Origin of the sequence: Providencia sp. PROV033 (assembly GCF_028484855.1) — a bacterium.
Classification (GTDB): Bacteria; Pseudomonadota; Gammaproteobacteria; order Enterobacterales; family Enterobacteriaceae; genus Providencia; species Providencia alcalifaciens.
Map to the genome: position 1 here is coordinate 1 of NZ_JAMPSW010000029.1, position 40405 is coordinate 40405.

The 40405-nt window shown below is 42.7% G+C and carries 35 protein-coding genes, 1 tRNA gene and 1 pseudogene; 22 read left to right on the forward strand and 15 right to left on the reverse strand.

Annotation, left to right across the window (positions count from 1 at the left end; translation table 11 throughout):
• A partial coding sequence (locus PSF16_RS07215) for a fimbrial protein (RefSeq protein ID WP_272689039.1) occupies positions 1-991 on the forward strand: 991 nt, incomplete at its 5' end.
• A 191-nt stretch (positions 992-1182) separates the two neighbouring features.
• On the opposite strand, the pseudogene PSF16_RS07220 reads toward PSF16_RS07215, so the two are convergent.
• Together PSF16_RS07220 and PSF16_RS07225 are read right to left on the reverse strand one after the other, a co-directional pair.
• A pseudogene (locus PSF16_RS07220) lies at positions 1183-1476 on the reverse strand (hydroxyacid dehydrogenase); the annotation flags it as partial.
• 215 nt (positions 1477-1691) lie between these two features.
• Positions 1692-1786 (reverse strand) — tRNA-Sec (locus tag PSF16_RS07225).
• Positions 1787-2075: 289 nt separating this feature from the next.
• On the opposite strand from PSF16_RS07225, the gene prlC reads away from it, so the two are divergent.
• Both prlC and rsmJ read left to right on the forward strand, forming a co-directional pair.
• Positions 2076-4118 carry an oligopeptidase A gene (prlC, locus tag PSF16_RS07230; protein ID WP_272689040.1) on the forward strand — a complete coding sequence of 681 codons (2043 nt, stop codon included), beginning with the start codon at positions 2076-2078 and terminating at the stop codon, positions 4116-4118.
• The gene (gene rsmJ, locus PSF16_RS07235; RefSeq protein WP_006657451.1) at positions 4111-4881 is read left to right on the forward strand and encodes a 16S rRNA (guanine(1516)-N(2))-methyltransferase RsmJ; all 771 of its coding nucleotides are present in this window, start codon (positions 4111-4113) and stop codon (positions 4879-4881) included. Before prlC ends, rsmJ begins: the two co-directional genes overlap by 8 nt.
• Positions 4882-4964: 83 nt before the next feature.
• Here rsmJ and gdhA read toward each other — a convergent pair whose 3' ends face one another.
• Together gdhA and uspA are read right to left on the reverse strand one after the other, a co-directional pair.
• Complete coding sequence (gene gdhA, locus PSF16_RS07240; protein WP_006663503.1) at positions 4965-6299, reverse strand: NADP-specific glutamate dehydrogenase; 1335 nt, start codon at positions 6297-6299, stop codon at positions 4965-4967.
• Between the two features lie 267 nt (positions 6300-6566).
• Positions 6567-7001: a universal stress protein UspA gene (gene uspA, locus PSF16_RS07245; protein WP_006657449.1), complete on the reverse strand. Its 435-nt coding sequence runs from the start codon at positions 6999-7001 to the stop codon at positions 6567-6569.
• Positions 7002-7416: 415 nt separating this feature from the next.
• Here uspA and uspB point away from each other — a divergent pair, with 415 nt between their 5' ends.
• The gene (gene uspB, locus PSF16_RS07250) at positions 7417-7752 is read left to right on the forward strand and encodes a universal stress protein UspB (protein WP_154601434.1); all 336 of its coding nucleotides are present in this window, start codon (positions 7417-7419) and stop codon (positions 7750-7752) included.
• Between the two features lie 118 nt (positions 7753-7870).
• Here the strand turns inward: uspB and pitA are convergent, their stop codons facing one another.
• Positions 7871-9358: an inorganic phosphate transporter PitA gene (pitA, locus tag PSF16_RS07255; RefSeq protein ID WP_006657447.1), complete on the reverse strand. Its 1488-nt coding sequence runs from the start codon at positions 9356-9358 to the stop codon at positions 7871-7873.
• Positions 9359-9733: 375 nt separating this feature from the next.
• Between pitA and PSF16_RS07260 the strand changes: the two genes are divergently transcribed.
• Positions 9734-10933 carry an NAD(P)/FAD-dependent oxidoreductase gene (locus PSF16_RS07260; RefSeq protein WP_272689041.1) on the forward strand — a complete coding sequence of 400 codons (1200 nt, stop codon included), beginning with the start codon at positions 9734-9736 and terminating at the stop codon, positions 10931-10933.
• Between the two features lie 481 nt (positions 10934-11414).
• Positions 11415-12113 carry a pirin family protein gene (locus PSF16_RS07265; RefSeq protein WP_272689042.1) on the forward strand — a complete coding sequence of 233 codons (699 nt, stop codon included), beginning with the start codon at positions 11415-11417 and terminating at the stop codon, positions 12111-12113.
• Between the two features lie 82 nt (positions 12114-12195).
• Here PSF16_RS07265 and pckA read toward each other — a convergent pair whose 3' ends face one another.
• The 4 genes from pckA to PSF16_RS07285 all read right to left on the reverse strand — a co-directional run bounded on the left by pckA (position 12196) and on the right by PSF16_RS07285 (position 17431).
• The gene (pckA, locus tag PSF16_RS07270; RefSeq protein ID WP_006663506.1) at positions 12196-13815 is read right to left on the reverse strand and encodes a phosphoenolpyruvate carboxykinase (ATP); all 1620 of its coding nucleotides are present in this window, start codon (positions 13813-13815) and stop codon (positions 12196-12198) included.
• 203 nt (positions 13816-14018) lie between these two features.
• A complete protein-coding gene (gene hslO / locus PSF16_RS07275) occupies positions 14019-14891 on the reverse strand; it encodes an Hsp33 family molecular chaperone HslO (RefSeq protein ID WP_006657443.1) in 873 nt (290 codons plus the stop codon).
• 28 nt (positions 14892-14919) lie between these two features.
• Positions 14920-15345, reverse strand: coding sequence for a ribosome-associated heat shock protein Hsp15 (gene hslR, locus PSF16_RS07280; protein ID WP_006657442.1), 426 nt, complete (start codon positions 15343-15345; stop codon positions 14920-14922).
• A 67-nt stretch (positions 15346-15412) separates the two neighbouring features.
• Positions 15413-17431: an IgaA/UmoB family intracellular growth attenuator gene (locus PSF16_RS07285; RefSeq protein ID WP_272689043.1), complete on the reverse strand. Its 2019-nt coding sequence runs from the start codon at positions 17429-17431 to the stop codon at positions 15413-15415.
• A gap of 277 nt (positions 17432-17708) precedes the next feature.
• On the opposite strand from PSF16_RS07285, the gene nudE reads away from it, so the two are divergent.
• The gene (gene nudE, locus PSF16_RS07290; protein ID WP_006657440.1) at positions 17709-18263 is read left to right on the forward strand and encodes an ADP compounds hydrolase NudE; all 555 of its coding nucleotides are present in this window, start codon (positions 17709-17711) and stop codon (positions 18261-18263) included.
• Between the two features lie 83 nt (positions 18264-18346).
• Here nudE and mrcA read toward each other — a convergent pair whose 3' ends face one another.
• Positions 18347-20887, reverse strand: coding sequence for a peptidoglycan glycosyltransferase/peptidoglycan DD-transpeptidase MrcA (gene mrcA / locus PSF16_RS07295; RefSeq protein WP_036974276.1), 2541 nt, complete (start codon positions 20885-20887; stop codon positions 18347-18349).
• Between the two features lie 116 nt (positions 20888-21003).
• Between mrcA and pilM the strand changes: the two genes are divergently transcribed.
• The 11 genes from pilM to trpS all read left to right on the forward strand — a co-directional run bounded on the left by pilM (position 21004) and on the right by trpS (position 30766).
• Positions 21004-21831, forward strand: coding sequence for a pilus assembly protein PilM (pilM, locus tag PSF16_RS07300; protein WP_036974278.1), 828 nt, complete (start codon positions 21004-21006; stop codon positions 21829-21831).
• Between the two features lies 1 nt (position 21832).
• Complete coding sequence (locus PSF16_RS07305) at positions 21833-22372, forward strand: PilN domain-containing protein (RefSeq protein ID WP_272689044.1); 540 nt, start codon at positions 21833-21835, stop codon at positions 22370-22372.
• Complete coding sequence (locus PSF16_RS07310; RefSeq protein ID WP_272689045.1) at positions 22365-22940, forward strand: hypothetical protein; 576 nt, start codon at positions 22365-22367, stop codon at positions 22938-22940. The genes PSF16_RS07305 and PSF16_RS07310 overlap by 8 nt, the downstream gene beginning before the upstream one ends.
• Positions 22927-23961 (forward strand): transporter, encoded by a 1035-nt coding sequence (locus PSF16_RS07315; RefSeq protein WP_006657435.1) that lies wholly within the window; start codon positions 22927-22929, stop codon positions 23959-23961. The genes PSF16_RS07310 and PSF16_RS07315 overlap by 14 nt, the downstream gene beginning before the upstream one ends.
• A 505-nt stretch (positions 23962-24466) precedes the next feature.
• On the forward strand, positions 24467-24988 hold the full coding sequence (gene aroK / locus PSF16_RS07320; protein WP_006657434.1) for a shikimate kinase AroK: 522 nt from the start codon (positions 24467-24469) through the stop codon (positions 24986-24988).
• Positions 24989-25028: 40 nt separating this feature from the next.
• On the forward strand, positions 25029-26117 hold the full coding sequence (aroB, locus tag PSF16_RS07325; protein ID WP_036965025.1) for a 3-dehydroquinate synthase: 1089 nt from the start codon (positions 25029-25031) through the stop codon (positions 26115-26117).
• A gap of 285 nt (positions 26118-26402) precedes the next feature.
• Entirely contained in the window at positions 26403-27329 is a 927-nt protein-coding gene (locus PSF16_RS07330) for an SPOR domain-containing protein (RefSeq protein ID WP_006657432.1), read from the forward strand.
• An 82-nt stretch (positions 27330-27411) separates the two neighbouring features.
• Positions 27412-28239, forward strand: coding sequence for an adenine-specific DNA-methyltransferase (dam, locus tag PSF16_RS07335; RefSeq protein WP_006657431.1), 828 nt, complete (start codon positions 27412-27414; stop codon positions 28237-28239).
• A gap of 39 nt (positions 28240-28278) precedes the next feature.
• Positions 28279-28953, forward strand: a complete 675-nt coding sequence (gene rpe, locus PSF16_RS07340; protein ID WP_006657430.1) for a ribulose-phosphate 3-epimerase — start codon at positions 28279-28281, stop codon at positions 28951-28953.
• Positions 28950-29636, forward strand: coding sequence for a phosphoglycolate phosphatase (locus tag PSF16_RS07345; RefSeq protein WP_006657429.1), 687 nt, complete (start codon positions 28950-28952; stop codon positions 29634-29636). The genes rpe and PSF16_RS07345 overlap by 4 nt, the downstream gene beginning before the upstream one ends.
• A gap of 86 nt (positions 29637-29722) precedes the next feature.
• Entirely contained in the window at positions 29723-30766 is a 1044-nt protein-coding gene (trpS, locus tag PSF16_RS07350) for a tryptophan--tRNA ligase (RefSeq protein ID WP_006657428.1), read from the forward strand.
• 76 nt (positions 30767-30842) lie between these two features.
• Here the strand turns inward: trpS and PSF16_RS07355 are convergent, their stop codons facing one another.
• Positions 30843-31388 carry a toxin-antitoxin system YwqK family antitoxin gene (locus tag PSF16_RS07355; RefSeq protein ID WP_272689046.1) on the reverse strand — a complete coding sequence of 182 codons (546 nt, stop codon included), beginning with the start codon at positions 31386-31388 and terminating at the stop codon, positions 30843-30845.
• A gap of 296 nt (positions 31389-31684) precedes the next feature.
• Between PSF16_RS07355 and PSF16_RS07360 the strand changes: the two genes are divergently transcribed.
• A complete protein-coding gene (locus PSF16_RS07360; protein ID WP_272689047.1) occupies positions 31685-32563 on the forward strand; it encodes a pirin family protein in 879 nt (292 codons plus the stop codon).
• 30 nt (positions 32564-32593) lie between these two features.
• Here PSF16_RS07360 and PSF16_RS07365 read toward each other — a convergent pair whose 3' ends face one another.
• The 3 genes from PSF16_RS07365 to sodA form a co-directional block, all read right to left on the reverse strand.
• A complete protein-coding gene (locus PSF16_RS07365) occupies positions 32594-33499 on the reverse strand; it encodes a LysR substrate-binding domain-containing protein (RefSeq protein WP_272689048.1) in 906 nt (301 codons plus the stop codon).
• A gap of 35 nt (positions 33500-33534) precedes the next feature.
• Positions 33535-34215 carry a 6-hydroxyaminopurine reductase gene (gene yiiM / locus PSF16_RS07370; protein WP_036960018.1) on the reverse strand — a complete coding sequence of 227 codons (681 nt, stop codon included), beginning with the start codon at positions 34213-34215 and terminating at the stop codon, positions 33535-33537.
• Between the two features lie 143 nt (positions 34216-34358).
• Positions 34359-34985, reverse strand: a complete 627-nt coding sequence (sodA, locus tag PSF16_RS07375; protein WP_006657422.1) for a superoxide dismutase [Mn] — start codon at positions 34983-34985, stop codon at positions 34359-34361.
• Between the two features lie 397 nt (positions 34986-35382).
• On the opposite strand from sodA, the gene acs reads away from it, so the two are divergent.
• The 3 genes from acs (at position 35383) to actP (ending at position 39500) form a co-directional block, all read left to right on the forward strand.
• Positions 35383-37338 carry an acetate--CoA ligase gene (acs, locus tag PSF16_RS07380; protein WP_272689049.1) on the forward strand — a complete coding sequence of 652 codons (1956 nt, stop codon included), beginning with the start codon at positions 35383-35385 and terminating at the stop codon, positions 37336-37338.
• 204 nt (positions 37339-37542) lie between these two features.
• Positions 37543-37854 (forward strand): DUF485 domain-containing protein, encoded by a 312-nt coding sequence (locus tag PSF16_RS07385; protein WP_006657420.1) that lies wholly within the window; start codon positions 37543-37545, stop codon positions 37852-37854.
• A complete protein-coding gene (actP, locus tag PSF16_RS07390) occupies positions 37851-39500 on the forward strand; it encodes a cation/acetate symporter ActP (RefSeq protein ID WP_272689050.1) in 1650 nt (549 codons plus the stop codon). Before PSF16_RS07385 ends, actP begins: the two co-directional genes overlap by 4 nt.
• Before the next feature lie 64 nt (positions 39501-39564).
• Here actP and PSF16_RS07395 read toward each other — a convergent pair whose 3' ends face one another.
• Positions 39565-39990: a hypothetical protein gene (locus PSF16_RS07395; RefSeq protein WP_036974286.1), complete on the reverse strand. Its 426-nt coding sequence runs from the start codon at positions 39988-39990 to the stop codon at positions 39565-39567.
• Positions 39991-40405 lie beyond the last annotated feature (415 nt).

Consider the following 40405-nt stretch of genomic DNA (forward strand, 5'->3'; position numbering starts at 1 on the left):
AGAGATTACTTATACTACAAATTCTTTTGGTTATGTTGATATTTCAGGACCTGCTGACAGAATAACTTATGGCTCAGTTATTGCAAACACGGGCATGCGGAGTGCTTTAAAGATCTGTAATAATAGCGATATTAATTATACGCTAAGCAGAATAGATTATGAGCCTATTGCGCAATGGACCGGACAAACATTTCAATCTACGAGTGCACATCCAGTGATTTATTTATTTGAAACTGGAGTTACTGGGTTTTCATTCGCTCCAGTAGGAGGGTTTAGTTATACTACAAATAATTTTCGACCCTTGCCTGGTATAACAACTACTGTTTGGCAAGGAAGCATAAATAATAGCTTGCGTATATCGTCTCCTAAGCTTGTGACTATCGGGGCTTATATTTATAAAGGTCCTGATAGAATTGTAGGGAGTACTGTTTTACCGTCTATGAAAATGTATCGCTATGTTTGCTACGATGAAGCGGGAAAAGCACGAGAAGCAGCCAATGTACAGTATAATGCAGTGACTATTAATGGTGCCGTTACTGGTTGTGAGCCAACGAGCAAAGTAATGGCATTAGATATGGATAAGATCCCAGCGAGTTCTATTGAGAATTCTGATGCATCCTCAAATATACGAACGAAACAACAAACATTTTCATTGCAATGTGATCCGAATATTGACGTTCTTGTCTCTTTTGTTGATTTAACTGATACAACGAACAATACCAGTGTCGCACATTTAACATCTGATTCCACTGCGTCGGGAGTTGGTTTTGCAGTTACTAGTGGAAGTGGTCAGCGATTTTTATTTGGGCCTGATGGTTCTGCTGCAGGCATTCCTGGGCAGAAAAAGTATTATGTACAGCGATCTGGAACTGCAAATAAAAACAACCCGATGAGCTTTACGATAGGTTTCAGCTATGTCAGAAAACCGGAAGAAACATTTAAGACTGGGTCAGCTAAAGCGATGATTGGTTTAACTTATTCTTATCAGTGATGTATGAGCCCTCATTTAGAAAACCGCTAAACGACATATCCTAACTAGTTTGAAATTGAGTATCAGAGAGCTTTAAAGAGAGAATGATCGGATATCATTAAATATCCGATTTAGATCGACAGCATAAAAACGCTCACCTGGAGAATTGTTCTCACTGGAGGGAATTTTTATTTAGCGAATAGACATTATTTCAATTCTACTGAGAGGTTGTAATGCAAAGTATTACGATTAACTTGCCGATTACCTTCTTGCCGAACTTGTAAGAAAGACTCACAAGTTGAATTTTGAACAAACTCACCCTCTTCGTAGATAACTTTAACATGTTGAGTTATTGCTTGAGGAGTTACCTGATAAAGGTTGGCAATTTCAGCCTGAGATAATCACAGCGTATCCGATTCAAAGCGGCATTTGACGTGAGCCTGAGTATCTTCACTGCGGAATAAAACAAATTCACCCTGTGGTGCTTCAAGAAGATTTTCACTCATCACATTACCTCCATTTGGATATTCGGAAAAAGCTTCAAAACCAACAATATACTATGTTGCACACAAAGACAGGATGGCTAGCAAGAACCATTTTAGCTCTGCATGTCTTTATCGCGAAACCGCGAGCCAAAAAAGGTAGTGAATGCCTAGCAACCTTTATAGATTAAGACAAACTACAAAAAATGGTATTGATACAAAGGTAAGAGGAGAAAAAGTGGCGGAAGATCACAGGAGTCGAACCTGCCCGGGACTGCTGGCAGCCCCAACTGGATTTGAAATCCAGCCGCCTCACCGGAGACGACGATCTTCCTCTATTTGGTAGGTGTTCGATTATAAACTGAATTATTTATTTTCCAAGGTATTGTAAGAACAACCCTACAAATTATTGACGCACGCCAATAAGTCCTGTCTCCATTCTCAAAAACTGATAACAAAAAGCACAATTGTGATATTGAGGTTTATATATTTGTCCCCATATACTTATTCATGTCCACATACGGCGCGCTGATTTCAAGAGCAATCACCCCGCCAACACTTTCATTGTCAGCACAGTAAGCCTTGGCTCCCGAGCGCAAGCCTGCATTCAAGGATGTTTTTTTATGACAAATTCATTATTAGCCAATTCAGCATTACCTCGCTTTGAACACATTGAGCCTGCACATATTTTTCCAGCTGTCGAACAAACTTTAGGCGAATATCGCCAAACCGTTGAGAAATTACTCGCCGCGAACAACCATTACACTTGGGACAATCTGTGCCAACCATTAGAAGAAGCAAGCGACAAACTTTCCCGTGTTTGGTCTCCTGTTAGCCACCTACATTCTGTGAAAAATAGCCCTGAGCTACGTGAAGCCTATGAACAATGCCTGCCATTACTGTCTGAATTCAGTACATGGATGGGGCAACATGAGCCGCTATATCAAGCCTATAAATCCCTAAAAGAAGGGGATGAATTTAAACATTTAAGCCAATCTCAGCGTAAATCTATCGAAAATACACTGCGTGACTTTGAACTGTCCGGCATCGGACTACCTACTGAAAAACAGCAACGTTACGGTGAGATCGTCGCACGTTTATCGGAGATCGCCTCTAAATTTAGTAACAATGTACTCGATGCCACTATGGGTTGGAGCAAGCTTATCAAAGATGAAAGCGAGCTTGCTGGCATGCCTGAGAGTGCAATCGCCGCAGCAAAAGCCATGGCGGAATCCAAAGGTGAAGAAGGCTACTTACTGACGTTGGATATGCCAAGTTACCTGCCTGTTATGACCTATGCGGATAACGCTGAACTGCGCCGTGAAATGAGCTATGCCTATAGTACCCGAGCTTCAGACCAAGGTCCGAATGCTGGTAAATGGGATAACAGCGAACTTATTGATGAATTAATGGCGCTACGACATGAACTGGCTCAACTGCTTGGTTTTAAAAACTTCGCAGAAAAATCTCTCGCAACAAAAATGGCGGAATCCCCAGAGCAAGTGTTAGGTTTTCTGAATGACTTGGCTAACCGAGCTCATCAACAAGGTAAAGAAGAGCTCGCTGAACTCACCGCATTCGCGAAAGAAAATTATGGTGTTGAAACGCTTGAGTCATGGGACTTAGCGTATTACAGCGAAAAACAAAAACAGCATAAATTCTCACTCAGTGATGAGCAACTGCGTCCTTATTTCCCTGAACAGCGTGTATTAAATGGCTTATTTGAAGTTGTTAATCGTATTTATGGTTTAACAGCAAAAGAGCGCCATGATGTTGAAACTTGGCATAATGATGTGCGTTTCTTCGAGCTGTATGATGATACCAACACACTGCGTGGTAGCTTCTATCTGGATTTATATGCTCGTGAACACAAACGCGGTGGTGCATGGATGGATGATTGCGTGGGCCGCATGGTACATAAAGATGGCTCACTACAGAATCCAGTTGCTTACTTAACATGTAACTTTAATAAGCCATTGGGGGATAAACCCGCGTTATTCACTCATGATGAAGTTATCACCTTATTCCATGAATTTGGTCATGGTCTGCACCATATGTTAACCCAAATTGATGTTGCTGATGTGGCGGGTATCAATGGGGTTCCATGGGATGCGGTTGAACTACCAAGCCAATTTATGGAGAACTGGTGCTGGGAACCGGAAGCGCTCGAGTTTATCTCTGGTCACTATGAAACCAATGAACCTCTGCCGGCTGAAATGCTAAAAAGCATGTTAGCCGCGAAAAACTACCAGTCTGCAATGTTTGTTCTGCGCCAACTGGAGTTTGGTTTGTTCGATTTCACCTTACATGCTGAATATGACCCAGCGAAAGGTGCGCAAGTGATGCCAACACTGTATGCCATCAAAGAAAAAGTTGCAGTGGTGCCATCTCCAAAATGGGTGCGCTTCCCTCATGCGTTTAGTCATATCTTTGCAGGCGGTTACGCTGCGGGTTATTACAGCTATTTATGGGCGGATGTCCTGGCTGCTGATGCCTTTTCTCGCTTCTCAGAAGAAGGTATTTTCAATCGCCAAACGGGTCAATCCTTCCTCGACAATATTTTAAGTCGCGGTGGTTCTGAAGAACCGATGGTATTGTTCGAGCGTTTCCGTGGTCGTAAACCTGAATTAGATGCGATGTTGAAGAGCTACGGTATTCATGGCTAATCACATTGCTATCCAATTAATCTGTGAAGAGGGTGCCGATGCAGGCACCCTTGCTCAACTTGCTGAAAAATGGCAACTCACTCATACGCCTGATGCTTTAATGGCATTAGTGCTAACCCCTGAAAACCTACAACTACGAAAAATGGATGAACCCAAATTGGGCGGCATTTTTGTGGATTTTGTTTCAGGTGCTATGGCACATCGCCGAAAATTTGGGGGAGGACGAGGCGAAGCTGTTGCAAAAGCCGTGGGAATTAAAAAAGAATACCTGCCTGATGTTATTGATGCGACGGCGGGTTTAGGTCGAGATGCCTTTGTACTCGCAGCATTAGGTTGTAAGGTGCGAATGTTAGAGCGTCACCCTGTGGTGGCAGCACTCCTCGATGATGGTTTACAGCGCGGTTATCACGATCCTGAAATTGGTGAATGGTTGCAATCACGTATGTCACTGATCCACGCATCAAGCATTACAGCATTAGCTGAAATCACTGAAGCGCCTGACGTTATTTACCTCGACCCGATGTACCCACATCGACAAAAAAGTGCATTGGTGAAGAAAGAGATGCGGGTGTTTCAGTCATTGGTCGGGGCTGATGATGATGCTGATTCTTTATTAGCTCCAGCCATTGCGCTGGCTAAACGCCGTGTTGTGGTTAAGCGACCTGATTACGCTGAACCGCTTGCGGGGCAAAAAGCACCTTCAGCAGTCACAACCAAAAGCCATCGATTTGATATCTATCCCTGTATTAAACACAGCGATTAAAACGTAACGGCGAAGGGCGTTTGTACGGTTTATCACAGACAAACTTGCACGACCGCCCTTTCGCTTACGTTTTGAGTTAAACCTTACACAACGCCTTGTGCAAACATAGCATCAGCGACTTTAACAAAACCTGCAATATTCGCGCCTTGGACGTAGTTGGTTTGTTTGGCTTCGCCACCGAATTCAACACAGTGGTGGTGAATGTCCAACATGATGTGGTGTAAACGCGTATCCACTTTTTCTGCTTTCCAGCTTAAACGTGCTGCGTTCTGCGCCATTTCCAGACCAGAAGTTGCAACACCGCCAGCGTTTGCTGCTTTACCTGGAGCAAACAGAACGCCAGCTTCCAGGAATAACTCAGTTGCAGGAATAGTAGTTGGCATGTTTGCGCCTTCCGCGACAGCTTTAACACCGTTTTGGATCAGCACTTTAGCCGCTTCCACATCCAGTTCGTTCTGTGTTGCACATGGCAATGCGATATCCACAGGGACACCCCAAGGTTGTTTGCCCGCTAAGTAAGTCAAACCAAACTCTTTCGCGTATTCTTCAACACGGCCGTAGTTGTTTTTGATAGCTTCTAAGCGTGCTAATTTTTCAGGTGTGAAGCCTGCTTCATCGACCACTGTACCGCTGGAGTCAGATGCAGTGATGACTTTCGCGCCTAATTCCATACATTTTTCAATGGTGTATTGAGCAACGTTACCTGAGCCAGATACTGCAACACGCATCCCTTCAAAACCTAAACCGTGACGTTTAAGCATGGCGTCAGTGAAGTAAACGAGACCGTAACCGGTTGCTTCTGGACGAATTAAGCTACCACCAAATGACAGGCCTTTACCGGTGAAAACGCAAGAGGTGTCATTAGACAGTTTTTTCATCATCCCAGTCATAAAGCCAACTTCACGACCGCCCACCCCGATATCCCCAGCCGGAACGTCAGTGTCCGCGCCTAAGTGACGATAAAGTTCAGTCATTAACGCTTGGCAGAAACGCATCACTTCACCGTGGCTTTTTCCTTTAGGATCAAAGTCTGAACCCCCTTTTGCACCACCCATAGGGAGGGTTGTTAGTGCATTTTTTAGGGTTTGTTCGAAACCTAAGAATTTCAGGATGGATAAGTTCACAGAAGGGTGGAAACGCATGCCGCCTTTGAATGGACCAATCGCAGAGCTGAATTGTACACGCCATGCGCGGTTTACTTGCACCTTGCCTTGATCGTCCATCCAACATACGCGGAACTGGATCACTCTTTCTGGCTCAACGAAGCGTTCGAGTAGTGCTTGATCGCGATATTTTGAATTTTGTTCAATGAAAGGCCAGAGAGAAGTGAATACTTCACGTACCGCTTGTAGGAATTCAGGTTGTGAAGGATCTCTTTTTTGGACAGACTCCAAGAATGAAGATAGTGTTTGCGCCATCTTTTTCTTCCTTTTTAATGTGGATATTGTTGTGAGATGCCTCACTATTTCTTATTTTTTTTTTTAGAAAATGTGAGGTCGATTTGTGTTTGCCTATTGAATATATCATTAGTTTATATTCTTAATTCAAGGTTTTTTTTTACTCATTTGAAAAAAAAATTACTTGACCTGCCAATCACTCCCTTCAGACGATTATTTTGTCACAAAAAAAACGCCTGCATAAGCAGGCGTTTTTAGTGAATAGTTTTTCAATTTGACTGTAATGAATTATTCTTCTTCATCATTCAGTGGAACAATCAGCATATCCACATGAACGGTATTAATCAGCTGACGAGCAGAAGACATCAACTTACTCCAGAAATCTTGGTGATGCCCGCAAACAACGAGGTCCATGTCGTATTTCTTGATAGCATCAACTAACACTTGACCTAAATCACCACTACCACTCAGTGTTTCTTGAATGTCATAGCCAGCACCCGCTGAAAGGTCTTTTAATGAATTACGAGTTTCATCAGTGATGCGTTGCTGCATATCACCTAAATTCACATCGATAAGACCGGTGTACAGATCCGAGTAATTAACATCAACATGGATCATGGAGACTTTGGCTCCGTACGGTTTCGCCATAGAGACAGCCTTATCCAGTAAAACTTTACTTTCAGGTGATAAATCAACCGCGACAAGAATATGTTTATAAGCCATAAGTAAACTCCTTCCAAATGCTGATTTAACTGGTGGTTAACGACGTTCACCAATATCTTATGAATATACTATACCTGCTAATAGCGATAATGAAGTGTCGTTTTGATCACATCTAGCAGATTAATTTTTAAGGATTAAAAGACAGAACATTTGATAAAACAATAACATCATTCATTCAATATTAATATATATCGACTCAAAATTCGAATTCCAATGATGCCTGTAAGTGTAATCAACAATCGATAAATTAACAGCTTGCAGCGAACAGTTTTTTGAGCTCAAAATTAGAACTAACTGCACTTTTTTTAAGCAACAATTTGTCCTACAATGAAAATAAATGATGTGTGTGCAGTATTTTGGCGGTATTTCCTTTAATGACAACGGGGCAATTTAGGTTCGTTCTAAGGAGGGGATTATGTTCAGTATAATCGCATTGTTTTGGGCATTATGCATTTTGTGCATCTTGAATATGATGCGCTATTTTTCTTCCATTCGCGTTTTATTATCTATTCTGCGGGACTCCGATCCCCTACTTTATCAATCCGTTGATGGTAATGGCTTTTTTACCACCCATGGGCAACTCAATAAGCAACTGCGCCTTGTTCGCTATATCAATTCCAAGCAATACCTTGAGCACTACGATCCTGATGTAATATTCCGTTGTGAACGTATTCGTAAGCAGTTTATGTTAATCAGCAGATTGAGCATTTTAGTCGTCGTGAGCTTGGCCTATATGCTAATCGCTAGCTAGTTTGGCGTGGCTTATTCCCTTTATTCAAACCAAAAAAATAGTGATGACCGAAGCCGGTCATCACTATTTTAGAATGCTGATTGCACCATAGAACGTTAAATAAACGCACTATCGCTGATTAAATAATCTTCAGAGCAATCCAGTACAAGACACCCGATAAAACGATAGAAACCGGAAGGGTCAGTAACCATGCCAATGCAATGCTCTTAATGGTTTTACTCTGAACACCGCCACCGTCAACAACCATTGTCCCTGCAACCGCAGAAGAAAGGACTTGCGTTGTCGAAACAGGCATTCCCGTATAACTTGCCACGCCGATAGATACAGCCGCAGTTACCTGAGCCGATACACCTTGCGCATAAGTCATCCCTTTCTTACCGATTTTCTCACCGATAGTCACTGCCACACGCTGCCAACCGAACATGGTACCGAGAGCCAGAGCTAACGCAACAGCGACGATAATCCATAATGGAGCATATTCAACGGTATACAGCAGATCATTACTCAGTTTTTTCAGTAAGCTTGCATCTTTCGCACTCGTTTCAGGTAATTTCGCCACCGCATTCGCAGTATCCGAAATACACATTAACAAGCGACGAGTTTGGTTGCGTTGCTCTGGTGTTAACTCATCATAGCTCTGAATGCCACTCAGCATCTTCTGAGCTTGACTTAAGATGATCGGGGTACGTGAACTATCACAATGGAACTCGCCTTCTTCAGGCTTGCTCTCAGCGACCATTGGCGTATTTTCAATCGCGTGGTTTAACGCTGGTTTATGTGTTTCATAGTATTGTTGCAGGTGAACCACCGCATCATGGGTTCTCGCGATATCATAACCGTTAGAATTCATGTTAACGACGAAGCCTGCTGGCGCAACACCGATAAGTACCAGCATAATCAGACCAATACCTTTTTGCCCATCGTTCGCACCGTGAGAAAAACTCACACCAACAGCGGATAGGATCAAAGCGGTACGCGTCCAAAATGGTGGTTTGCGTTTACCATCTTTCTTCTCGCGTTCAGCTGGCGTTAAGTGAATACGGCGACGTTTTTTGGTTCCACTCCAATAACGGCGTAGCACAAAAATCATCAGCCCAGCAATCACAAAACCGATAGCAGGAGAAAGAATTAAGGACATGAAAATGCTGATCATTTTAGGAATATTCAGCGCATCAACCACCGAAGATTCAGTCACAATTGCGTTGGTCAAACCAACACCAATAATTGCACCGATCAGCGTGTGAGAACTTGATGCAGGAATCCCTAAATACCAGGTTCCAAGGTTCCAGATGATAGCTGCCAAGAGCAATGAAAAGACCATTGCAAGGCCGTGAGCAGAACTCACGTTAAGGAGAAGGTCTGTTGGTAAAAGATGAACAATGGCGTATGCCACGCTCAACCCTCCCAGCAAGACACCGAAAAAGTTAAATACCCCGGCCATGACAACCGCAAACTGAGCACGCATTGCTCGGGTGTAGATCACCGTCGCGACCGCGTTAGCAGTATCATGAAAGCCATTAATCGCCTCATAGAACAGCACAAATAACAGTGCTAGAACTAACAAAAGACCTGTGTAAAATTCTAAACCTGTAAAAAGATGTAGCATAGACGTTAAGCCATTATATGTTGGACATGAACGCGGCGCATTATCAGTGACAAACGCTAGCGGTGGAAGCGAAATCTGACCTTTTTTTGATTTAAATACTAATCAAAAAAGCATCAAACACAAACTATCCCTTTAATATCATTTGGTTACCATAATTAAAGTTATTCTGAATTTTTGAAACTTTTTTATGATAATTTGTGAATATAAGGGGGAAATAGTCTTTTTTCGCGATTTTTCCTAATTATAATACGTCTACCGTACTTTTCATTAATTCTTCGTTGATCCGTTGCATTACAACCGGCGCTAAATCGCGTAAAATAGCGGTATTAATTATCGTAATTACTATTAAAATCAAATATATAGAGAATTTCAATTGTGAGAAATATCGATGTTATTATTTTAGGTGCAGGTGCTGCTGGGCTATTTTGTGCTTCACTCGCGGGTAAGCGCGGTTTAAACACCCTTGTGCTGGATAATGGCAAAAAATTAGGGCGTAAAATTTTGATGTCCGGTGGTGGTCGATGCAATTTCACCAATATGTACGCCGATCACAATAACTACCTTTCAACCAATCCTCACTTTTGTAAGTCAGCACTTGCTCGCTATACACAATGGGACTTTATTGAACTAGTCGGTAAATACCAAATTCCTTATCACGAAAAAATGCTAGGGCAGCTATTTTGCGATAATAGCGCACAAGATATTGTCGATATGCTGCAAAATGAGTGTGATTTGCCCAACATTACGATAAAACTACGTAGTGAAGTCACTCAAGTAGACAAAACAGATGAAGGTTATGTTGTTACTGTAAACGGAACTCAAGTAAGTGCTCGCTCACTTGTAGTCGCAACGGGTGGACTCTCAATGCCAGGTTTAGGTGCAACACCGTTTGGCTATCGCCTTGCTGAGCAATTTGGGCATACAATCATCCCTACCCGTGCAGCTTTAGTACCATTTACCTTACACAAACCGCTGTTAGAAGCCCTACAAGCGCTTTCCGGTGTATCTGTCGCGGCAACCGTCACTTCCGCCAGCGGTGTCCTATTCAAAGAAAACATCCTGTTCACCCACCGAGGATTATCAGGACCTGCAATTTTACAAATTTCAAATTACTGGCAACCCGGTGAGTATGTGAGTATTAACTTACTTCCAGAAATTTCTCTGGAGGACTATCTCACTACAGAAAAACAGCGACATCCTAATCAATCACTGAAAAATACATTGGCTACACAGTTGCCTAAGCGCTTAATCGAAGTCTTACAACAATTAGGGCAAATCCCCGACTGCCCGCTAAAACAACTTAACCACGCACAAATCGACTCTCTCAATGACACATTGCATAACTGGCAAGTGCAGCCGAATGGCACCGAAGGCTACCGTACTGCAGAAGTCACCCTTGGTGGCGTCGATACTCATGAAATCTCATCAAAAACGATGGAGTCCCTCAAATCATCTGGACTCTATTTCATTGGGGAAGTCCTTGATGTCACGGGTTGGCTAGGTGGCTATAATTTTCAATGGGCGTGGAGCTCAGCTTCTGCTTGTGCAGAAAGCTTACCCCATCACATGAAGTAGCCCATTTTATTTAATCCATTGAAAAATAATGGATATTATTTATTTTCAACCAAATCAGTTAGTTGAGCAGCGGGTTTAAATAAATCTAAAATTGGTTAAAAATAACCCTTTACAAACGATAGTGATAACCATTATCATTATCACATCTTCCGCAGGTGACTAACTTAGTCAGTCTCTTGTAGGAGGTACGACATTGCTCACATTGCTTCCAGTGTTTACTTTAGCCAGCTTAATGCTGGCTATTTTTTTATCTATAACTTTCTACAAATCACCTCTATTTGGACCTTTCAGTAACCTGCTGACCCCCTCACTTCCATACGGCAAATAACCATTGTGATACGCCTCAATCTTATTCAAATTTTTTGGATCCTATGGTTAATGACCCCTACTTTTCTCTTTCTACAATTTGGCTAAACTGTCATCAACAAGTTAAGCAAGAGCCCAATGAAAATGGGATATCCGCTTTTAAGGAGATGACTCAATGATCTATTTACGCCAAGCAAATGAACGTGGACACGCAAACCACGGTTGGTTGGACAGTTGGCACACGTTCTCATTTGCTAACTATTACGATGAAAAATTTATGGGTTTCTCAGCGTTAAGAGTCATCAATGAAGACTACATCGCTGCGGGACAAGGGTTTGGTACTCATCCCCACAAAGATATGGAAATTCTGACCTATGTTCTTGATGGTGCCGTTGAGCACAAAGATAGCATGGGGAATATGGAGCAGATCCCTGCGGGCGAATTCCAAATCATGAGTGCGGGAACAGGAGTTCGCCACTCAGAATACAATCCTGATAACGAAAAAGAACTGCGTTTATACCAAATTTGGATTATTCCAGATAAAAACGGCATTGAACCACGCTATGAGCAAAAACGTTTTGACTCAAAAAGTGGTAAACAATTGGTGTTATCACCAGATGCACGCGATGGCTCATTGAAAGTAAACCAAGATATGACGTTATGGCGTTGGGCGCTCCCTGCTAATGAGCAAAGCAACTATGACATTGCAGAAAAACGCGTTATTTGGATCCAAGTCGTCAAAGGTAATATCGAAGTGAATGGTCAAAAAGCAACCACCAGTGATGGTTTAGCGATTTGGCAAGAAAAGCAGCTGACAATTAAAGCTGATGAAGAGAGTGAAATTTTAATCTTTGACTTACCCGCTGTGGAATAAATCCTCCGGTAAGTAAACGCTAACACCAATGGGAAAGGCTCTACATGACTGTAGAGCCTTTTTTTATACCCTATGCCCGCTATTACAGTTTAGGACCGGCTTTAACCAGTGCTGCACCTGCTGGGGTATCAGTGTACTTATCGAAGTTCTTCACGAAACGATCGGCTAAATCTTTAGATTTCTCATCCCACTGAGATTTGTCCGCGTAAGTATTACGTGGGTCAAGGATATTAGTATCCACGCCCGGTAATGCGGTTGGGACTTCTAAATCAAAGACTGGCAGCTTGATAGTATCCGCTTTTTCGATATCACCACTTAAGATTGCATCGATGATTGCACGCGTGTCTTTAATAGAAATACGTTTGCCTGTACCGTTCCAACCTGTGTTAACTAAGTAAGCTTTCGCTCCTGCTGCTTCCATACGTTTCACTAACACTTCAGCATATTGAGTTGGGTGCAACGATAAGAACGCCGCACCGAAACATGCAGAGAATGTTGGCGTTGGTTCAGTTACACCACGTTCTGTACCTGCTAATTTCGCAGTAAAACCAGAGAGGAAGTGATACTGAGTTTGTTCCGGCGTTAAACGAGAAACAGGTGGTAATACACCGAATGCATCCGCCGTCAAGAAGATAACTTTTGTCGCGTGACCCGCTTTAGACACAGGCTTAACGATGTTCTCGATATGATAGATTGGATAAGAAACACGGGTGTTCTCAGTTTTAGAACCATCATTGAAATCAACAGAACCGTCTGCCAATACCATGACGTTTTCCAGCAATGCATCACGTTTGATCGCGCCGTAAATGTCTGGCTCAGCTTCTTTAGACAGGTTGATGGTCTTCGCGTAGCAACCGCCTTCAAAGTTAAATACGCCGTCGTCATCCCAACCGTGCTCATCATCACCAATTAGCTTACGTTTTGGATCGGTAGACAGTGTCGTTTTACCTGTACCAGATAATCCGAAGAAAATGGCAACGTCGCCTTTTTCACCCACGTTTGCAGAGCAGTGCATAGACGCGATGCCTTTTAATGGCAGCAAGTAGTTCATCATAGAGAACATACCTTTCTTCATTTCGCCGCCGTACCAAGAACCGCCGATTAACTGCATACGCTCAGTTAAGTTGAAAGCAACAAAGTTCTCTGAGTTCAGACCTTGTTCTTTCCAATTTGGGTTTGTGCATTTAGCACCGTTCATCACAATAAAGTCAGGTTCGAAGCCAACTAATTCTTCATCAGATGGACGAATAAACATGTTTTTAACGAAATGAGCTTGCCACGCAACTTCAGTGATAAAGCGAACTTTTAAACGAGTGTCTGCGTTTGCACCACAAAATGCATCCACAACAAACAAACGTTTGCCTGATAACTGCTCAGTCACTAAGTGTTTTAAGCTGCTCCACACTTCTTGACTCATTGGCTTGTTATCGTTTTTACCTTTACCTTGGTCAGCCCACCAAACGGTATCGCGAGTGATATCATCGCGAACGATATATTTATCTTTTGGGGAACGTCCTGTAAAAATACCGGTATCAACAGCAACAGCACCTAATGTAGTGACGGTACCACGTTCATAACCTTCTAGACCTGGTTTGGTTTCTTCCTGAAATAACAGCTCATAACTTGGGTTATAAACGACTTCAGCGACGTCATGAATGCCGTACTTTTCGAGATCCTTCAGGGTAATGCTTTTAGCGCTCATTATATTGCTCCTGGTAAACATAGCTATTCTGCCGACGATCATAAATCTTTACGACTAATTAACAGCGATAGCTATCAAAGAATTGAAAAAGCATAATTTTTTTTAATTCATAATGAGACTTAGAGCACGTTATAATCCTTTAAAATTATAAAAAAAGGGTGCAAAATTGCACCCTCGTCACATAATTAGGTTGCTAAATCGTATCAGTGAAGTTGCTGATTTTGCTCATTATTTAACCCGATGATATCGGATTCAATAAATACATAGTGTGAGCCACAATATTCACACTCCATATCAATTTTTCCATCTTTGTGCAAAATATCCATAACATCTTCATGAGTTAACGTCGCTAGCGAAGCTTCGCAACGCTCACGTGAACATGTGCAACGAAACTCAACAGATTGTGGATCATACAGTGTGACATCTTCTTCATGATACAGACGATGCAGTACCTCTTTCACGTCTAACTCGCTCAGCTCTTTACCTTTGATAGTCGCAGTCAGTTGCACTAAGTGATCAAAGAACTCATGGCTCGATTCTCCCGCAGCAGGAAGAACTTGCAGCAGCATTCCACCCGCGATTGCTTTACCATCTTGTTCACTAACACGGATGAATAAACGAGTAGGTAACTGCTCTGATTGACGGAAATAAGCATCAATACTCTCTTCAATGCTATTACCTTCAATTGCTACGATCCCTTGATAACGTTCACCTTGTTTTGGTGTAATTGTAATGACAATAAACCCATTACCAATCATTTGTTGTAATGTGCTACCCGCCACAACAGGACCATCAACACGGGCGACACCGCGCATTTGTTGTAAGTTATTACCGTTAATTACCGCTAACTTAACAGGGCCATCACCTTGAATTTGAACGGTAATATCACCATCGAATTTTAACGTTGCAGTGAGTAAGCTGGTCGCTACCAGTAATTCACCCAGCAGCATTTTAACGGCTTCTGGGTAATCATGATTTTCTAAAATATGATGAAAAGTCTCATCGACAGTAATCATTTCTCCACGTACCGCATGCTGTTCAAACAGGAAACGGTGGAGTTGGTCTTGTTTAGCCATAATTTCTCTCTATTACTCAGGCAGTCTATTAAGACGATTCATGGGAATTAGTTTGTTTAAATTTTAGCAAAGTCCGACGCTCTTTTTTATCTGGGCGTCGGTCAGGATGTGGCATCGTAAGTGCATTCATTTTACGTGCCATTGCCATTTTTTCGCGTTGACTAAGGCTTTCTACTGTTTCACGGTAGAGCAATTGCGCTTCTGGAGCGCCTTTACGTTGGCTGCTGATTTCCAGCACTTCGATAGTCCGTTCGTCATTACCTTGTCGCAATTTTATCATCGCGCCGAGTTCAACAATCTTTCCAGGCTTACTTCTTTGCCCATTATAGTGAACCTTACCACCATCAATCATCTCACGGGCAATGGAGCGTGTTTTATAAAAACGTGCAACCCATAGCCATTTATCAAGGCGAACTTGCTCATCAGGCGCTTGTTTTGTAGATAACGACTTCATGGTGCCTCCTCACTCTTAGTTTGAATGCCAAACCAAAATGAGGCTCCATCATTGGGAAAGGATAATACTATCTAGAATCGGAAGGATTATCGGCCTCATAGCATTTATCGTAATATTCAGTGATTTTACGCAAACGCCGTTTGTTATTCAAAACTCGAATAATAATTAATGTTCCATTTACTAAGGTGCAAATGATCAAGAAAAAAACCAGCATTGAACGACAAACATATTCAGATAAAACATCTTCATCCAAGCGCTCATGAATCACCACTTGCAATGTGCCATTCGCATCTGTCGAAATATTCGTAACCACCCCTTCAACATCAAATGGCGTATTAATCAGAATACTAGACAAACGCTTTAGCTCATTCCATCGCTGAACTTGGTTCATTTCGCTCAATGTCGTCACTGGCACTAAATCTACCAATGGAAGGTTTTCATCATTGATCAACAACACACCACCTGGTGGCGGGCTATTCAGTTTGCGGACTTCGGTATCAAGTTCTTTCTTGATAAAATCATATGTGGTGTCTTCAACTAAGTTTTCCAAGGCATCCGCACTTCCGCCTAAGTTAGATAGTGCGCTTTTGAGTTTAATACAATGGTCTTTTTGTTCACACAATGCATTGGTTTTTAAAACAATTTCTGAAAAATCAAAGATAATATTCATCCCTGATTTCATAATTTCACGCTGTAGTCTTGGGTTAATTCCTGGGGCATCTTTATCTGGATGTAATTGATTTTTCACACTGTTCAGCAAATCAATTGCTCGATTGACAACCTCAGATTGCGGCTCTGTAATCAGATTAATATTATTCCAATACACACCAGAACAATCAAAAGGTACAAACAGCGCTTGGTTTGCATCATTTAAATTAGGCGGGCGATAACACATACCCATACCCTTGGCTAATAAGGTATCTCCCACTCTAATTTTTCGCGATGTTAAATCAGACGGATCGACAACAGTGACTTTTTTGGCGCCCTCAAGCCACGCAAAACCTAACTTAACGGGTAAACTGATCGACTGATAAGAGAACACTAACACTAAAACGCACAATGCACTGAAAAACATCAGTATATTCTTTTTAAAGCGTTTATAAGGGTAATAACGTTCCTCTTCATGAATAGAGAGGCAGCGACCGTATTTTAAAACTTCGCCCGTCGAATAGAGATCGATATTCGTGGGATGACCGAGTTCATATTTTAGGTAGGGTAGCCAATACGTTGGGTAGTGTAAATCTACCCCCCCAATCGAAATCGTTGATGAATATTTTTTGTCTAATTCTCCGTACAGTTCCCACCGTTTAGCCTGCCCATAGATGCATTGCACATCTTGATTGGGTTTAGGAAAAAGACGTAATCGAAATAACAAAAATACCCCGATAAGAAATACCACAGCCGTGAATGTGACTCCCCACCCATGAAAAATAGGGATAGAGATAATCGTTAGGTAACCAATAAAAAAGCTGAGACTGACAACGATGGCGCCTAACCATCCTGAAGAGTTGTGTAACCGATGCTCCTCTTTGCTTTCCTTACGCATTTTCAGCAGTTGGATGGTGTTAGGTTCACCTTCATGAATAGCTGCTTCAGGTTGAGTGCGTTGGTCTTCTAACGGTGTTTCCCACTCATAGTTAAATTCTTTCAAAGAGTGGTTATTGAGCCCCACAATTAAAGGCAAATGATCCGTTTCCACAATTTCCATGACATTTTGTCGTTGTAAAAACGGTTCTAATTGAGAAGGCAACTGCACTTCAATCGTATCAATAAAATAACGCCAACCTTGACCTTGCTCTTGGCGTAAATTGAATCGTGTAACAGCATTACAGATGGTTGCAACGGTAGCATTTTTTTTGATTTGCCGTGCAGGCTGAGAAGGCGAATGAAGATTCTTTGAGGCGCTGTGATTAAGGTACTGGGTAATAGTCTGGAAATCAGACTCAATCATTTTTTTGAACGCGGGTGTCGCTAGAGAGGGTATTTGATAGACACTCGAACGCCGTCCCCGCCGAAAAAACAGAACGGAAACCATTATAATTAGGCTAGCGATGATCAAAGCCAGTATAATGACGGTGTTTAGCATTTTTTTCTCAACAGAATTGCCTACCTGAAAAGCATAGCAACACAATGCCAATCACTATATAAGCCAATTCCTATTCTCTTCTATTTTTTGTTTTATTTTACAATATGTTGTAAATAAAATATTTTACTTATTAATCCGTGTGGTTTTCATAAGTAGATTATACTAACAGCATTTTATCCACCCTATAATCTCTATCATTTTTTTTTGATATGCGTCATAGTTAAAGACAATGTAAGCTTGCCCTCATGGATCCCATTCATCTGATTCGGAAATTGTTATGACAGAGTTAAAAAAACCAAAAATCCTGAATATTCAAGACATTGCTCAATCTAAATTATTCAGTATCCAATCTGTTGATCTCGAATTCAGTAATGGTGAAAAACGTGTTTATGAAAGAATGCGCCCAGCAAAACGTGAAGCGGTTCTTATTGTTCCGATTATTGATGACCATCTTATCTTGATCCGTGAATACGCCGTTGGTATCGAAAACTATGAGTTAGGTTTTCCAAAAGGAGCCGTTGACCCTGGTGAAGCCCCTCTCGATGCGGCTCAACGCGAACTCAAAGAAGAAATCGGTTATGGAGCTCGCCAGATTACACCTCTGGCAAAACTCACCATGTCTCCATCGTACTTTTCCAGCAAGATGAACATACTTATCGCTAACGACCTATTTAGCGAAAAACTTGAGGGTGACGAGCCAGAGCCTCTGCAACAGGTCAGATGGCCAATTGCACGCATGATGGAGCTCCTCGATCATCCGGACTTCAATGAAGCCCGCAATATCAGCGCACTGTTCTACGTTGAACGCTACCTAAAAAATCACGCTAAATAACCGCTCACATATTTCCTCTTAAACAATTGCACCCCATGCCAAACGGCAATGGGGTGCAGTGTATTTGCCTATCAGACAACGGGTTAAAATAGCTCTTGGCTCGCTCCACTTTCCGTTGAAATTATCGTACCCACTTCTTGAACTGCGCGCTCTTTTGGTTCCGTGCCCTCAATGAAGTACTCATTACGAGAAGGTCCGCCTGATGACAGTTTGCCAGTACGGGTATCGATAGAGACAGAAATGACCCCTTTTGGCGGCTGCATAACTTTCACAGGGACACCGTCAAGAGCTGCTTTCATAAAATCATCCCAAATCGGCTGAGCACTTTTCGCACCAGCTTCACCGCCACTGATCCCCGTACGACCTAATGTGCGCTTGTTATCATCAAAGCCAATCCATGCGGAAGCCACGATATCAGGACCATAACCGGAGAACCACGCATCTTTTGAACTATTCGTGGTACCCGTTTTTCCGCCAATATCCCGACGACCACCGAGGTCGCGACCCGCTCGCCAACCCGTACCCGACCAACCTGGTTCCCCATAAATATTAGTCACCATGGCATCACGAATTAAGAACGCCAGCGGTGTACTGATAACGTGCGGGGCATACTTGTCTTCTGGGCTAAGCTGTTCAGCGGTTGTAGAGAGCGCCATAGTCGGCTCTTGATTCACCGCGCTACTCTGCGACTGGGTAACTTCTTCCGTCGTGTCATCGCCTTCAGAATCGCTCAGCGCAATCGTACGCGCTGTGTCGCCATAAATCACCGGAATGTCTGTACACTCAGGGCAAGCAATTTTAGGCTTGGCTTCGAAAATCACTTCACCATTATGATTCTCAATTTTTAAAATGTAGTAAGGGTCAATAAGGTATCCGCCGTTTACCATCACCGCATAACCTCGCACCATTTGCATTGGTGTAAATGATGGCGCACCGAGGGCTAATGCCTCAGTACGGTTGATGTTCTCTTTCGGGAAACCAAAACGGAGTAAATAATCCGCAGCATAGTCAACCCCCATCGCACGCATCGCACGTACCATCACCACGTTTTTCGACTGACCTAAGCCTTGACGCAAGCGGATAGGACCATCGTAGCGTGGCGGTGAGTTTTTCGGGCGCCAGTCTGAACCAGCTCCCGCATCCCAGCGGCTAATCGGTACATCGTTAAGTAACGAAGCAAGCGTTAAGCCTTTATCCATTGCAGCGGTATACAAGAATGGCTTAATGTTTGAACCCACTTGGCGCAATGATTGCGTCACGCGGTTAAATTCACTCATATTGAAGTCAAAACCACCCACAAGAGCGATCACCGCACCATCATTTGGATTCAACGCAACAAACGCCGCATTGACATCAGGAACTTGCGCTAACCACCAGCTATCTTTTACCTGACGAACCCAAATTTGCTCACCGGGCTGTACCACTTTATTCACCGCAGATGGTGTGCCACCTTGCTGAGTATCTGAAATAAATTTACGCGCCCAGCGAACTCCTGCCAGTGTGATTTGAATTTCAGAGCCATCGGCCAGCATCACGTTAGCATCGCTATTCGTAGCTGCGGTGACCACCGCAGGAATGAGAGAACCGTAATTGGGTAACTTTTTCAGTTTTTCTATGATTTGTTCTTTATCCCACGCGGTTTGGCTTCCGCTCCAGAGCACTTCAGCAGGTCCGCGATAACCATGGCGAATATCGTAATCTATCAAATTATTACGTACCGCTTCTGTTGCCGCTAACTGGTCTTTACGCACAACCGTGGTATACACCTTGTAGCCATCGGTATAAGCATCTTCACCATATTTTTCATACATGGTTTGACGTGCCATTTCCGCTAAATAAGGCGCTGAAAAATCCACTTTAGGTGCATGATAAGAAGCAACAATTTTCTCACTCTTCGCTTGTTCATACTGGTCTTGCGTAATGTATTTCTCTTCTAACATTCGCATCAGCACGACGTTACGACGGTTTACCGCGCGTTCATAAGAATAAAGTGGGTTAAATGTTGATGGCGCTTTTGGCAAACCAGCAATCATCGCCATTTCACTCAGCGTCAATTCATTTACGGTTTTACCAAAATAAACATAAGCGGCTGCCCCCACCCCATAGGCTCGGTTACCTAAATAAATTTTATTTAGGTACAGCTCCATAATTTCATCTTTGGTAAACAATTGTTCAATACGAATTGCCAGAAATGCCTCTTTGGCTTTACGCATTAGCGTTTTTTCTGGACTTAAATAGAAATTTCTCGCCAGCTGCTGAGTAATTGTACTCGCACCTTGGGATGCATGACCCGATGAAGCCATCACAGTCACCGCACGGAAAATACCAATTGGGTCAATGCCATGGTGCTCATAGAAACGGCTATCTTCAGTGGCAATAAACGCATGCACCAACATCGGAGGAATGTCAGCTAATGGTAATGGAATACGACGTTTCTCACCATATTGGGCGATCAGTTCATTATCTGCACTGAATACCTGCATTGGCGTTTGCAGACGAATGTCTTTCATTGTTGCAACGTCAGGTAGCTCACCTTCGACATATTTATACATGCCATAAATCGAGGCGCTTCCCAAAAAAATGCAACAGAAAACCAGAATTAAAAAATATTTTACGAACTTCACCGAAGAATTCCCATACGCAACTGACAGGCGGGTTTAGATATCACTGCCGCATAGTATAAAGCTTATACAGCCCAATAGAAAACGTAATTTAATTGCTAATGATAAGGATATTATGTATGTATTCACCAAAATGGCACATAGGAATTGAGCTATCGCAACACCACATCCAATTAGTCGCTGCGAAAAAACATCGCAAATTCTGGTCGTTATGTGAATGTTGGCAACAAGAGCTACCTTTTGACAGCTCATTACACGTACTTGACGAATACCGAGTAATTCTACGCAATATTTTGCGCCAATGGCGTCAGAAATTACCTAAAAACTGTTCCGTTTCGATTGCATTACCCTCATTACGCTCGCTTAAGAAACAACTCTCGCTTCCCAACCAAATGAGCTTACAGCAACCTGAACTTAACTGGTATTTACGCGCTCAAATTGACCAACTCTTCCCGATGCAAGCACAAGAGCTGACAGTAGATTATCGGATCATTGGGCAACAAGTTTACTTTCATGCCGCTCGCCAATCTGATATTACCTTTTGGCAAAATTTATTACAGGAAACGGGTTACCATCTGGTTGCTATCGATATTGCACCGATTGCGCTGCGCTATCTTGCAAAATATGCACAATTACCCGATGAGTGCTGGATTGTTTATTATCGTCAAAATGAGTGGCTCTGGTCAGGACCCGTCAGCCAACCTGCAAACTATAACCATATTCAAAATAGTCAATTAACACATATCCATCAAATTCAGCCCTTATTGACCGATAATCCCGATGCACTAGCATTACCAATTTACTGTATTAGCGATCAAGATATTCCAGATGCACAAAATCAATGGGATTTACTGCAAGCTTTTCACCACTACCCCATCAAGTTACCTCATCAATTAGGAAGTTTTGTGATTGCGGCCGGACTCGCATTACGCCATGGGGACCGTTGATATGCACCAAGTTAATTTTCTCCCTTGGCGCATGAATCAACTCATTCATCAACGCCGCTATTTTTTTATTATCATCTTCACGAGCTGCATGACAACTGCCACTATTTTTGGTTATTTAGTGGGTTTGCTTCTGCTAGATATTTCACAAAACCACTATCGCCTTGCTGCTCATCAGCAACATCAACAACGTACTGAGCAGCTAAAAATACAGTTACAAACACAGCAACAACAATTAGAAAAGCTCACTCTTCGGCAAACCCAACGTCGAACTTATACTCAACACAATCAATCTCTACTTGATTTATTAACCTCACTGTCCAATTTAACGCCCCCTAAAAGCTGGTTATCTTCCTTCCAGCTACAAGCGGGACATCTAGAAGTCAACGCACTCAGTTATCGTTTTGAAGATCTTAATGTGCTTTTGGCTCAATTTAGCCAAACGCCACAGGTTAGCAATGTGCAGCTACGCAAACTACGGCGAGTTGATACCCTACATCAGTTACATTTAATCGCTGATTATCAAGGGGTTTCGAATGAATAGCAGTCTGGATAAGCAGAAAGACCAGCACGTCGAATATGGGCGATTTTGGTATCGACCACGGTGGCAGCAGTATCTTGTACTGCCTTTGACTCTGGCTACACTGCTTGCTAGCGGCTATATTTTTATTTGGAAAGATAAGCAAAATCAGTTAGCAAACTTACGGCAAGATAATGTCATTTTCGCACATAAAAACCAAGAAAGTAGCCAGTTTTTCGCCCAAAATCCGACACGCTTTTGGATAGAACAAGAAATGGCTTCATTGGATTTCGATGAAGAAACCATTCCCGACTCCCAATACCTCGTTCTTCATTTACAACGGCTAGTTTCTCACGCTAACGTGGTTTTAAATCAGCTTCAGCCAACAGATCCAACGAATTCTCATTACCAACTTGAGATCCAAGGAAAATTTAAGGATCTCCTTGAATTCATGCGCTCACTCATGATCTTTCTACCTCAGCCGCACTGGCAATTCTCTAACGTTATCTTCACCACGAAAAACCAGATACTCACAGCCCATTTATCTCTCTCATTTATCAAGGATGAACAACAGCACAATGAGCAACACTAATTTTTTCACTATTCTGTTAACGCTATGCATAACACTTTCGGGATATGCTCAATCCCCCCGAGATCCCTTTGAGCCAATCCTGCCGACATTGGAAGATACGCAACTTTTAGATGCCATCATCCCACCTAAAGCAGAGATCACACTGACAGAAAAAATATTTCCGCTCGTCTCTATCGATGCCAACAGCACTTACCAACAAATTACTCAGCCAAATATGCACCTACTTTCAAGTAACGGTAAGGCTCATGTCGATACCATCACCAACAGTTTAATCATCACGGATACCCAAGAACGCTTCGCATTAATTGAAACATGGCTAACGCAAAAAGATATTCCCCAGCAACAAGTGCAAATCACGGCTCACATAATTAGTAGCTCACGTACAGCCTTGCAAGCACTGGGGTTAGAGTGGGGAGTCCACAATGATTCAGCAACGGATGGGCATCATAGTCGTTATAACCGATACAGTAGCCAGTCGGGGCAAATGGCGTTAAATGTTTTACGACTTGGAGAGGGATTACTCGAAATGAAGCTCAATGCCTTAGAAAAAGAGAATTTACTGTCTATTATTGCGAGCCCACGCTTAGTTGCCTCCCATAAGAATCCCGCAAGCATTCAACAAGGGAGCGAAATTCCTTATGTCACCACTTCAGAGAAAAAAAGCCACGTACAATTTAAAGATGCGGTATTGGGTATGGAAGTGACCCCGACAATTTCTCGTAATGACAACGTCGAAATGGTATTAAAAATCAGCCATAACTCCCCAGATACTGCCTTAACAACCAATCCTAATCAGCATTTAGCCATTAATAAGCAAGAGATAGCGACCTCAGTCACCATCAAAAATAACAACACATTAATTCTTGGCGGTATTTTTCAGCAAAAGCAGGAAAAAACAGATTCAGGGGTCCCTTTTCTGTCACAAATCCCATTATTAGGAAACTTATTTATCAATAAGACACAACATGTTGATAAACGTGTTTTAGTGGTATTTATTACACCAAAACTTATTAATATTTAGCGTAAAAAATAACACTCATACATTCAATTAGTTGAATGTTCAAAGCATCAAAGTGCCGTGAAATTATTACTTTTTGTGCCATAAACCTACCGGATAAATTTGACGCTGAGGTCGTTTTAGCATACAAGGTTATCCATTGAGTGTTCTAACTATCGGTAGATGAAAGAACAAACTATCAGCCGCTTATAAAATAGCTACATAAATTTTACTTTATAATTAACAGGTTAGATTATTTTCACGGACTAATCGACCTGTTAATAAGCTCACTAAACAGTGCATAATGTAATGTAGACGGCTCAAATATATAGAAACCCGCAACGAAGAATATGGCACTTTGTTTTCTAAGTGCCATATTTATATAGTTGCAATTCAGGTTGATGTATTGAGATAATTTTCTTATCTGATCTCACATCATCACTTATGAGGTTTCAGTTTAGGTCCCGCCGCTAATTCGATTGGCGGGGCGGGTGATCATTAACGAATAATCGTAGTAATACCAAAAAACATGGCAGAGAAACGCAATATCTTTCTGGTTGGACCAATGGGAGCCGGAAAAAGCACTATTGGTCGTCAGTTAGCTCAACAGCTTAATATGGAGTTTTTTGACTCCGATCACGAGATTGAAAAACGCACTGGCGCAGATGTAGGTTGGGTATTCGACCTAGAAGGTGAAGAAGGCTTTCGCGATCGCGAAGAAAAAGTCATCAATGAACTCACCGAAAAACAAGGCATTGTCTTAGCGACAGGTGGTGGCTCTGTTAAATCCAAAGAGACACGTAACCGCTTGTCTGCTCGTGGGGTTGTCGTGTATCTCGAAACCACCATTGAGAAGCAATTATCCCGCACGCAGCGCGATAAAAAACGTCCTCTATTACAAGTGGATGAACCTGCTCGCGAAGTTTTAGAGAAATTAGCTGATGAACGCAATCCTATGTATGAAGAAATAGCAGATATTACTATTCATACAGATGAGCAAAGCGCCAAAGTTGTTGCTAACCAAATCATTGAACTGTTAGAAAAAAACTAATTTTTATACATCAAAAGTCATGAATTCAAGGTAAAGCAAGATGGAAAAAGTCACTGTTACGCTGGATGAACGCAGTTATCCAATCAATATTGCACCCAGTTTATATCAACAGCAGGATGCATTTTGGCCACTAACTGCAGGCCAGCGAGCAATGATAGTGACGAACGAAACCCTCGCCCCACTTTATCTGCATAAGATCCAAACTGTTCTTGAAGCCTCAGGCGTAAAAGTTGATTCCATCATCCTGCCTGATGGCGAACAGTATAAATCTTTATTCATCATGAATGATGTTTTTACCGCATTACTCGAAAAGCACCATAACCGAGATACAACCCTCATCGCCTTAGGTGGGGGAGTTATCGGTGACTTAACTGGATTCGCAGCAGCGAGCTATCAACGAGGCGTACGTTTTATTCAAGTGCCTACAACATTACTTTCCCAAGTGGACTCTTCGGTGGGTGGAAAAACAGCGGTTAACCATCCGTTAGGGAAAAATATGATCGGGGCATTTTACCAGCCGGCTTCCGTGGTCATTGACCTTGATTGTTTAAAAACCTTACCTAAGCGTGAGCTCTCTTCAGGTCTAGCTGAAGTTATCAAATACGGCATCATTCTTGATGGTGAATTTTTTAGCTGGCTCGAAGAAAACATTGATGCGTTAATGGCGCTGGATAACCAAGCCATGGCGTACTGCATTCGCCGTTGTTGTGAATTGAAAGCACAAGTTGTTGCCGCCGATGAAAAAGAAACTAGTGGGCTGCGAGCATTATTGAATTTAGGGCACACATTTGGTCATGCGATTGAAGCCGAAATGGGCTACGGCGTATGGCTTCATGGTGAAGCTGTTGCCGCAGGGATGGTCATGGCCGCGAAAACCGCTGAACTTATCGGTCAATTTACGCCAGAGCAAACTGACCGTGTCATCGCCCTGTTAAAACGCGCAGAACTTCCAGTCACCGGACCAGCAAAAATGCAGCCCGATGACTATTTACCTCACATGATGCGAGATAAAAAAGTCATGGGAGGCAAATTGCATCTTATCCTTCCAACCACAATTGGTCATTCAGAAATGCGTTCCGATGTGGATGCCTCAACGGTTACTGCCGCCATTTCGGCTTGCATACCATAAAAATCACCGAACTAAGTAAAAAGCATTAATTAGCTCCTGAATATTTTCAGGGGTTTTAAAATGTTACTGGCAGATATCCACTAAAGCCGTTAAATTATAACGCTATGCCTAGCACCTATAACGAATCACAAACAAGATAGTCGCAGTCTCATTGAAATTGGAATGAAATTGCTAAACAATCTATTCTTTAAATGTGAGCAGAAGCAACTGCTTAGTCGTGAACAGGTCGTAATGATAAGAGACATTTTATCTCTACTACAGGCGAACTAATTTCGGGAGAGGAAAATGGACGAATTTAAACCAGATAATCAGCCTCAAGTGCAAAATGATTTAAGGCCTGATACATCAGATAGACCAACCGGACGCTCGCGCCCTGCTGCTGCGGCTAAGCCAAAAATCGCGTTATCACGTCAACACATCATGATTGGTGTAGGCGTTTTAGTGCTATTGCTGCTGATAATTGCCATCAGTTCTGCATTGAAAGCACCAACAGAACACGAGAAATTACAAACAGATAGTGCTAACCAACGTAATATTGATTTATCAGGTTCTTCATCACTAACGAATTCAAATACCCAAACTCCAACGCAACCACAAACAGGTCAAGCGCAAGAGTTAAATGGTCAGCAAATCAACCCAATGCCAACGCAAGCCGACACTCAGACACAACAAAATGGTCTTGGTGAGCGTATTGAAATTCCTGGTGATGTTGCCGATGCTCTCAGTCAAGGTCAAAGCCTGCCATCTGACGGCACTACCACGCCACCACAAAACGTGACTCCATTGACGCAACCGCAAGTTAAACCTGTGGAAAAACAGCCAACAGTGAAACCTGTCACACCAGAAAAAACTCAGCCTAAAACGACTAAGCCGGTTGAACAAAAACAGCCTGCCCAGCCAAAAACAACCACGAAATCGACGACTAGCACAAGCTCAAATAGTCATGCAGCTGCACCATCTGGTAGCTATACATTACAATTAAGTAGCGCAAGTCGTTCAGATACACTGGAAGCTTTCGCAAAAGAGAATAAACTTGCTAACTATCAAGTGTATAAAACCATTCGTAATGGACAAACTTGGTATGTTTTAATCCACGGAAACTACAGCTCAGTGAACGAAGCAAAAAATGCAATTGCGACCTTACCTGCCGCAGTGCAAGCGAAGAAACCGTGGGTGCGTAATATGAAACAAGTTAAACAGGATCAAAAATAACAACGTTTTTCCCCGGGCGCATTATGTTGTCCTGAAAGAGCCGCCAAGTGGCGGCTCTAAACGATTGTAATAATAAGACGGCATGAAAAAGAAACGCGCTTTTTTAAAATGGGCTGGGGGTAAATACCCTCTTGTGGATGAGATCAAAAAACACCTTCCACAAGGTAATTGCTTAATAGAACCTTTTGTTGGTGCAGGATCGGTGTTTTTAAATACTAACTACGATTCATATGTACTGGCAGACATAAACAGTGATCTCATCAACCTCTACAATACGGTTAAATATCGCTCTGAGGCTTTTATTGAAGAAGCTCAGCGGCTGTTCACACCTGAATTTAATACTTCAGAACAGTATTATTTAATGCGTAAAACATTTAACCAATCAGATGACCCTGCTAAACGCAGTATTCTCTTTTTGTATCTTAATCGCCATTGTTATAACGGACTATGCCGTTACAACTTACGAGGGGAATTCAATGTCCCTTTTGGGCGCTATAAAAAACCGTATTTTCCAAAAGACGAGCTCTTGTGGTTTGCAGAAAAAGCCCAGAAAGCCACGTTTGTAACACAGTCTTACAGCAAAACATTACTCGACGCCCCAATGGGCTCAGTGATTTACTGTGATCCGCCTTACGCTCCGCTATCTGAAACTGCGAATTTTACGGCATATCACACCAACTCATTTAGTGCTCAAGAACAACAAAATCTCGCTTTGTTAGCACATAAGCTATCATCTGAGCGCGAGATCCCAGTTCTTATCTCAAATCATGAGACCCCGATGACCCGAGAGTGGTATCATCAGGCACAATTACATATCGTGAAAGTACGTCGCACCATTAGTAGAAATATTTTGAACCGTGCCAAAGTCAACGAGCTTTTGGCTTTATATGCGGGAGCATCTAAAAAATAATAGGTGCTGTCAGATAACGACGAATAATCGGAGACAATTATGAAAGATTTTCTCATTGCCCCATCTATTTTATCTGCTGACTTTGCACGTTTAGGCGAAGATACCGCCAAAGTTCTTGCTGCAGGCGCAGACATTATCCATTTTGATGTCATGGATAACCACTACGTACCGAACCTCACGTTCGGTGCGCCAATCTGCAAAGCGCTACGCAATTACGGTATCACCGCGCCAATTGATGTTCATTTAATGGTTAAACCTGTCGACCGTATCATCCCTGACTTTGCAAAAGCGGGAGCAACTCACATTAGCTTCCACCCAGAAGCCAGCGAACACATCGATAGAACGCTACAACTCATCAAAGAGAATGGTTGCACCGCAGGTCTGGTATTTAACCCAGCAACCCCGCTAAGCTATCTGGATTATGTGATGGATAAAGTCGATATGATCCTACTGATGTCAGTTAACCCAGGATTTGGTGGTCAATCTTTTATTCCACAAACCCTGAACAAATTGCGCCAAGTTCGTAAACTAATTGATGAAAGTGGTTATGATATTCGCTTAGAGGTCGATGGTGGTGTGAAGGTGAATAACATTGCAGAAATTGCCGCAGCAGGTGCAGACACCTTCGTTGCTGGCTCCGCAATTTTTGACCAGTCCGATTATAAAAAAGTCATCGATGAAATGCGCCAAGAATTAAAAAAGGTATCTCAATGACACATGCGGTTTTAGAAAGTATTAAAGCAATTGCGTTTGATTTAGATGGCACCCTCGTTGATAGCGCCGGCGGTTTAGCGGACGCCATCGATAAAACGCTGGAAGAACTTAACCTGCCACCAGCAGGTAAAGAGCGCGTCTCCATCTGGGTAGGCAACGGCGCCGATATGCTCGTCGAGCGCGCGCTAAAATGGGCGGGAATGACGGTTACTCCAGAGCGACAAAAGCAAGCTCGTATACGCTTCGATGAACACTATGCAACAACCGTTAATACCGGCAGCCAGCTGTTTCCTGAAGTCAAAGAGACCCTCGAAACGATTGCAAAACACAATATGCCAATGGCCATTGTGACCAACAAACCGACCCCGTTTGTGGCGCCACTATTAGAAAAATTGGGTATTGATAGCTACTTTTCATTAGTGCTTGGTGGTGACGATGTTGTGAAAACTAAACCACACCCAGCGCCACTCTATTTAACAATGGGTCAGTTCGGTTTACGCAAAGAAGAATTGCTTTTTGTCGGCGATTCCCGTAATGATATTATCGCAGCCCACAATGCTGGCTGCCCAAGCGTAGGGCTAACCTACGGCTACAACTATGGTGAATCAATCGCAATTACCGAGCCCGACTACGTGTTAAGCCACTTTTCTGAGCTACTTTCCGTTATTGATTTAGCAAAATAAAATCCCCAATAATTCGAGCTACCCATTCACTACGTCGCTCGAAACCTAAAAGGGTATAAAAAAATACTACAAGGACATACAAAGAAATGAGTACACCCACTGAGAAATCTAAACAACCCCATAAACCTATTGTATTCAGCGGCGCACAGCCTTCCGGTGAATTAACCATCGGTAACTACATGGGTGCGTTACGTCAGTGGGTTAAGATGCAAGATGATTTTGACTGCATTTACTGTATCGTTGACCAGCACGCCATTACCGTTCGCCAAGACCCAACTGAACTGCGTAAAAGAACTCTCGATACATTAGCGCTCTACTTAGCTTGTGGTATTGATCCGAAGAAAAGCACCATTTTCGTTCAATCTCATGTACCACAACACGCACAATTAAGCTGGGCATTAAACTGCTACACCTATTTCGGCGAACTCAGCCGCATGACCCAGTTCAAAGACAAATCTGCTCGCCACTCAGAAAACATCAACGCGGGTCTGTTTGACTACCCAGTTCTGATGGCCGCCGATATTCTGGTTTATCAAACTAACCAAGTTCCTGTCGGTATTGACCAGAAACAGCACCTTGAACTGAGCCGCGATATTGCTCAACGCTTCAATGCAATTTACGGTGATATTTTCACCGTACCAGAGCCATTTATCCCAACCGATGGCGGTGCTCGTGTAATGGCATTACAAGAGCCAACGAAGAAGATGTCTAAGTCTGATGACAACCGTAATAACGTCATTGCACTGTTAGAAGATCCGAAATCGGTAGTGAAGAAAATTAAACGTGCCATGACTGACTCTGAAGAGCCACCACGTATTTGCTACGATGTTGAAAATAAAGCAGGAGTTTCTAACCTATTAGACATCCTTGCAGGTGTGACAGGCAAAAGTGTGAAAACACTGGAAGCTGAGTTTGAAGGTCAAATGTACGGTCATCTGAAAGGCGCTGTTGCTGAAGCAGTTTCTGACATGCTAACGAACTTACAAGCGCGCTACCATGAGTTCCGTAACAACGAAGCGTTACTGAACCAAATTATGGATGAAGGCGCGACTAAAGCAGCGGCTCGCGCTCAAGAAACCTTAGACAAGGTTTACGATGCGATCGGCTTTGTGAAACGTCCACAGCTGTAATCTTAAGTCGCTATTTAATAGCAAAAAGCCAATTAACTCTCACTGTTAATTGGCTTTTATTTTATCTGTAGTCCACTTACTTCGCGGTGTATAACTTACCGTCTTTAATCAGTCCCTGCTTTAATAGCTCGCCATCTTGTCCACGCTCTTCAAGAACACCTTCCGCGACTCCATTCACAAAACTCGTTTTAAGATGCAGATTATTTTTCGGTGTATCGTAGTAGGATTTATAATCGCCGTTGAGTCGGTCATTGCTGTATCCCATCTCAGTATCTAAATTCCCATTAGGATGGTAAGACTTAATGACGCCATCCACTTTGCAATTTTTTATAGGAATAAACATTTTTGGCTGACCATTTTTATAATAAACCGTGATGCTCTTATCTAAGCAGTTGTTTTTCACCCACGATTTAAACTGAATGGCACCATTTCCATAACGTTCGATATAGTCCCCGTCCGGTGCTCCTTCAGGAATATCCAGCTCTGGCATTCTCAAGCTTTCTAGCTCTTTAAACTCTTCTAACTGGATGCCATTGTTATCATACTGAGGTACGGGTTGAGAAAGGCATCCAGATAACATAAAGGCAACAGAAAATGCCATAGCGATATTAATAGTTTTCATAACAATCCTTTTAACGGAATCACGGGTTCACACGGAGACATCATACCTATTTAGTATTCCTGATCGTTCATGTTTAAGATGAATAAATGAAGAGGAACGCTCCGATTTTGGCTAATCCGAAGCATACTAGAAACCCACATTCAACTCACTTATCAATGCTTTGATTGTTCTATTTTCAGAACAATCAAACCTATTTTTGCCTCTACTCACCCAGCTTTAGCTCTTCTATTATTAGTTCATCGAAATGATGAGTTCATAGAGCTGATCAGTTTATAAAACCAGTTTGGAGTCACACCATGAAAAAGATTATTGGTATTTATCAATCCCCACGTAGCCACTGGGTTGGTGATGGTTTCCCTGTTCGCTCGATGTTTAGCTACAACAATCACGGGAAATACTTGAACCCATTTTTACTGTTGGATAGAGCGGGTCCGCACCCATTCCCTGCATCTGAAGGGGATAATCGTGGTGTTGGCGAGCATCCGCATAAAGGCTTTGAAACCGTCACCATCGTATATGACGGCGAAGTCGCTCACCACGACTCTACGGGTGAAGGAGGCGTGATTGGTCCAGGCGATGTGCAATGGATGACCGCTGCATCAGGAATACTTCATCAAGAATATCAGTCTGATAACTTTATGAAAAATGGCGGAACCTTAGATATGGTACAACTGTGGGTTAATTTACCCGCTAAAGATAAACTTGCCGCACCGGGATACCAGCTATTGGCGAGCGATACCATTCCAACCATTAGCCTCGCGAATGAAGCAGGTACGTTACGAGTCATTGCCGGTGATTATTTAGGAAACACGGGTGCCGCACGCACATTTACCGCCCTTGATGTGTGGGATCTGCGTTTAAATAAAGGCAAGGTCATAGGATTACCGACTAAATCAGGTCGTAACGTTGGATTGGTTATGCTCAAAGGCAGTCTCTTTGTGGATGGGCATACCGCATTGAATGAAGGCGAATTGATGATTTTGGATGCTACAGATAGCAATGTGCTGTTAGAAGCCACTACCGATGAGGCTTTAGTGCTGCTGCTCAGCGGTGATCCTATCGATGAGCCAGTGGTGGGTTATGGTCCATTTGTCATGAATACGAGCCAAGAAATCAATGAAGCAATTAATGATTTCAATAGTGGCAAGTTTGGGCGCATCCCGAATGCCTGCTAGTCATAATGTCCTCTGAATTTTCAGGGGACATTATTTTTCTCCTGCCACCATATTCTCTGCCAAATAAGTGAGAAATAACTGAACTGCGGGTAACAACCCTTTACGGGAAGGGTACACGGCATGAATGATATCTTCCGGAAATTGCCATTGCGGTAACACCTCAACCAGCTCCCCACTTTTTAACTCTTTTTCAACCACGCCCTGTGGCAAACGAGCAATACCTAACCCTTTTACTGCTGCCCGGTACAATGTCAAAATATCAGTCGTTGCCAATTTTGGGGTCACATGAACCGTCACACTAAGATCATCGCTGTTTTTCAATGAAAGTGTATAACGCTGGGAATGCTCAGTATTGGCGAGAATAGGATAATCCACCAGCTGCTCTGGCGTTGAAGGGTAACCTTTTTCGTTAAATAAGCTTGGGCTTGCAATTAAAATTCGCCGAGAATACCCCAGCACTTTCATCATCAACCCTGAATCATCAAGGGGGAGCGAACGTACTCGCAGCGCTAAATCCAGCCCTTCACTAATGACATCAACAGGACGATTTACCGCGAGAATTTGCACATCGATATCTGGGTATTTCGCCATAAAATCAATCAATGTATCTTGCAAATATACCTGTAATAAAGTCACTGGGCAGGAGAGTTTTATCGTCCCTTTTGGGTGAGTTTGAACTGAACAGATCAGCTCGTGAGCAATATCCGCTTCTTCCACCACATTCTTACATTGCTGATAAAAAACTTGTCCAATTTCAGTTACATGAAATTGCCGAGTTGAGCGGTAAATCAAAGAGACGTTTAGTTTTTGTTCTAATTCTGCAATACGGCGGCTCAACTTGGATTTTGGAATGCCTAACGCTGCACCCGCCTGAGAAAAACCACCATATTCAACAACTTTAACAAAATAGTAGAGGTCATTTAAATCGTACTGCATGCGTTTTCCTCCATTCGAATCTGGCGGGTAAATAATCAGTGACGTCGACCAAATAACCGATGGCTAAATTCTTCAATCTTATGATGCTCTAAGCGATTTTGCATCGTCAGGCTCCAGCTCGCCGATAGCCCCGCAGCTGAGAGTAACCGCTGATACAGTTCTTCGTCATACGGTGCATGGAACGCAATCATGATGGCTTCTTGCAGAGAAACATCACTATTACGGCTAAGGAGCCTCAGAGGCGTCTCTGCGCTTACACTGCCACCTTTGATTACACGATACAACCAGCCACAGCGACCTTCGTCTTGCATGACCTGAGCAAAGTTTTCCACTCCCGTTAATCCATTTAGTTTATAGCAAGGGGAACGGGGTTGAGTGATTTGAATACGTGCATCACCCCAAGCATAGATATCACCGATAAAGACATTTTCTTCGGTCATTCCTTGAGTGGATAAATTTTCACCAAAAGCAGAAGGAAGGAATAAATCCTCTAATTGCGGGTATCGCTGTCGCCAAAATTCATAATGTTCTTGCGGGTAATGGCATAGCGCTCTATCAGGTCCACCGTGAAAACGCGTTTCTGCTTGTTCATCCCCTTCAATTCCTAAACTATTTAAGGTTAACACCCCATCCGCAGCTCGCTTATGAATAGCACTCACACCACAATGGGCAGTGCTTTGAATGGTACCAATAAAAACTTGAGGATGTATCTGCACGGTTTGGCTCCCTAATGAACCCATCTGAACGAGTTTTCATCATAAAGAATGACCATAGAGATAACAACGTTATCCCCAAGACAAAAACAAAAAACGCGGCTCCGAAGAACCGCGTTAAGCGAAAATTTGATTAATCAAAAATCTTATTTGGTTTTTTCTGCGAAGCGTTTTGCTGCTTCATCCCAGTTCACAACTGACCAGAATGCCTTGATGTAATCTGGACGGCGGTTTTGATATTTCAGGTAATAAGCATGTTCCCAAACATCTAAACCAAGGATTGGATAGCCCGAAGCGCCAGAGATAGCTTCACCCATCAATGGGTTATCTTGGTTTGCAGTGGAGACCACCGCCAACTTACCATCATCTTTTAATACCAGCCATGCCCAACCAGAACCAAAACGGGAAGCCGCTGCTTTTTCAAAAAGGTCTTTAAACGCATCAACGCTGCCAAAATCACGCTCAATCGCGACTTTCAACTCGCCATTCAGTTCTGTGCCTAGTTTTAAGCCTTTCCAGAACAGGCTATGGTTTGAGTGTCCGCCCGCGTTGTTACGTACGAAAGTACGTTGATCGGCAGGAATTTGGTCTAATTTTTGAATTAATACATCGATATCTAGACCTGCAAGCTCAGGTAATTTTTCTAATGCTGTGTTGGTGTTATTCACGTAGGTTTGATGGTGCTTGGTGTGATGGATTTCCATGGTTTGTTTATCAAAATGAGGTTCCAGCGCATCATAAGCATAAGGTAAAGCAGGTAATGTGTAACTCATATTGTTAGCCTCCAGTGACTTCTTTTTCTATCTCACAGACTGAATTAGGATTTCAGTAACTGCGTGTTTGTAACCACGCAACCATTATAGTTATTTTAGTGTTAATGAAAATCATTATCATATCCATGTGAATTCTGTGGATTTTTCCATCGGCTATCATCACGAGTTTATTCAGTAACTAATACCACTATAGTTCGTCTTTGTTTTTCTTTAATTCCAATGTTAGTTATATTTTTGAATTTTTATTTCAATCATGGATTTAGCATCAAATGATCATACTGCAAATCCCATTACTATTAATACGTGATCTTCCGCGCAAAAGAAAAACAAAATAACCCACCATACTTCAGTTAACCGATTTTTGACATACTATTAACATCTGCAAGGAGATAATAATATGACACAAATAACTAAACATCCCGTTCCTGCTAATATTGCTAAAAATGCCCTGATAAACGAACAACAGTATAACGATGAGTACCAACGCTCGATTCAAGACCCCGAAGGATTTTGGGGCGAAAAAGGGAAAATCGTTGATTGGATTAAACCTTACACTCGGGTGAAAAATACTTCATTCGATCCCGGACACGTGAACATTCGCTGGTTTGAAGATGGCACCCTAAACCTGAGTGCCAACTGCTTAGATCGTCACCTCGCCACTCGAGGAGATCAAACTGCTATCATCTGGGAAGGCGATGACCCAACCCAATCAAAAAATATCACTTACCGTGAACTGCACCATGATGTGTGCCAATTCGCAAACGTCCTGAAGAAGCAAGGTATCCGTAAAGGTGATGTCGTCGCTATCTATATGCCAATGGTGGTTGAAGCAGCGGTAGCGATGCTGGCATGTGCACGTATCGGTGCTATCCATACTGTCATCTTTGCCGGATTCTCCCCTGAGGCGGTCTCTGGGCGCGTTATTGACTGTAAAGCCAAGCTTATCATCACCTCCGATGAAGGCTTGCGTGCCGGTCGAGCCATTCCGTTGAAAAAGAATGTTGATGACGCATTGCAAAATCCACAAGTGACTACGGTCGCCAATGTGATTGTTTATCGCCGTACAGGTAATGCACCTAGCTGGGTTGAAGGCCGTGACCTTTGGTGGCACGACGTTATCCAAGGCGTCAGCGCGGATTGCCCACCAGAAGAGATCAATGCCGAAGATCCGCTGTTTATTCTCTACACTTCCGGCTCCACAGGTAAACCTAAAGGGGTTCTCCACACCACTGGCGGTTATCTGGTCTATGCTACGCTGACATTCAAATACACCTTTGATTATCATGAAAATGAAGTCTACTGGTGTACGGCGGATGTGGGCTGGGTAACAGGTCATAGCTACCTGCTTTATGGACCGCTATCCAATGGGGCAAAAACCTTAATGTTTGAAGGTGTGCCAAACTATCCGGCAGTTAACCGTATGGCGCAAGTCGTTGATAAACACCAAGTCAATATTCTTTATACCGCACCAACCGCCATCCGTGCACTGATGGCGGAAGGTGATAAAGCGATTGAAGGTACTCAACGTGATTCTTTACGGATTTTAGGATCGGTCGGTGAGCCTATTAACCCAGAAGCGTGGGAATGGTTCTACAAGAAAATGGGGAACAGCCGTTGCCCTGTTGTGGATACATGGTGGCAAACGGAAACCGGTGGCTTCATGATCACGCCACTACCAGGTGCAACGATGTTAAAACCAGGTTCAGCAACATTACCTTTCTTCGGTGTTCGCCCTGCATTGGTTGATAACCTTGGTGAGCCTATCGAGGGTGCAACCGAAGGTAACTTAGTCATCGTAGACTCATGGCCAGGTCAAGCACGAACTCTGTTTGGTGATCATGAGCGTTTCGAGCAAACCTATTTCTCCACGTTTAAAGGCATGTACTTTAGCGGTGATGGTGCGCGTCGTGATGAAGATGGCTATTACTGGATCACGGGTCGTATTGATGACGTACTCAATATCTCAGGTCACCGTTTAGGGACAGCAGAAATTGAATCAGCCCTCGTTTCACATCCGAAAGTTGCTGAAGCTGCAGTGGTAGGTATTCCTCACAGTATCAAAGGTCAGGCGATCTACGCCTATGTAACCTTGATCTCTGGCGAAGAACCATCCCCAGAGTTGTACACTGAAGTGCGTAATTGGGTTCGTAAAGAAATTGGCCCGATTGCCACACCAGACGTTTTACATTGGACAGATTCTTTACCGAAAACACGTTCCGGTAAGATCATGCGCCGTATCCTACGAAAAATTGCATCAGGTGATACCAGTAATTTTGGAGATACTTCCACACTGGCAGATCCAGGTGTTGTCGAAAAACTGCTCGAAGAAAAACAGTCAATGAGTATCTCGTAGCTATATAAATAGTTGTGTAGATAGCTCATGGCACTACAGGTCGCCTACGGGCGACCTAAAATCAATACTCAGCATCACTCAATCAGCAGAAATAGAGTCTGACCGAATACCCAGTTAATTCCTTGGGTAGCCATGTGTCGCCCTAAAATCCGCCTTTTGAGCTATCAGAGTATGCCAATAATACAATAACAGAGGAGAACTCTGATGAATGCTACTGCTTACGAAAAGGTCGAGGCGAACCCTCTCTTTCAAGAATTAGTGAGAAAACGTAGTCGCTTTTCATGGTTGTTATCTGCAATAACGTTAGTTCTGTATGTTGGTTTTATCTTTCTTATCGCGTTTGATCCAAGCTGGCTAGGTACCCCAATTGCTGAAGGTTCCTACATCACCCGCGGTATTCCTGTGGGTGTTGGGCTGATTGTAATCTCGTTTATCTTAACGGGTTTGTATGTCATCCGTGCTAACAGTGAATTTGACCGCTTAACCGCCGAAATCTTAAAAGAGGTAGAAAAATGAAAGTCTTGCTCTCGCTTATTCTGTTTTTCACCTCATCAATGGCGCTCGCTGATGCCCTGACAGGCAATGTTGAGCGTCAACCTGTCAATATTCAAGCAATCGTGATGTTCTTACTGTTTGTTGGCTTTACGCTCTACATCACTTACTGGGCTTCAAAAAAAACTCGCTCTCGCTCTGATTACTATACCGCTGGCGGAAAAATTACAGGTTTCCAAAATGGAATGGCGATTGCGGGTGACTTTATGTCCGCAGCCTCATTCTTGGGGATCTCCGCACTGGTTTATACTTCAGGATACGATGGGCTTATCTACTCCATCGGTTTTTTAATTGGCTGGCCAATTATTCTGTTCTTAATTGCCGAGCGCTTACGAAATTTAGGTCGCTATACTTTCGCGGATGTGGCTTCATATCGATTACAACAAAGACCTATCCGCATTCTGTCTGCAATGGGTTCCTTGGTGGTTGTGGCGCTGTACCTAATCGCTCAGATGGTTGGGGCAGGAAAGCTGATTGAGTTATTATTTGGGCTTAACTACCACATTGCTGTCGTGATTGTTGGGATATTGATGGTGCTGTATGTGCTATTCGGCGGGATGCTTGCAACCACATGGGTACAGATAATCAAAGCCATTTTACTGCTAGCAGGTGCAACCTTCATGGCGGTTATGGTCATGAAACATGTCGGCTTCAACTTCAATACGTTATTTAAAGAAGCCGTTGAAGTACATAAAAATGGTATCGCCATTATGAGCCCCGGAGGACTGGTTTCTGACCCAATATCCGCCTTGTCTCTTGGGTTAGCCTTGATGTTCGGTACAGCAGGTTTACCTCACATCATCATGCGCTTCTTCACCGTTAGTGACGCAAAAGAAGCCCGCAAGAGCGTATTCTACGCGACTGGATTCATCGGTTACTTCTACATTCTGACATTTATCATCGGTTTCGGGGCTATCGTTCTGGTTAGCTCAAACCCTGACTTTAAAGATGCCGCTGGCGCTTTAATCGGTGGAACCAACATGGCAGCGGTACACCTCGCTGATGCCGTCGGTGGAAACTTCTTCCTTGGGTTTATCTCTGCGGTTGCTTTTGCCACTATTCTCGCGGTTGTTGCTGGTTTAACGTTGGCGGGTGCGTCTGCGGTTTCCCACGACCTGTATGCGATGACGATTAAAAATGGTAAAGCCGATGAGCGCGATGAATTGCGCGTATCAAAAATTACCGTGGTGATCCTCGGTTTTGTAGCGATTGGGTTAGGGATTTTGTTCGAGAAACAAAATATTGCCTTCATGGTTGGCTTAGCATTCTCTATCGCCGCAAGCTGTAACTTCCCAATTATCTTGCTATCAATGTATTGGAGCAAGTTAACCACTCGGGGTGCGCTTGCAGGGGGTTGGTTAGGCTTGATTACCGCTGTCGTACTCATGATCTTAGGCCCAACAATCTGGGTGACTATTCTTCATCATGAAAAACCAATTTACCCTTATGAATACCCTGCATTCTTCTCATTAATTGTCGCATTCTTTGCTTCATGGTTATTCTCAGTTACCGACCATTCAGAAAGAGGCAAAATGGAAAGAGCACGTTTCAAAGAGCAGTTTGTACGCTCGCAAATTGGCTTAGGTATCGAGCAAGGAAAATCTCACTAGTTTCTCCTCTGAAAACAAAAAAGCGACTCCAATGAGTCGCTTTTCTTTTGTATAAATCAACTTATTAAATAGCAGCCCGTTTTTCTATTGATAACCAATCCTCTATCAAAGAATAAAAATCTTGTGGCTGACTTTGCTTTGCAGACATCAGTTTTTGATATTCAACTTTATCTTTAGGCGTATAGCGGGAAAGTAACTGTTCAAGCGTAGGGCGTTTATCTACAAATTTAATACCGACTTTAAACGTCTTATATAAACCTGTTGCAATCCCAAGACTTAAAGCAACAACAGCGATAATTGCTATCGCGTTATTCTCTAATCCTAGATGGTTTTTTATCATAACTAGCAACGAGAAAGGTACAAAAAACATCACTAAAAGTGAAAGAATGATGGCACCATCTTGCCCATTGTTAAACTCGTTTTCTTGCTGTTTATTGACAGAAATAATCTGCTCTAAAATCTGGCTATTGTGACTTTTCATTTTATTCATATAACCCACCCGTTTGATGAATACTCATCTATGTAGTTACTAGATTTAACAACCTAATATCTTAATTGCTTAAAAATAACCATTTTTAATAGTATAAGAAGAATAAAATGAAACATCAATTTAACAATATTTACCTATTATATTTTACATCGATAAATAACGAAGACTGATCTAAACAAAAAATAAAGTATAAATAACAAGTTGGATGTTCAAATGATAATCAATTAGTTTCAATAAACGATTATTAATTTTAATCAATTATAAGAATAGTGGTTTTTGCTGGTTTTTTTATAGCTGGGATCACAGTGACTTTTCATGATAATGGGAACCCGCTGAAAAATAAGCTGGCTCTCTTCCATTTGAGTGCCCCATGACACCGTATTTTATAGCAAGGACCATACAAGCTAATTTTGGG

Excerpts from the sequence above, each read along its gene's own strand:
- gdhA (WP_006663503.1), bottom strand. The coding sequence starts at position 6,299 with ATGGCGCAAACACTATCTTCATTCTTGGAGTCTGTCCAAAAAAGAGAT.
- pitA (WP_006657447.1), bottom strand. The coding sequence starts at position 9,358 with ATGCTACATCTTTTTACAGGTTTAGAATTTTACACAGGTCTTTTGTTA.
- PSF16_RS07330 (WP_006657432.1), top strand. The coding sequence starts at position 26,403 with ATGGACGAATTTAAACCAGATAATCAGCCTCAAGTGCAAAATGATTTA.
- PSF16_RS07285 (WP_272689043.1), bottom strand. The coding sequence starts at position 17,431 with ATGCTAAACACCGTCATTATACTGGCTTTGATCATCGCTAGCCTAATT.
- acs (WP_272689049.1), top strand. The coding sequence starts at position 35,383 with ATGACACAAATAACTAAACATCCCGTTCCTGCTAATATTGCTAAAAAT.
- actP (WP_272689050.1), top strand. The coding sequence starts at position 37,851 with ATGAAAGTCTTGCTCTCGCTTATTCTGTTTTTCACCTCATCAATGGCG.
- PSF16_RS07265 (WP_272689042.1), top strand. The coding sequence starts at position 11,415 with ATGATCTATTTACGCCAAGCAAATGAACGTGGACACGCAAACCACGGT.
- prlC (WP_272689040.1), top strand. The coding sequence starts at position 2,076 with ATGACAAATTCATTATTAGCCAATTCAGCATTACCTCGCTTTGAACAC.
- PSF16_RS07395 (WP_036974286.1), bottom strand. The coding sequence starts at position 39,990 with ATGAATAAAATGAAAAGTCACAATAGCCAGATTTTAGAGCAGATTATT.
- aroK (WP_006657434.1), top strand. The coding sequence starts at position 24,467 with ATGGCAGAGAAACGCAATATCTTTCTGGTTGGACCAATGGGAGCCGGA.
- pckA (WP_006663506.1), bottom strand. The coding sequence starts at position 13,815 with ATGAGCGCTAAAAGCATTACCCTGAAGGATCTCGAAAAGTACGGCATT.
- uspB (WP_154601434.1), top strand. The coding sequence starts at position 7,417 with ATGTTCAGTATAATCGCATTGTTTTGGGCATTATGCATTTTGTGCATC.
- aroB (WP_036965025.1), top strand. The coding sequence starts at position 25,029 with ATGGAAAAAGTCACTGTTACGCTGGATGAACGCAGTTATCCAATCAAT.
- PSF16_RS07365 (WP_272689048.1), bottom strand. The coding sequence starts at position 33,499 with ATGCAGTACGATTTAAATGACCTCTACTATTTTGTTAAAGTTGTTGAA.
- hslO (WP_006657443.1), bottom strand. The coding sequence starts at position 14,891 with ATGGCTAAACAAGACCAACTCCACCGTTTCCTGTTTGAACAGCATGCG.
- PSF16_RS07360 (WP_272689047.1), top strand. The coding sequence starts at position 31,685 with ATGAAAAAGATTATTGGTATTTATCAATCCCCACGTAGCCACTGGGTT.
- dam (WP_006657431.1), top strand. The coding sequence starts at position 27,412 with ATGAAAAAGAAACGCGCTTTTTTAAAATGGGCTGGGGGTAAATACCCT.
- PSF16_RS07310 (WP_272689045.1), top strand. The coding sequence starts at position 22,365 with ATGAATAGCAGTCTGGATAAGCAGAAAGACCAGCACGTCGAATATGGG.
- nudE (WP_006657440.1), top strand. The coding sequence starts at position 17,709 with ATGACAGAGTTAAAAAAACCAAAAATCCTGAATATTCAAGACATTGCT.
- PSF16_RS07305 (WP_272689044.1), top strand. The coding sequence starts at position 21,833 with ATGCACCAAGTTAATTTTCTCCCTTGGCGCATGAATCAACTCATTCAT.
- pilM (WP_036974278.1), top strand. The coding sequence starts at position 21,004 with ATGTATTCACCAAAATGGCACATAGGAATTGAGCTATCGCAACACCAC.
- PSF16_RS07355 (WP_272689046.1), bottom strand. The coding sequence starts at position 31,388 with ATGAAAACTATTAATATCGCTATGGCATTTTCTGTTGCCTTTATGTTA.
- rpe (WP_006657430.1), top strand. The coding sequence starts at position 28,279 with ATGAAAGATTTTCTCATTGCCCCATCTATTTTATCTGCTGACTTTGCA.
- uspA (WP_006657449.1), bottom strand. The coding sequence starts at position 7,001 with ATGGCTTATAAACATATTCTTGTCGCGGTTGATTTATCACCTGAAAGT.
- sodA (WP_006657422.1), bottom strand. The coding sequence starts at position 34,985 with ATGAGTTACACATTACCTGCTTTACCTTATGCTTATGATGCGCTGGAA.
- hslR (WP_006657442.1), bottom strand. The coding sequence starts at position 15,345 with ATGAAGTCGTTATCTACAAAACAAGCGCCTGATGAGCAAGTTCGCCTT.
- trpS (WP_006657428.1), top strand. The coding sequence starts at position 29,723 with ATGAGTACACCCACTGAGAAATCTAAACAACCCCATAAACCTATTGTA.
- PSF16_RS07345 (WP_006657429.1), top strand. The coding sequence starts at position 28,950 with ATGACACATGCGGTTTTAGAAAGTATTAAAGCAATTGCGTTTGATTTA.
- rsmJ (WP_006657451.1), top strand. The coding sequence starts at position 4,111 with ATGGCTAATCACATTGCTATCCAATTAATCTGTGAAGAGGGTGCCGAT.
- PSF16_RS07385 (WP_006657420.1), top strand. The coding sequence starts at position 37,543 with ATGAATGCTACTGCTTACGAAAAGGTCGAGGCGAACCCTCTCTTTCAA.
- PSF16_RS07315 (WP_006657435.1), top strand. The coding sequence starts at position 22,927 with ATGAGCAACACTAATTTTTTCACTATTCTGTTAACGCTATGCATAACA.